51 protein-coding genes and 3 tRNA genes (1 of these 54 cut by a window edge) are annotated in these 55,483 nt (G+C 72.4%); 19 read left to right on the top strand and 35 right to left on the bottom strand.

Annotated elements, in window-relative coordinates; all coding sequences use genetic code 11:
- A protein-coding gene (locus tag ACFP2E_RS17065) for a PLP-dependent aminotransferase family protein (protein ID WP_378524458.1) crosses the window boundary here: on the top strand, positions 1-899 show its 3' portion. Its footprint begins 481 nt before the window's first position; only the last 899 of its 1,380 coding nucleotides appear in the window; its start codon lies off the left edge, out of view; its stop codon occupies positions 897-899.
- On the opposite strand, the gene ACFP2E_RS17060 is transcribed toward ACFP2E_RS17065, so the two are convergent.
- The 3 genes from ACFP2E_RS17060 to ACFP2E_RS17050 form a co-directional block, all read right to left on the bottom strand.
- Complete coding sequence (locus ACFP2E_RS17060) at positions 857-1,297, bottom strand: DUF4233 domain-containing protein (protein ID WP_378524459.1); 441 nt, start codon at positions 1,295-1,297, stop codon at positions 857-859. The two genes, ACFP2E_RS17065 and ACFP2E_RS17060, sit on opposite strands and share 43 nt — an antisense overlap.
- A complete protein-coding gene (locus ACFP2E_RS17055; RefSeq protein ID WP_378524460.1) occupies positions 1,294-2,652 on the bottom strand; it encodes a bifunctional folylpolyglutamate synthase/dihydrofolate synthase in 1,359 nt (452 codons plus the stop codon). Before ACFP2E_RS17055 ends, ACFP2E_RS17060 begins: the two co-directional genes overlap by 4 nt.
- Before the next feature lie 173 nt (positions 2,653-2,825).
- On the bottom strand, positions 2,826-3,740 hold the full coding sequence (locus ACFP2E_RS17050; protein ID WP_378524461.1) for a GNAT family N-acetyltransferase: 915 nt from the start codon (positions 3,738-3,740) through the stop codon (positions 2,826-2,828).
- Positions 3,741-3,820: 80 nt separating this feature from the next.
- Between ACFP2E_RS17050 and valS the strand changes: the two genes are divergently transcribed.
- A complete protein-coding gene (valS, locus tag ACFP2E_RS17045) occupies positions 3,821-6,451 on the top strand; it encodes a valine--tRNA ligase (protein WP_378524462.1) in 2,631 nt (876 codons plus the stop codon).
- Positions 6,452-6,545: 94 nt separating this feature from the next.
- On the opposite strand, the gene ACFP2E_RS17040 is transcribed toward valS, so the two are convergent.
- The 4 genes from ACFP2E_RS17040 to ACFP2E_RS17025 form a co-directional block, all read right to left on the bottom strand.
- Positions 6,546-7,418, bottom strand: coding sequence for a hypothetical protein (locus tag ACFP2E_RS17040; protein ID WP_378522938.1), 873 nt, complete (start codon positions 7,416-7,418; stop codon positions 6,546-6,548).
- A 137-nt stretch (positions 7,419-7,555) separates the two neighbouring features.
- Positions 7,556-8,839: an ATP-dependent Clp protease ATP-binding subunit ClpX gene (gene clpX / locus ACFP2E_RS17035; RefSeq protein WP_378522939.1), complete on the bottom strand. Its 1,284-nt coding sequence runs from the start codon at positions 8,837-8,839 to the stop codon at positions 7,556-7,558.
- Between the two features lie 144 nt (positions 8,840-8,983).
- Positions 8,984-9,595 carry an ATP-dependent Clp protease proteolytic subunit gene (locus ACFP2E_RS17030; RefSeq protein ID WP_378522940.1) on the bottom strand — a complete coding sequence of 204 codons (612 nt, stop codon included), beginning with the start codon at positions 9,593-9,595 and terminating at the stop codon, positions 8,984-8,986.
- Between the two features lie 14 nt (positions 9,596-9,609).
- A complete protein-coding gene (locus ACFP2E_RS17025; RefSeq protein ID WP_378522985.1) occupies positions 9,610-10,215 on the bottom strand; it encodes an ATP-dependent Clp protease proteolytic subunit in 606 nt (201 codons plus the stop codon).
- A 170-nt stretch (positions 10,216-10,385) separates the two neighbouring features.
- On the opposite strand from ACFP2E_RS17025, the gene ACFP2E_RS17020 reads away from it, so the two are divergent.
- Positions 10,386-11,510, top strand: a complete 1,125-nt coding sequence (locus ACFP2E_RS17020; protein WP_378522941.1) for a sulfite oxidase — start codon at positions 10,386-10,388, stop codon at positions 11,508-11,510.
- A 29-nt stretch (positions 11,511-11,539) separates the two neighbouring features.
- Here ACFP2E_RS17020 and ACFP2E_RS17015 read toward each other — a convergent pair whose 3' ends face one another.
- The gene (locus tag ACFP2E_RS17015; protein WP_378522942.1) at positions 11,540-12,043 is read right to left on the bottom strand and encodes a MarR family winged helix-turn-helix transcriptional regulator; all 504 of its coding nucleotides are present in this window, start codon (positions 12,041-12,043) and stop codon (positions 11,540-11,542) included.
- 77 nt (positions 12,044-12,120) lie between these two features.
- On the opposite strand from ACFP2E_RS17015, the gene ACFP2E_RS17010 reads away from it, so the two are divergent.
- Positions 12,121-12,435 (top strand): DUF1330 domain-containing protein, encoded by a 315-nt coding sequence (locus tag ACFP2E_RS17010; RefSeq protein WP_378522943.1) that lies wholly within the window; start codon positions 12,121-12,123, stop codon positions 12,433-12,435.
- Positions 12,436-12,447: 12 nt separating this feature from the next.
- Here the strand turns inward: ACFP2E_RS17010 and ACFP2E_RS17005 are convergent, their stop codons facing one another.
- The 9 genes from ACFP2E_RS17005 to ACFP2E_RS16965 form a co-directional block, all read right to left on the bottom strand.
- A complete protein-coding gene (locus ACFP2E_RS17005) occupies positions 12,448-13,641 on the bottom strand; it encodes a lipase family alpha/beta hydrolase (protein WP_378522944.1) in 1,194 nt (397 codons plus the stop codon).
- Between the two features lie 131 nt (positions 13,642-13,772).
- Positions 13,773-15,197: a trigger factor gene (tig, locus tag ACFP2E_RS17000; protein ID WP_378522945.1), complete on the bottom strand. Its 1,425-nt coding sequence runs from the start codon at positions 15,195-15,197 to the stop codon at positions 13,773-13,775.
- A gap of 37 nt (positions 15,198-15,234) precedes the next feature.
- Positions 15,235-15,307, bottom strand: a tRNA-Pro gene (locus ACFP2E_RS16995).
- A 36-nt stretch (positions 15,308-15,343) separates the two neighbouring features.
- Positions 15,344-15,417: transfer RNA gene (locus ACFP2E_RS16990), tRNA-Gly, on the bottom strand.
- A gap of 107 nt (positions 15,418-15,524) precedes the next feature.
- Positions 15,525-16,628, bottom strand: coding sequence for a PP2C family protein-serine/threonine phosphatase (locus ACFP2E_RS16985; protein WP_378522946.1), 1,104 nt, complete (start codon positions 16,626-16,628; stop codon positions 15,525-15,527).
- A 28-nt stretch (positions 16,629-16,656) separates the two neighbouring features.
- The gene (locus ACFP2E_RS16980) at positions 16,657-17,508 is read right to left on the bottom strand and encodes an Fpg/Nei family DNA glycosylase (RefSeq protein WP_378522947.1); all 852 of its coding nucleotides are present in this window, start codon (positions 17,506-17,508) and stop codon (positions 16,657-16,659) included.
- Positions 17,501-18,058, bottom strand: coding sequence for a ribose-5-phosphate isomerase (locus ACFP2E_RS16975; RefSeq protein WP_378522948.1), 558 nt, complete (start codon positions 18,056-18,058; stop codon positions 17,501-17,503). The genes ACFP2E_RS16980 and ACFP2E_RS16975 overlap by 8 nt, the downstream gene beginning before the upstream one ends.
- A 13-nt stretch (positions 18,059-18,071) precedes the next feature.
- Positions 18,072-18,965, bottom strand: a complete 894-nt coding sequence (locus ACFP2E_RS16970) for an alpha/beta hydrolase (protein WP_378522949.1) — start codon at positions 18,963-18,965, stop codon at positions 18,072-18,074.
- A 10-nt stretch (positions 18,966-18,975) separates the two neighbouring features.
- The gene (locus tag ACFP2E_RS16965; RefSeq protein WP_378522950.1) at positions 18,976-19,545 is read right to left on the bottom strand and encodes a hypothetical protein; all 570 of its coding nucleotides are present in this window, start codon (positions 19,543-19,545) and stop codon (positions 18,976-18,978) included.
- A 99-nt stretch (positions 19,546-19,644) separates the two neighbouring features.
- On the opposite strand from ACFP2E_RS16965, the gene ACFP2E_RS16960 reads away from it, so the two are divergent.
- Entirely contained in the window at positions 19,645-20,931 is a 1,287-nt protein-coding gene (locus ACFP2E_RS16960) for a GNAT family N-acetyltransferase (protein ID WP_378522951.1), read from the top strand.
- Between the two features lie 68 nt (positions 20,932-20,999).
- On the opposite strand, the gene metG is transcribed toward ACFP2E_RS16960, so the two are convergent.
- On the bottom strand, positions 21,000-22,808 hold the full coding sequence (metG, locus tag ACFP2E_RS16955) for a methionine--tRNA ligase (protein ID WP_378522952.1): 1,809 nt from the start codon (positions 22,806-22,808) through the stop codon (positions 21,000-21,002).
- Between the two features lie 68 nt (positions 22,809-22,876).
- Between metG and ACFP2E_RS16950 the strand changes: the two genes are divergently transcribed.
- Complete coding sequence (locus ACFP2E_RS16950) at positions 22,877-23,518, top strand: GPP34 family phosphoprotein (RefSeq protein ID WP_378522954.1); 642 nt, start codon at positions 22,877-22,879, stop codon at positions 23,516-23,518.
- A gap of 141 nt (positions 23,519-23,659) precedes the next feature.
- Here the strand turns inward: ACFP2E_RS16950 and ACFP2E_RS16945 are convergent, their stop codons facing one another.
- From ACFP2E_RS16945 to ACFP2E_RS16935, 3 genes are all read right to left on the bottom strand, one after another.
- Complete coding sequence (locus ACFP2E_RS16945) at positions 23,660-24,259, bottom strand: DsbA family protein (protein WP_378522955.1); 600 nt, start codon at positions 24,257-24,259, stop codon at positions 23,660-23,662.
- Positions 24,260-24,337: 78 nt separating this feature from the next.
- Positions 24,338-25,702, bottom strand: a complete 1,365-nt coding sequence (gene chrA, locus ACFP2E_RS16940) for a chromate efflux transporter (RefSeq protein WP_378522956.1) — start codon at positions 25,700-25,702, stop codon at positions 24,338-24,340.
- A gap of 76 nt (positions 25,703-25,778) precedes the next feature.
- Entirely contained in the window at positions 25,779-27,383 is a 1,605-nt protein-coding gene (locus tag ACFP2E_RS16935) for a CHAP domain-containing protein (protein WP_378522957.1), read from the bottom strand.
- Between the two features lie 181 nt (positions 27,384-27,564).
- Between ACFP2E_RS16935 and pepN the strand changes: the two genes are divergently transcribed.
- The gene (pepN, locus tag ACFP2E_RS16930) at positions 27,565-30,111 is read left to right on the top strand and encodes an aminopeptidase N (RefSeq protein ID WP_378522958.1); all 2,547 of its coding nucleotides are present in this window, start codon (positions 27,565-27,567) and stop codon (positions 30,109-30,111) included.
- A 70-nt stretch (positions 30,112-30,181) separates the two neighbouring features.
- On the opposite strand, the gene ACFP2E_RS16925 is transcribed toward pepN, so the two are convergent.
- Positions 30,182-30,574: a DUF5130 family protein gene (locus ACFP2E_RS16925; RefSeq protein ID WP_378522959.1), complete on the bottom strand. Its 393-nt coding sequence runs from the start codon at positions 30,572-30,574 to the stop codon at positions 30,182-30,184.
- Entirely contained in the window at positions 30,552-30,902 is a 351-nt protein-coding gene (locus ACFP2E_RS16920) for a hypothetical protein (protein ID WP_378522960.1), read from the bottom strand. Before ACFP2E_RS16920 ends, ACFP2E_RS16925 begins: the two co-directional genes overlap by 23 nt.
- 137 nt (positions 30,903-31,039) lie before the next feature.
- Here ACFP2E_RS16920 and ACFP2E_RS16915 point away from each other — a divergent pair, with 137 nt between their 5' ends.
- Entirely contained in the window at positions 31,040-32,074 is a 1,035-nt protein-coding gene (locus tag ACFP2E_RS16915; RefSeq protein WP_378522961.1) for a mechanosensitive ion channel family protein, read from the top strand.
- A gap of 67 nt (positions 32,075-32,141) precedes the next feature.
- On the opposite strand, the gene ACFP2E_RS16910 is transcribed toward ACFP2E_RS16915, so the two are convergent.
- Positions 32,142-32,567 (bottom strand): OsmC family protein, encoded by a 426-nt coding sequence (locus ACFP2E_RS16910; protein WP_378522962.1) that lies wholly within the window; start codon positions 32,565-32,567, stop codon positions 32,142-32,144.
- A 126-nt stretch (positions 32,568-32,693) separates the two neighbouring features.
- Here ACFP2E_RS16910 and ACFP2E_RS16905 point away from each other — a divergent pair, with 126 nt between their 5' ends.
- A complete protein-coding gene (locus ACFP2E_RS16905) occupies positions 32,694-33,077 on the top strand; it encodes a globin (protein WP_378522963.1) in 384 nt (127 codons plus the stop codon).
- A 22-nt stretch (positions 33,078-33,099) separates the two neighbouring features.
- On the opposite strand, the gene ACFP2E_RS16900 is transcribed toward ACFP2E_RS16905, so the two are convergent.
- Complete coding sequence (locus ACFP2E_RS16900; protein WP_378522964.1) at positions 33,100-33,963, bottom strand: acyl-CoA thioesterase; 864 nt, start codon at positions 33,961-33,963, stop codon at positions 33,100-33,102.
- A 155-nt stretch (positions 33,964-34,118) separates the two neighbouring features.
- Here ACFP2E_RS16900 and ACFP2E_RS16895 point away from each other — a divergent pair, with 155 nt between their 5' ends.
- Positions 34,119-35,333, top strand: coding sequence for an acetyl-CoA C-acetyltransferase (locus ACFP2E_RS16895; RefSeq protein ID WP_378522965.1), 1,215 nt, complete (start codon positions 34,119-34,121; stop codon positions 35,331-35,333).
- Positions 35,334-35,408: 75 nt separating this feature from the next.
- The gene (locus ACFP2E_RS16890; protein ID WP_378522966.1) at positions 35,409-35,897 is read left to right on the top strand and encodes a MarR family winged helix-turn-helix transcriptional regulator; all 489 of its coding nucleotides are present in this window, start codon (positions 35,409-35,411) and stop codon (positions 35,895-35,897) included.
- A gap of 430 nt (positions 35,898-36,327) precedes the next feature.
- Here ACFP2E_RS16890 and ettA read toward each other — a convergent pair whose 3' ends face one another.
- On the bottom strand, positions 36,328-38,010 hold the full coding sequence (gene ettA / locus ACFP2E_RS16885; protein ID WP_378522967.1) for an energy-dependent translational throttle protein EttA: 1,683 nt from the start codon (positions 38,008-38,010) through the stop codon (positions 36,328-36,330).
- A gap of 104 nt (positions 38,011-38,114) precedes the next feature.
- Here ettA and ACFP2E_RS16880 point away from each other — a divergent pair, with 104 nt between their 5' ends.
- Complete coding sequence (locus ACFP2E_RS16880; RefSeq protein ID WP_378522968.1) at positions 38,115-38,639, top strand: SigE family RNA polymerase sigma factor; 525 nt, start codon at positions 38,115-38,117, stop codon at positions 38,637-38,639.
- Positions 38,636-39,454: a hypothetical protein gene (locus ACFP2E_RS16875; RefSeq protein WP_378522969.1), complete on the top strand. Its 819-nt coding sequence runs from the start codon at positions 38,636-38,638 to the stop codon at positions 39,452-39,454. The genes ACFP2E_RS16880 and ACFP2E_RS16875 overlap by 4 nt, the downstream gene beginning before the upstream one ends.
- A 10-nt stretch (positions 39,455-39,464) precedes the next feature.
- Here ACFP2E_RS16875 and ssb read toward each other — a convergent pair whose 3' ends face one another.
- From ssb to ACFP2E_RS16855, 4 genes are all read right to left on the bottom strand, one after another.
- Positions 39,465-39,881 (bottom strand): single-stranded DNA-binding protein, encoded by a 417-nt coding sequence (gene ssb / locus ACFP2E_RS16870; protein ID WP_378522970.1) that lies wholly within the window; start codon positions 39,879-39,881, stop codon positions 39,465-39,467.
- A 136-nt stretch (positions 39,882-40,017) separates the two neighbouring features.
- Positions 40,018-41,673 carry a GTPase gene (locus ACFP2E_RS16865; RefSeq protein WP_378522971.1) on the bottom strand — a complete coding sequence of 552 codons (1,656 nt, stop codon included), beginning with the start codon at positions 41,671-41,673 and terminating at the stop codon, positions 40,018-40,020.
- Between the two features lie 60 nt (positions 41,674-41,733).
- Positions 41,734-43,452: a dynamin family protein gene (locus tag ACFP2E_RS16860; protein ID WP_378522972.1), complete on the bottom strand. Its 1,719-nt coding sequence runs from the start codon at positions 43,450-43,452 to the stop codon at positions 41,734-41,736.
- The gene (locus ACFP2E_RS16855) at positions 43,449-44,570 is read right to left on the bottom strand and encodes a PrsW family intramembrane metalloprotease (RefSeq protein WP_378522973.1); all 1,122 of its coding nucleotides are present in this window, start codon (positions 44,568-44,570) and stop codon (positions 43,449-43,451) included. The genes ACFP2E_RS16860 and ACFP2E_RS16855 overlap by 4 nt, the downstream gene beginning before the upstream one ends.
- Positions 44,571-44,676: 106 nt before the next feature.
- On the opposite strand from ACFP2E_RS16855, the gene ACFP2E_RS16850 reads away from it, so the two are divergent.
- Entirely contained in the window at positions 44,677-46,143 is a 1,467-nt protein-coding gene (locus tag ACFP2E_RS16850; RefSeq protein WP_378522974.1) for an aminopeptidase P family protein, read from the top strand.
- Positions 46,144-46,196: 53 nt separating this feature from the next.
- On the opposite strand, the gene ACFP2E_RS16845 is transcribed toward ACFP2E_RS16850, so the two are convergent.
- The gene (locus ACFP2E_RS16845; RefSeq protein ID WP_378522975.1) at positions 46,197-47,015 is read right to left on the bottom strand and encodes a class I SAM-dependent methyltransferase; all 819 of its coding nucleotides are present in this window, start codon (positions 47,013-47,015) and stop codon (positions 46,197-46,199) included.
- Positions 47,016-47,224: 209 nt separating this feature from the next.
- Here ACFP2E_RS16845 and ACFP2E_RS16840 point away from each other — a divergent pair, with 209 nt between their 5' ends.
- Positions 47,225-47,899 carry a winged helix-turn-helix transcriptional regulator gene (locus ACFP2E_RS16840; protein WP_378522976.1) on the top strand — a complete coding sequence of 225 codons (675 nt, stop codon included), beginning with the start codon at positions 47,225-47,227 and terminating at the stop codon, positions 47,897-47,899.
- 88 nt (positions 47,900-47,987) lie between these two features.
- Positions 47,988-48,854, top strand: a complete 867-nt coding sequence (locus tag ACFP2E_RS16835; RefSeq protein ID WP_378522977.1) for a hypothetical protein — start codon at positions 47,988-47,990, stop codon at positions 48,852-48,854.
- A gap of 42 nt (positions 48,855-48,896) precedes the next feature.
- Here the strand turns inward: ACFP2E_RS16835 and ctlX are convergent, their stop codons facing one another.
- Positions 48,897-49,946, bottom strand: a complete 1,050-nt coding sequence (ctlX, locus tag ACFP2E_RS16830) for a citrulline utilization hydrolase CtlX (protein ID WP_378522979.1) — start codon at positions 49,944-49,946, stop codon at positions 48,897-48,899.
- 223 nt (positions 49,947-50,169) lie between these two features.
- Between ctlX and ACFP2E_RS16825 the strand changes: the two genes are divergently transcribed.
- Positions 50,170-50,469: a hypothetical protein gene (locus tag ACFP2E_RS16825; RefSeq protein WP_378522980.1), complete on the top strand. Its 300-nt coding sequence runs from the start codon at positions 50,170-50,172 to the stop codon at positions 50,467-50,469.
- Positions 50,470-50,523: 54 nt separating this feature from the next.
- Here ACFP2E_RS16825 and ACFP2E_RS16820 read toward each other — a convergent pair whose 3' ends face one another.
- Positions 50,524-52,077 carry a zinc ribbon domain-containing protein gene (locus tag ACFP2E_RS16820; protein ID WP_378522981.1) on the bottom strand — a complete coding sequence of 518 codons (1,554 nt, stop codon included), beginning with the start codon at positions 52,075-52,077 and terminating at the stop codon, positions 50,524-50,526.
- Positions 52,078-53,144: 1,067 nt separating this feature from the next.
- Here ACFP2E_RS16820 and ACFP2E_RS16815 point away from each other — a divergent pair.
- Positions 53,145-53,477, top strand: coding sequence for a DUF6281 family protein (locus ACFP2E_RS16815; protein ID WP_378522982.1), 333 nt, complete (start codon positions 53,145-53,147; stop codon positions 53,475-53,477).
- A gap of 30 nt (positions 53,478-53,507) precedes the next feature.
- Here ACFP2E_RS16815 and ACFP2E_RS16810 read toward each other — a convergent pair whose 3' ends face one another.
- Together ACFP2E_RS16810 and ACFP2E_RS16805 are read right to left on the bottom strand one after the other, a co-directional pair.
- The gene (locus ACFP2E_RS16810) at positions 53,508-53,855 is read right to left on the bottom strand and encodes a hypothetical protein (protein WP_378522983.1); all 348 of its coding nucleotides are present in this window, start codon (positions 53,853-53,855) and stop codon (positions 53,508-53,510) included.
- Positions 53,856-54,073: 218 nt separating this feature from the next.
- A complete protein-coding gene (locus ACFP2E_RS16805) occupies positions 54,074-54,634 on the bottom strand; it encodes a hypothetical protein (protein WP_378522984.1) in 561 nt (186 codons plus the stop codon).
- A 661-nt stretch (positions 54,635-55,295) separates the two neighbouring features.
- Here ACFP2E_RS16805 and ACFP2E_RS16800 point away from each other — a divergent pair.
- Positions 55,296-55,369: transfer RNA gene (locus ACFP2E_RS16800), tRNA-Arg, on the top strand.
- Positions 55,370-55,483 lie beyond the last annotated feature (114 nt).

Below are 55,483 nucleotides of genomic sequence, written 5' to 3'. Positions count from 1 at the left end.
GCGACCCCGACGAGGTCGTCGTGGTCTCCGGCACCACCGACGGGCTGCGCCACCTGCTCGGTGCACTCCGCCCGGGTCCCGTGGCCGTCGAGGACCCCGGCTACCGGGCTGCGGTCGAGGCCGTGCGCGCGGCCGGGCGCGCGGTGGTCGACCTCCCGGCGACCGCCCCGGTGGCCGACCTGAGCGGGACGGTGGCGGCGTACGTGACACCCGCCCACCAGCACCCGCTGGGCCGGATGATGCCCGCCGCGGACCGGCTGGCGCTGCTGGCCGCCGCCGGCCGCGCCGGGGCGGTCGTCGTGGAGGACGACTACGACTCGGAGTTCCGCTACGACGTGGCGCCGGTGCCGGCGCTCGCCAGCCTGGACCGGGAGAGGGTCGCCTACCTCGGCACCGCCTCGAAGTCGGTCGCCCCCAGCCTGCGACTGGGCTGGCTGGTGCCGCCGCCGGACCTGCTCGAGGCGATCAACCGTCGCCGTTCGGTGACCCACGAGGCGGTGCCGTGGCCGGTGCAGCGTGCGTTCCTGTCGCTGCTCCGCGACGGTTACGTCGACCGGGTGGTGCGCTCCGCGCGCCGCGTGTACGCCGCCCGGATCGGCCGGGTCGTCGACGCGCTCGCGCCGCACGCCGAGCTGGCCGGCCCGCCCGCCGGCATGTACACGACCTGGCTCCTCCCCCACGACCGCGCCGTGGCGGCGCGGGAGGCGGCCCGCGGGGCCGGCTTCGAGGTCACCCTGCTCGACGAGTACACCAGGTCGTCGGCGCTGACCGGGCTCGTCCTCGGCGTCGGCGGCTGCACCGACGCACAGCTCGACCGCGCGCTGGCCGCCCTCGTGGCGGCGCTGGCCGGCGCGGCTCAGCCCTCGTCGCCGGTCGGGGGCTCCGCCCCGGGGTCCTGACGGTCGGGGGCCTGGGCCTCGTGGGCGGCGTACGCGGCGGCGCGCTCGCGCTCGATCTTGTTGCCGAGGAGCACGGCCGTGGCCCACAGCCCGGCGAAGACCGCTCCCAGGAAGAACATCAGCGGGATCACGAAGCCGAGGCCGACGGCCGCGGCCTGCACCAGCCAGCCGGCACGGTAGGCCCACTCGGAGCGCAGCATCCCCGCCAGCAGCAGGCACACGACGGTGAGGCCGAGCCCGACGACCAGCGCCGTGCGCAACGGAACGTCGGCGATGGTGACCATCACCGGCGTGGTCAGCCCGAGCGTCACCGCCTCGAGGCTGAGGATCGCCGCGCACATCCCCCGCTTCGGGGAGCGCTCCGCGGCGGGCGCCGGCGTCACGCCCTCGCTGCTCACTGGTTCCTCGCGATCATCCGGCGGGCCTCGCCGACCGTGACCACCGAGCCGGTCACGAGGACCGCCCCTGAGCCGAGCCCGTCGCCGAACACCTGACCGGCCTCGGCGAGGGTGGCGGCCTGGTCGATGGCGTCGGCCAGGCTGGGCGCGACGGAGACGCGGTGCTCGCCGTAGATCTCGCGCGCCGTCGCGGCGAGCTGCTCGGCGGGCAGGGTCCGGTCGGTGGAGTTCTGGGTGCAGACGAGGTGGGCCAGGTGTGGCTCGAACGCCGCCAGCAGGCCCTCGTGGTCCTTGTCGTTCATGACGCCGATGACGCCCACCAGCGGGTGGAAGGTGAAGGAGTCCTCCAGCGCCGCCGCGGTCGCCTCCGCGCCGGCCGGGTTGTGGGCGGCGTCGAGCACGATCGTGGGGCTGCGCCGCACGACCTCGAGCCGGCCCGGCGAGGTCACCTCGGCGAACGCCGCACGCACCAGCTCGGCGTCGAGCTCACGGTCGGGCGCGAACGCCTCGACCGCGGCGAGGGCGACGGCGGCGTTCTGCGCCTGGTGCGCGCCGTAGAGCGGCAGGAAGACCTCGTCGTACTGGGCGCGGAGGCCCTTGAGCGAGAGCATCTGGCCGCCGACGGCCGGCACCCGCGACAGCACGCCGAACTCGACGCCCTCGCGGGCGACGGTGGCGCCGACCTCGGCGGCGCGCTGCAGGATGACCTCGGCCGCCTCGGGCGGCTGGTGGGCGACGACGGCGACGGAGCCGGGCTTGATGATCCCGGCTTTCTCGACCGCAATGGCGGCGGGGCTGTCGCCGAGGTAGCGGGAGTGGTCGACCGCGACGGGCAGCAGCACGGCCACGTCGGCGTCGACGACGTTGGTCGCGTCCCACGAGCCGCCCATCCCGACCTCGACCACGGCGACGTCGACGGGCGCGTCGGCGAAGGCGGCGTAGGCCATTCCGACGACCGTCTCGAAGAAGGACAGCGGGTGGGGCTGGTCCTCGTCGACGAGGTGGGTGTAGGGCGCGACGTCGTTGAAGGCGCGCACGAACTCATCGTCGGTCAGCGGCTCGCCGTCGACGGAGATCCGCTCGGTCATCCGCTCCACGTGGGGCGAGGTGAAACGGCCCGTGCGCAGCTCCATCGCGCGCAGCAGGGCGTCGATCATCCGCGACGTCGACGTCTTGCCGTTGGTGCCGGTCAGGTGGATGGTGCGGAACGCGCGCTGCGGGTCGCCGAGCATCTCGGTGAAGGCGCGGATGCGGTCGAGGGAGGGCTCGAGACGGGTCTCGGGCCAGCGCGACAGCAGCGCGTCCTCGACCTCGTCGTAGGTCTCCGCGAGCCGGGGGGAGGGAGTCTCACTCATGACCCGTCGAGTCTAGAGACCGGCTGGGGGCGGGGCCGAAACCGCGCGGCCGGGGGGCAGGCCGCGGCTGCGGCTTCACCACGGCATGTGGGCGCGCCCGCACCCCCCGTGGCGTACAGCACCCGGGAAGTGCTGCTCCACCACGGGACCATGGTGAAGCCGTGACCCGCTGCTCACGGCACCAGCACCAGGTTGGCCATGTCGACCACGCGGCGGAAGCCGAGCGCCTCGTAGATCTTGTTGGAGGTCGGGTTGGCCTGGTCGGTGAAGAGGCACACCCTCGCCCCTTCCGCGCGCAGCTGCCGCGACACCGCCGCCACGCCCGCGCTGGCGTAGCCGCGGCCGCGGTGCCGGCTCGGGGTGTAGACGGGGCCGATGCGGGCCACGCCGTACGCCGGCAGTCCGTGCCCGGTCAGGTGGACGGTCTCCCCCGCCTCGTCCTGCCACAACCAGACGCGGCGCTGCCCGATCCGCTGGAGCATGTCCGCGAGGTCGTGGTGCTCGAACGACGTCGCCTCGCTCCGGCCCGCCTGCTCGGCGGCGTCGGCGGCGAAGGCGTTGAACCACTCCAGCGCCAGCCCGGCGTCGTCCGGCGTCGCCGCCCGCAGCCGCCCCGGCACGGGAGCCGGCTCGACCAGCTCGCCGAGCTCGAACAGCCGGGTGTGCTCGTGGACCTCGGCCCGGCGACCGGTCAGCCGGGCCGCCTCGTCGGCCACGACCTGCGCGGTGGGGAGGCTGCCGTTGACGCCGCCGAGGTCCTCGCCGCGGTCCAGCACGGCCCGGGCCAGGGCGCGCGCCGCGGCCTCGGGCATCGCCAGCACGAACGGTGGGTGCGGCGCGAACGGTGCCGTCCGCATCGCCAGCCCGACCACGGCGCCCGACTGGTCGTGCACCGACGCCCACCAGCGAGGGTGGTCGGGCGACGGGTCACCGGCCATGACGGCAACCAGCGCCCGCTGGGTGGCGGTCGAGACGACGGTGGTCAGCAGCGGCTCCGCGGCAAGCAGGTCGCCCGCCACCGCCAGGAACGCAGCGGGGTCCTCGGTGACCTCGACCGCGTAGGTCTCGGGTCTCCCGGCGCCACTCATGCGGCGCAGCGTAGGGGCGGGAGTGGTGCAAGGTGCAACCGGTTACCCGCGTTCGAGCAGGTCACCCTAGGATTTCCCGCATGACCGAGACCCCACAGGCCCAGGCCCCGCAGACGACGAGCACCGACCCGCGTGCCGTCGTCGTACCGGAGAAGCCGGCACTCGAGGGCCTCGAGGAGAAGTGGGGCGCCCGCTGGAAGGCGGACGACACCTACGCCTTCGACCGGACCCAGCCCCGCGAGAACGTCTACTCCATCGACACGCCGCCCCCGACGGTGAGCGGCAGCCTCCACGTCGGCCACGTCTTCTCCTACACCCACACCGACCTCGTCGCCCGCTTCCAGCGGATGCAGGGCAAGTCGGTCTTCTACCCCATGGGCTGGGACGACAACGGGCTGCCCACCGAGCGCCGGGTGCAGAACTACTACGGCGTGCGGTGCGACCCCTCGCTCCCCTACGACCCCGACTTCACCCCGCCGGAGAAGCCGGACCCGAAGAAGCAGGTGCCGATCTCGCGGCCCAACTTCATCGAGCTCTGCGAGGAGCTCGTCGAGCAGGACGAGCAGGTCTTCGAGCAGCTGTGGCGCACCCTCGGGCTCTCGGTCGACTGGAACCAGCACTACACGACCATCGGCCAGGCGGCCCAGACCGTCAGCCAGCGCGCCTTCCTGCGCAACTTCGCCCGCGGCGAGGCCTACCTCTCCGAGGCGCCGACGCTGTGGGACGTCACCTACCAGACCGCCGTGGCGCAGGCCGAGCTCGAGGCCCGCGATTACGCCGGCCACTACCACCGGGTCGCCTTCCATGCTCGACCTGGGCGGCCCGACGGCGCTGATCGGATCTACATCGAGACCACCCGTCCCGAGCTGATCCCGAGCGTCGTGGCGCTGATCGCCCACCCCGAGGACGAGCGGTACGCCGACCTGTTCGGCACCACCGTGACCTCGCCGGTGTTCGGGGTCGAGGTCCCGGTCCTGGCGCACGAGGCCGCCGAGCCCGACAAGGGCGCCGGCATCGCGATGTGCTGCACCTTCGGCGACCTCACCGACGTCATGTGGTGGCGCGAGCTGCAGCTGCCGGTGCGCACCCTCATCGGGCGCGACGGCCGGATGTCCCGCGAGACGCCCGAGTGGCTCTCCCACGAGCCGGCCGCGGCGGCGTACGAGGACCTCAAGGGCAAGACCGCGTTCTCCGCGCGGGAGGCCGTGGTCGCGAAGCTCCGCGAGTCCGGCGACCTCGACGGCGAGCCCACCCCGACCCAGCGGATGGCCAACTTCTACGAGCGGGGCGACAAGCCGCTCGAGATCGTCGCCACCCGCCAGTGGTACATCCGCAACGGCGGCCGCGACGCCGACCTGCGCCGCCAGCTCATCGAGGACGGCGGCCAGATCACCTGGATCCCGGCCCACATGCAGCACCGCTACGACAACTGGGTCGGCGGCCTCAACGGTGACTGGCTGATCTCGCGCCAGCGGTTCTTCGGCATCCCGTTCCCGGTCTGGTACCCGCTCGACGCGGACGGCGAGCCCGACTACGCCCACCCGCTCATGCCGTCCGAGGCCGAGCTGCCGGTGGACCCGTCGACCGACGCGCCGAACGGCTACGAGGAGTCCCAGCGCGGCAAGCCCGGCGGCTTCATCGGCGACCCGGACGTGATGGACACCTGGGCCACCTCGTCGCTGACCCCGCACATCGCGGGCGGCTGGGGCACCGACGACGACCTGTTCGGGCGGGTGTTCCCGATGGACCTGTGCACGCAGGGCCACGACATCATCCGCACCTGGCTCTTCGGCCGGGTGGTCCGGGCGCACTTCGAGCACGGCCGGGTGCCGTGGACCCACGCCATGCTCTCCGGCTGGATCCTCGACCCCGACCGCAAGAAGATGTCGAAGTCCAAGGGCAACGTCGTCGTGCCGACCGAGATCCTCGAGAAGTTCGGCGCGGACGCCGTCCGCTGGCGCGCCGCGATGGCGCGCCCCGGCCTCGACTCCCCCTTCGACGAGAGCCAGATGAAGGTCGGCCGCCGACTGGCCATGAAGGTCCTCAACGCCTCGAAGTTCGTGCTCGGCGGCGTCGGCGCGACCTCGCTCGACCACTACGCGGTCAGCGACCCGGTCGACTGCGCCCTGCTCGGCAGGCTCGAGGTCGTGGTCGGCCGCGCCACCGAGGCGTTCGAGGCCTACGACTACACCACCGCGCTCGAGGTGGCCGAGAAGTTCTTCTGGGAGTTCTGCGACGACTACCTCGAGCTGGTCAAGGAGCGGGCCTACGACGAGGACGGCGGCGAGGCGACGGCCTCGGCCCGCGCCACGCTGGCGATCGCGCTCCAGGTCCAGCTGCGGCTCCTGGCGCCGTTCCTGCCCTACGTGACCGAGGAGGTCTGGTCGTGGTGGCAGGAGGGCTCGATCCACCGGGCCCCCTGGCCGGTCGGCACCGACCTCGGCGCCGCCGCGGCCGCCGACCCGAGCATCATCGACGCCGTCGCGGCCGCCCTCGGCGGCATCCGGGGCGCCAAGTCGACCGCCAAGGTGTCGATGCGCGCCGAGCTGTCCCGGGTCACCATCACCGGCCCGGCCCAGCAGATCGACATGGTGCGCTCCGCCGAGCACGACCTGCGGCGCGCCGGCAAGGTCACCGGCGAGCTGACCCTCGTCGTCGACGAGAACGCCGAGGCGATCAGCGTGGACGCCGAGGTGGCCGCCACCGACTGACCGGTCGGCAGCCCCCAAGTCACGGGCCCGGCCGGCGACCACTGGTCGCCGGCCGGGCCGGTTGCTTTGTCGGGCCCCGCGGGGGCGTCAGCCGTCAGCGCGAGGCGCGAGCGGCCTGCCGCAGGCCGCGGGCGAGGCCCCGGACGACCTCGCCCCGACGGAGGCCGGGCCGGGCCTCGTCCTCGTGCTCGCCCACGTGCTGGTCGTCTACGTCCGCGTCGGCGCCCGCCCCGGTGTCGACAGCGGTGCCGCCCTCGTCACCGGTGGTGGTGGCGGCGCCCCCGGGCAGCTCGGCCCACGGCCCGTGGTCCTCGTGGCCCGCGCCGTGCCGGGCGGAGCGCAGCGCCCGGACGACCACGCCCCGCGTCACGGAGCCGGCCAGCGCGCTGACGACGTGCTCGAGCCGGGCCAGCGCGGTCGCCGGACCCTTGCCGTGGCCGTTGCCGTGGCCGTGGCCCGCCGTGTGGCCGTGACCGTGACCGTGACCGTGACCGGCACCCTGGCCCTGCCCGACCTCGTCGAGGTCGTCCTCGTCGGGGGCGACGTCGTCGTCGACATCCCCCGGGTCGAGGTCGTCGAGCTCGTCGAGGTCGTCGGCGCCCGGCTGGCCGCCGCGGCCCTCGCCCTGGTCCTTGCCCGCGTCCCCGCGACCCCCGCGACCCGGATGCGATTCGGTGTCGCCGGTCGTCTGCGCGGCCTGCTGGACCGCTGGGGCGGCCGCAACCGGGACGGGTGCCGCCACGGCGGACGCCACCGCCTCAGCCGGCTCCTCGGTGGGTCGGCCGGCGTGGTGTACGCCGGGCACCGGCGGGTCCGACAGTGGAACGAGCTCCGAGGACGCGACGACCGAGCTGGGCGCCTCGCGGCCCCACTGGGCGCCGGAGCGCACCTGGTCGGCGATCACGAGAGAGCACACCAGCGCCACCACGATGAACGCGTAGAGAGGTCGCTTGTGGTCGACGCTCACCGACTTGCCTTCCTGCCGAGATCAGGGATGCCCATTCTTCCGGTCGGAGACGCCGCACGACGAACCCGGGCACACAAATGGCACGGAGTGACTACCCGTCCGGGCCCAACGGCCCAGACGGTCCTGGCCCGCTCGGGTCAGGCGGACTTCTTCTTCTTGGCCTCGGCCTCGCGCGGCACCAGCGTCGGCGGCACCTCGTCGGCGACGACCTCGCGGGTCACGATCACCTTGCCGATGTCGCCACGGGAGGGCACGTCGTACATGACGTGCAGCAGGACCTCCTCGATGATGGCGCGCAGGCCGCGGGCGCCCGTGCCGCGCTCCATCGCCTTGTCGGCGATCGCCATCACGGCCCCGGGCTCGAACTCGAGCTCCACGCCGTCGAGCTCGAAGAGCTTCTGGTACTGCTTGATGAGCGCGTTGCGGGGCTCGGTGAGGATCTGGACCAGGGCCTCGTTGTCGAGCTTGCTCACGCTCGCGATGAGCGGGAGCCGGCCGATGAACTCAGGGATCAGGCCGAACTTGGTGAGGTCCTCGGGCCGCACCTGCGCCAGCAGGTCGTCGGCCTCGCGCTCGGCCTGGCCGCGGACCTCGGCGGTGAAGCCGAGGGTCTTCTTGCCGACCCGCTGCTCGACGATGTGCTCGAGCCCGGCGAACGCGCCGCCCACGATGAACAGGATGTTCGTCGTGTCGATCTGGATGAACTCCTGGTGGGGGTGCTTGCGCCCGCCCTGCGGCGGCACCGAGGCGGTGGTGCCCTCGATGATCTTGAGCAGCGCCTGCTGCACGCCCTCGCCGGAGACGTCGCGCGTGATCGACGGGTTCTCGGCCTTGCGGGCCACCTTGTCGATCTCGTCGATGTAGATGATGCCGGTCTCGGCCTTCTTGACGTCGTAGTCGGCGGCCTGGATCAGCTTGAGGAGGATGTTCTCGACGTCCTCACCGACGTAGCCGGCCTCCGTCAGCGCCGTGGCGTCCGCGATCGCGAACGGCACGTTGAGCATCCGGGCCAGGGTCTGGGCGAGGTAGGTCTTGCCGCAGCCGGTCGGGCCGATGACGAGGATGTTGGACTTGGCGACCTCGACGACCTCGTCCTTGGAGTGCTTGCCGCCCGCCGGCTGCAGCCCGGCCTGGACCCGCTTGTAGTGGTTGTAGACCGCGACCGCGAGCGACTTCTTCGCCTGCTCCTGGCCGATCACGTAGGAGTTGAGGAACTCGAAGATCTCCTTGGGCTTGGGCAGCTCGTCGAGGCTGACCTCGGTGCCCTCGCTGAGCTCCTCCTCGATGATCTCGTTGCACAGGTCGATGCACTCGTCGCAGATGTACACGCCCGGCCCGGCGATGAGCTTCTTGACCTGCTTCTGGCTCTTCCCGCAGAAGGAACACTTCAGCAGGTCACCACCGTCACCGATGCGCGCCACGGGTCATCCTCCGGTCTGGGTCCAACGAAAAGCCGAGCCGTACGACGGTACCTCGGCCCGCCCCCCGAAGGGTGGCGGACACGAGGATCCCGTCGTCGGTCGTCGGCCGGGGGTTCATCTCGAACGGGTGGTCGGTCGGCCTGCTCAGCGGGTGAGCGCGGGCGTGCCCTTGCGGGACTCGATCACCGAGTCGATGAGGCCGTAGTCGACGGCCTGCTCCGCGGTCAGGATCTTGTCGCGCTCGATGTCCTGGCTGACCTGGTCGCGGTCGCGGCCGCTGTGGTCGGCGATCATCTTCTCGAGCAGCTCGCGCATCCGCAGGATCTCGTTGGCCTGGATCTCGATGTCGGAGGTCTGGCCGAACGTGCCCTCGGTGTAGGGCTGGTGGATCAGGATGCGGCTGTTCGGCAGCGCCATCCGCTTGCCGGGCGTGCCGGCGGCGAGCAGGATCGCGGCGGCCGAGGCGGCCTGACCGATGCAGACGGTCTGCACGTCGGGCTTGATGAAGTTCATCGTGTCGTAGATCGCCGTCAGCGCCGTGAACGAGCCACCGGGGCTGTTGATGTAGATCTGGATGTCCTGGTCGGGATTCATCGACTCCAGGCACATCAGCTGCGCGATCACCGCGTTGGCGACGTCGTCCGAGATGGGCGTGCCGAGGTAGATGATGCGGTCCTCGAACAGCTTGGCGTAGGGGTCGATGCGGCGGAACCCGTAGGAGGTCCGCTCCTCCCACTGCGGGATGTAGTAGTTCATGTCGGGTCCTCCGGTCAGTCCTTGGTGCGGGCCGGGCGGCCCTCGTCGGCCGCCTCGCGGGCGCTGGTGATCACCTGGTCGATGAAGCCGTACTCCTTGGCCTGGTCGGCGGTGAACCACCGGTCACGGTCGGCGTCGGCGATGACCTGGTCGAGCTCCTGGCCGGTGTGGGTCGAGATGAGCTCGAGGAGGACCTTCTTGATGTGCAGTGACTGCTGCGCCTGGATCTTGATGTCCGAGGCCGAGCCGCCCATGCCGGACGACGGCTGGTGCATCATGATCCGCGCGTGGGGCAGGGCGTAGCGCTTGCCCTTGGTGCCGGCGCAGAGCAGGAACTGGCCCATCGAGGCGGCGAGGCCCATGCCGACCGTCGCCACGTCGTTGGGGATGTAGTTCATCGTGTCGTAGATCGCCATCCCGGCGTCGACGGAGCCACCGGGGCTGTTGATGTGCAGGAAGATGTCGGCCTCGGGGTCCTCAGCGGAGAGCAGGAGGAGCTGGGCGCAGATCGCGTTGGCGTTCTGGTCGCGCACCTCGGACCCGAGGAAGACGATCCGCTCTCGCAGCAGTCGCTGGTAGATGTGGTCGTCGAGTCCGTACATCGACGCAGCGCCGTTCATCTGGGGGCTGGAGTTCTGGGTCACGAGTGCGACCCTAGCCCCCGTCGCCCAGACATCCACGCGCAATCCCCCGCTGTTCGCCGACAGCAGATTTCGTCCCGGCCGGACCGGGCCCGGCGGCGACGCGGCGGCGTAGGCTCGGCCGCGAGGAGATGGCAGAGGAGGTGCCCATGCCACCCGACCGGTCGTCGGACCGCACCCTGGAGGACGTCAGCGCCCCGAGCCGGGTGGCCGGCGAGGGCGAGGGCATCGGGCGCGACGAGCTCCACCTCGCGTCGCGCAACCACGCCATGCCGCTGGAGGCACTGCGGGCCGACCTCACCCCGCCCGGGCTGCACTACGTGCTGACCCACTACGACATCCCCTTCGTGGACGCGCAGGCCTGGCGGCTGCGGCTCGCCGGCGGCGGGGGCGCCCCCGTCGAGCTCGGCCTCGACGACCTGCGGTCGCGGCCGCAGCACACCGTGCGGGTGACGATGGAGTGCGCCGGCAACGGCCGCGCGGTCCTCGAGCCCCGGCCGGTGAGCCAGCCGTGGCTCACCGGTGCCGTCGGCACCGCCGAGTGGACCGGCGTACCCCTGACCGACCTGCTGACCGAGCTCCACCCGCCCGGCGGCGCCACCCACGTCGTGTTCACCGGTCTCGACCACGGCGTGGAGCGGGGCGTCGAGCAGGACTACCAGCGCGGCCTGGCGCTCGACGACGAGGTCATCGGCCACGCGGTGGTGGCACTGGAGATGAACGGCGCCCCGTTGCCGGCGCAGCACGGCTTCCCGGCGCGGCTGGTGGTCCCTGGCTGGTACGGCATGGCCCATGTGAAGTGGCTGCGCGAGATCTCGCTCCAGGACTCGCCGTTCGAGGGCTTCCAGCACCACGCCTACCGGCTGCGGGCCGAGGCCGACGACCCCGGCACCCCGGTCACGCGGATCGAGCCGCGCGCGCTGCTGGCGCCGCCGGGCTTCCCGGACTTCATGAGCCGCACCCGCGTGCTGCGCCCCGGCCCCGTGGCGCTGGAGGGCCGCGCCTGGTCGGGCTGGGGACCGGTCGTCCGGGTCGAGGTCAGCACCGACGACGGTGCGACCTGGACGGACGCCGACCTCGGCGCGGAGGCCGGGCGGTGGGCGTGGCGGCGGTTCACCGCCGCCTGGGAGGCCACCCCGGGCACCCACGCGCTCCGGGTGCGCGCGCACGACGCCACCGGCCGGGTGCAGGGCACCGAGCCCGACTGGAACCGCGGCGGGTTCACCAACAACGCCGACCTGGCGCTCGAGGTCGTGGTGCTGCCCGCCCCCTAGTCCGGGAGACGGGTCGGGCACGGACCGGGTCAGGCCCGGTCGTGCGCGAGGAGCAGGCGCCGGAGCGCGTCGGCGACCGCCCGCCCGGCGGCCGGGTCCAGCGGCGCGAGGAACTCCCGGTCCACCGCGAGCACCGCCTCGAGCGCCCGCTCAGCCCGGCGCCGGCCCACCCGGGTGAGGCGTACCCGCACCGAGCGGCCGTCCTCGGCGTCCGGCACCCGCACGACCAGCCCGTTGCGCTCGAGGCGGTCGAGCCGGGTGGTCATGGCACCGGTGGTGATCAGCGCCTGGGCACTGAGGTCCTTCGGGTGGAGTCCGACCTGGCCGCCCTCGCGCCTGACGGTGTTGAGCACGTCGAAGTCACCGAAGCTGAGGTCGAGCAGTCGCAGTGCCGCCTCGATCCGCTGCTGCAGGAGTGCCGCGCAGCGGAGCAGCCGGCCGGCGACCGCGAGATCGGACACGTCCACCCCGGGGGACACCTCGCTCCAGGCCGCCAGCATCCGGTCGACGTGGTCCAGACGGTTCGCGGGCACAGGAAGAAGATACCTTGCTATCAAGTTATCTCGGTCGATGTCTTGGAACCAAGGCATCTCCCGAGAGGAGAGAGCGCATGACTGCGTACGCACTGTTCGACAACCTGAGCGTCGAGGACGAGGCCGGCCTCGACGAGTACCGCTCCCGGGTCAAGGCCGTCGTGGAGAGCTTCGGCGGCCGCTACCGGGTCGTGGGTGGCGACTGGGAGACGCTCGAGGGAGACAGGGCGCTGACCTTCCCCGTGCTCATCGAGTTCCCGGACGCCGGCGCAGCCCGGGCCTGGTACCACTCCGACGAGTACCGCCCGCTGCGGGAGCTGCGACAGCGCTCGGCGAGGGTCGACGCCGTGCTCATGTCGACGGACGACCCGACCGCGCTGCTCGACGGCTGACCGGGGCGACGGTCAGGCCAGCCACTCCCGCAGCGCCCGGTGCACCGCGGGGTGGTTGAGCAGGTCGAAGTGGCCCGCGCCGCCGACGTGCAGCACGTCCGCGCCCGGGAAGAGCTCGCCGCCGGCGCGGTCCCGGCCGTACGCCGAGTCCACTCGCACCAGCACGTCACCGAGCAGCTGCCCGAGCGGGTGGCGCGACGAGCGGCTGAGGGTGGCCGCGACGAGGTGGTAGCGGGCGTGCGGCAGGGGCGGCACGTCCTCGGCGAGCCCCGCCACCAGGTCGCGCACGCCGAGCGAGCGGTGGTCGAGGATCCGGCCGAACGCCGCGGTCTCGGGGAGCCGCCCCAGACCCCGGCTGCCGTGGCCGACCCCGGTCGCCAGCGGCGCCCCGAGGTGCGGCGTTCCCAGCGTCACGACGTCGGTCACCAGCCGGGTCCACGGCCGCTCCGACCACTCCGCACCCGTGGCGACGGCCGCCGCGACCCGCATGACCAGCCCGCCCATCGAATGGCCGACCAGCGCCACGCGCGTGACCTCGACCGGCCAGGCGTCGACGAGGTCCTGCAGCAGCGAGCAGAGCGCGACGCCGTTGGCCCGCAGGCCCAGGCCGGTGTTGGCGCGGAGCAGCACCGGGGTCCAGCCCACGGCGCGCAGCATCTCCGGGTAGGTCGTGCCGACCCGCTCGCGTCCCCGCTGCCAGTGGCCCTCGTGCTCGCACAGGCCGTGGAGCAGCACCACCACCCGGCCCGCGGCGTCCGGGAAGGCGTCGCGGAGGGCCTCGGCCTCGAGCGGCACGTCGCGCCCGTCGACGCGGACGGCCATCTGGATCGCGAGCCGCGGCCGCTCCTGCGCCAGCCGGTCGCCGATCAATCCGTTGACGGCCGACCCGAGGAACCGGCCCCGGGCGTCGTCGTCGAGCCGGGGCCCGACGCCGGTCGCGGCCACGCGGTCGAGACCGGCCGACGCCGCCCGCAGGCCGCCGCCGAGACCGGCGTACACCGCACCCGCGATGCCGCGGTGGAGCCGCTCGGCCGCCGAGCCACCGCCCCGCCGCGGCCCGCCGACCAGGCCGTGCACCCGGTCGACCCACGCCAGGTGGGTGTCGCGCACGGTGCGGACCACCAGCTCGTCGGCCACCGCCGCGACCAGCGCGAGCGCGTCGAGCACCCCCGGGCCGTCACTCCTCCGCCTGCGCGCCGCGTCCACGCACCCATCCTAGGCGGTTCAGTGAACAGTCGTACACCCAATTGTGGGGAGGTCGGCTCCGAGGGCGCAGCAAATGGGCGACGCCCCGGACAGTCGTGCTGTCCGGGGCGTCGTGCCGTGCGGGGCGGGACTCAGGCGTCCGCCTTCTCCTCGGCCTGCTCGTCGTCGGCGGGCGCCTCGTCGGCGGCCTCGGCGTCGGCCTCGGCGTCGGCCTCCGACTCGGGCTCACCGATGGTGCCGTCGGGGCGAAGGTTCTTCAGCTCGACCACGTTGCCGGAGGCGTCCTTGACGGTGGCGTTCTCGACCAGCGTCGCGAGCGCCTTGCCGCGCAGGATCTCCTGGACCAGGTCCGGGATGTGGTTGTGCTCGAACATGTGGTTCGCGAACTCCTGCGGGTCCTGGCCGGACTGCTGGGCGCGACGCACGAGGTGCTGGGAGAGCTCGTCCTGGTTGACGCCGTACTCCTCCTTCTTCGCGATCTCGTCGAGCACGAACTGTGCGGTGACGGCGTCGCGGACCCGGCGCTCGAGCTCGGCCTCGAACTCGTCCTGGGTCTGGCCCTCGTCCTCGAGGTACTTCTCGAAGGTGATGCCGGCGTAGGCGAGCTGCTGCTCGATGTTCTGGCGGCGGGCGTTGAGCTCGTCGGTCACGATCCCCTCGGGGAGCGGGATCTCGACCTTCTCGAGCAGCGCCTCGAGCACCGCGTCACGGGCGGCGGCGGCCTGCTCGAGGCGCTTGCCGCGGCCGAGCCGCTCGCGGACGTCGGCGGTGAGCTCCTCGACGGTGTCGAACTCGGAGGCCATCTGGGCGAACTCGTCGTCGGGCTCGGGCAGCTGCTGCTCCTGCACCGCGGTCACCTTGACGAGGACCTCGACGTCCTGGCCGACCAGGTCGCCACCGACGAGCTGCGAGGAGAAGGTCTTCTCCTCGTCGGCCGACATGCCGACGAGCGCCTCGTCGAGACCCTCGATCATGCCGCCGCGGCCGACCTTGTAGGACATCCCGGAGACCTCGCCGCCCTCGACGACCTCGCCGTCCTGGAGGGCCTTGAGGTCGAGGGTGACGAAGTCGCCCTCGGCAGCCGCGCGGTCGACGTCCACGAGGGTGCCGAACCGCTCGCGCAGCGCGCCGAGCTGCTCCTCGACGTCCTCGTCGGTGACCTCGATGTCCTCGACCTCGGCCTGGAGGCCGTCGTAGGCGGGGAGCTCGACCTCGGGCTTGATGTCGACCTCAGCGGTGAACTCGAGCGCGTCGTTGTCGTCGAGGCGGGTCACCTCGATCTCCGGCTGCGCCAGGGGCTCGAGGTCGTTGCTCTGCAGCGCCTCGATGTACTTCTTCGGGAGGACGTCGTTGACGGCCTCGCTCAGGACGGCCTCGCGGCCGACCTGGCGGTCGATCACGGCGGGCGGGACCTTGCCACGACGGAAGCCGGGGACGTTGATCTGCTGGGCAATCTTCTTGTACGCCGCGTCGAGGCTCGGCTTGAGCTCCTCGAAGGGCACCTCGACGGTCAGCTTGGCCCGGGTCGGGCTCAAGGTCTCGACGGCGCTCTTCACAGGTCGTCTCCTCATTCAATCTGGTTCCGGGTGGACGTCGGGGCGACAGGACTCGAACCTGCGATCTCCTGCTCCCAAAGCAGGCGCGCTAGCCACTACGCTACGCCCCGCCAAGGTGGGCCCCCAGAACTGTCTCGGGCCCCTCTTGGAGCGGATGACGGGAATCGAACCCGCGTAGCCAGTTTGGAAGACTGGGGCTCTACCATTGAGCTACATCCGCGCGCGAACGACCGGCCTGCAGGCAGGCCGGATCCGCGGAGGTCATCGTGCCACACCCGGGGTCACGCCCCGTAACCGAGGCGGCGTCCGCAGCGGCGTACCAGCCGCTCAGGAGCGGTACACGAGCAGCAGCGCGCGGTCGTCCTGGCGCGACCCGAGCGCCTCGATCATCCGGACCGCTCCGCCCTCGAAGTGGCCGCGCAGCAGCTGCTCGGCCTTGCCGAGCATCCGGTCGATGCCCAGCCCGATCTCGCGGCTCGGCGTCTCGACGAGGCCGTCGGTGTAGAGCAGCATCGCATCACCGCGCCGCATCTGGCCGTGCACCGACGGGAACTCCGCACCCGGGAGCAGCCCGAGCGCGGGACCCTCTGCCGGGTGGACGGCCCAGCGGCCCGAGCCCGCGGCCCGCTGCGCGGCCGGCGGGTGGCCGGCCGAGCGCAGCACGTAGTCGCCGGTGGCGAGGTCGAGGGAGAGGTGGACCGCCGTGGCGAAGCCCTCGTCCCAGTCCTGGCGCAGCAGGTAGTCGTTGGCGGCCGGCAGGAAGTCCTCCGGCCGCAACGAGCCGAGCAGGCCGCCGAACGCGCCCGACAGCAGCAGCGCCCGGGTGGCCGCCCCCTCCCCCTTGCCGGAGACGTCGACGACGGCGACGTCGAAGCGGTCCCCGTGCGGCGACATCGAGGTCACCACGAAGTCGCCGGCGAACGGGGTGCCGCCGGCCGAGCGCAGCGCCTGCTCGGCGTGCCACGGCCGCGGCAGCTCCGGGATCTGCCCCTGCCCCTGGATCCGGTCGCGCAGGTCGATCAGCATCAGCTCGCCCCGGGCACCCGCAACGCCGAGCCGGGAGCGGCGGAAGGAGGTGATGAGGATGATGAAGCCGGCAATGAAGAGAACGAGCACGCTCAGCACGATCCGCAGCTCGACCTCGTCCTGCGACGCGACGCCCAGCACCACCAGCACGAGCATGAAGACCACGAACCACGGCAGGTGCCGGGGGCCGAGCCGCAGACTGCCGATGAGCATGGGCAGCACCATGGAGCTGAGCGGGACGTGGTGCGGCTGCCAGTAGACGAGGCTCGCGAGGCCCAGCGCGAAGAGCACCAGCACCCGCACGTCGCGGCTCTCGCGGGGCAGGACCCGACGCTGCACGCCGTACCAGGTGCGCTGCACGGACCGGCGGTTGCCGGGCGCGGTCGCGACACGGGTTGCGCTCATCGTCCTCGGCTCTCGTCGGGGGTCGGGCTCACTGTACGGCTCGCGACCGGAATCGGGGCTGGCATCGCGGACACCAGAACAGGTTCCGGCCGAGCAGCACCTCCGTGCGGACCGTGGCCCCGCACACGTGGCAGGTCTGCCCCGCGCGACGGTAGACGTAGACCTCGCCCCCGTGGTCGTCGACACGCGGCGCCCGGCCCATCGCCTCGGGCAGGTGCTCGGGGCGCACGGTGTCGATCCGGCCCGTCCGCACGCCCTCGGTCATCAGGTCGACCAGGTCCTCCCACATCGCCCGGAACTGGCCGGAGCGCAGCGTGCTCCCCGGGCGCAGCGGGTCCATCCGGTGGCGGAACAGCAGCTCCGCCCGGTAGACGTTCCCGATTCCCGCGATGATGTCCTGCTGCATCAGGAGGCCGCCGATGGGGGCCCGGCTGCGGCGGATCCGCTCCCACGCCGGGGTCGGGTCGGTGCCCGGGCGCAGCGGGTCGGGTCCGGAGCGTGCGACCAGGGCGTCGCGCTGCTCGCCGGTCAGCAGCTCGCAGGCAGTGGCGCCGCGCAGGTCGGCGTACGACGTCCCGCCAGGGCCGTCAGCGGCCACCAGGCGCAGCCGCACCTCACCCACGGGCTGCGGCACCTCGGCCGCGCCGGTGACCACGTCGAGCTTTCCGTAGAGGCCGAGGTGCACGTGGACGAACCGCTCGGCCGGAAAGGCGATGAAGAGGTGCTTGCCCCACGCCTCGGCCGCCTCGAGCGCCTGTCCGTCCACCAGCGCCGCGCCGTCGGCGAACCGGCCCTGCGGGCTGCTCGCCCGCACCCGGCGGCCGCCGAAGACCCGGGTCAGCTCACCGGCCAGGCGGTGGAGGGTGTGCCCCTCAGGCATCGTCCCCGGAGACGTCGGCCTCCTCGGCGTCGCCGGAACCGTCAGTGCCCGCAGGACCCTGCAGCGCCGACTCCGGCAGCGGCGGCAGTTCGCCGCTCTCCTCGTACGTCGCGAGCTGGCCGATCCGGCGGACGTGCCGCGCGTCGCCCGGGAAGTCTGTGGCGAGGAAGGTCCCGACGAAGCTGGTCATGTCGTCGAGCGAGTGCATCCGGCCGCCCACGGCGACGACGTTGGCGTCGTTGTGCTCGCGGGCGAGGACCGCGGTCTCCTCCGACCAGACCAGGGCGGAGCGGATGCCGCGCACCTTGTTGGCGGCCATCTGCTCGCCGTTGCCCGAGCCGCCGATCACGACGCCGAGGCTGTCGAGGCCCTCGGCACGCTCCGCGGCGACCGCCTCCGCGGCGCGCAGGCAGAAGACGGGGTAGTCGTCGAGCGCGTCGTAGACGAACGGCCCGTGGTCGACCGGCTCGTAGCCGTGGTCGAGGAGCCACGCCATCAGGTGGTCCTTGAGGTCGAGGCCGGCATGGTCGGAACCGAGGTGCACGCGCATGCGGCGGATTCTGTCAGGACGCGTGCTGGCGGAGGTACGCGGCCACCTGGCCCATCAGCGACGCTGCGGCGGGGAACACACCGGGGTGCCGCCAGAAGCCGTGGACCTGTCCCTGGTAGCGGGTGGAGACGACCTCGACCCCCTCCTCCACGAGCCGGGCGGCGAGGTGCTCGCCCTCGTCGCGCAGCGGGTCGTGCTCGGCCGTGACGACCAGCGTCGGGGGCAGCGTGCCGAGCCGGTCGGACAGCAGCGGCGCGAGGTCCGGGTGGGGGTGGGACAGGTCGGCCGCCGAGGCGGCGTACTGCTGCCAGTACCAGGCGCCCTCACGCGGGTCGAAGCCGTCGGCGTGGGTCCGGTAGGAGTCGAAGCCGGCGGTGGGGTCGAGGAAGGGGTAGATGAGCACCACCGCCCGGAACGCGCCGGGGTGGCGCAGCGCCGCGACCAGGGCGAGGTTGCCGCCGGCGCTGTCGCCGTGCGCGAAGCGCGGCCCCGGGAGCCTGGCCCCGTCCGGCCCCTCGAGCCAGCCGACCACGGTGGAGACGTCGTCGGGCGCCGCGGGGAACCGGTGCTCGGGCGGGCGCCGGTAGTCGACACTCAGCACCCGCAGCCGGCTGCGGTTGGCCAACCGGCGCGCGGAGGCGTCGTGGACGTCGACGTCGTTGAAGACGAAGCCCCCGCCGTGCACGTGGACCACGACCCCGTCGGTGGCCTCCGCGGGCACGTAGAGCCGGCAGCGCACCCCGTAGGCGTCGACGTCGCGCACCTCGGCGACGTCCTCACGCGGCTCGGCCGCCGCCTCCGCGCGGTCCCGGACGCGGACCGCGTCGACGTCCAGCCCGGGCGTCCACACGGGCTCGACGGCAGCCATCGCCTCGAGCGCCCGGCGTGCCTCGGGGAACAGCGCCACGACGTCGGCCCTAGCGCTGCAGCAGGGCGTCGAGACCGACCGCGAGCGCCGCGGCGACCCGGAAGTCGACCCGCTGATCGGGCACGTGGACGGTGTAGCGGTCCCGCACCGAGGACTGCCGCTCGATGCTCAGCAGCGGGGCGCCGTCGGTGCCGGTGAAGTCGAAGTGGATCGGCAGGAACGGGATGTCGAGGAATCGGCGCACCAGCGCCACCGCCATGCTCCGCTCCTCCCCCGTGCCGTGGTAGCCCGGGCCCTCCACGTGGAACGTGGTCCGCAGCAGGCTGGAGGCGAAGTCCTTCTTGAAGTAGCCGATCTGCTGGCCGCCCTCGTCGGTCACGTCGTAGCCGGCGCCGAAGTCCAGGCGCTGCCGGGCCTTGAACGCGAAGACCGGGCGGGCCTTCGTCTCGTCGCTGTAGAAGGTGACCTGCTCCTTGAAGGCCATCCGCTTCTGCTCCGCGAGGCCCATGAGCTGCCCGACGCTGCCGTCAGGGTTGGCGGCATAGAGGGTGTAGCGGTTCGTCGTCATGGCGAACTTCTGCACGACGTAGAAGGTCGGCAGGTACATCGAGTGGCTCACGGCGGGCACCCTACTGTGCCGGGCCGGAGCGCCTCCCTCGAACATCCGGTTGGCCCATATCCGGTTGGCGTGGACCGTCGGGGACGGCAGGCTGGCCGCATGGCTGAGCACAACAGCGGGCACCCCGGCGCTGATCCCGCGATCACGGTCGAGCGCGCCGCCGACGAGGAGCGGTACCTCGCGACCGACAGGCTCGTGTGGTTCGACGGCGAGCCGGACCTCCCCGTGGCCGAGCAGCTGCTCGGGGTCCCGCCCCACCAGCGCTTCGCCGCCGACCGCGCGGGCGCGGCGGCGGGCACCTACCCCGGCATCTACGGCGTCCGGCCGCTGCAGCTGGCGCTGCCCGCGGAGGAGGGCACCCGGCCGATGCCGTGCGCCGGCCTGACCTGGGTCGGGGTGCACCCCGACCACCGCAGACAGGGCGTGCTGGGCGCGATGATGCGCCACCACCTGGAGCAGACCCACCGCGAGGGGGTGGCGCTCTCCGCGCTGCACGCCAGCGAACCCGCGATCTACGGCCGCTACGGCTACGGCCTGGCGAGCGTGGCGACGAGCATGTCGCTGGGCCGCGGCACAACCCTGACCGCGCCCGGGCTCGACGACGAGGCGGCCGCACTCCGCACCGAGCTGGCCACCGAGACCGGTGCCGACCTGGTCCGCCGGCTGCGCGAGTGCGACCTGCGCGTCGCGACCACCGCCCCCGGCATGGTGGTCGGCGAGGAGGACTACTACGCCGCCGTGGTGCGCGAGCAGCCCGAGCTGCTGCGCGAGAAGGAGCGTCACCGGTTCCTCTTCGCCGTGCGCGACGGCGTCGACGTCGGCCACGCAGCGTTCCGACGTACCCACAAGTGGGAGCGCAACCGGCCGTCGGGCACGGTCCACGTCCTGGCGCTCAACGCGACGCCGGCGGCCGAGCTGGCGCTGCTGCGGCGGCTGCTCGACCTCGACCTGGTGGGCACGGTCCGGCTCCCGGACATCGGCGTCGACGACCCGCTGCACCACTGGATCGGCCCGCGCGCCGACACCGAGTCCGTGCCCGTCGACAACCTGTGGATCCGGATCGTCGACCTCGAGGCGGCGCTGCCGCTGCGGTGGTACGCCGACGACTGCGAAGTGGTCGTCGAGGTCGCCGACGAGCAGCTCCCCCGGCAGGCGGGCCGGTGGCGGATCAAGGTGGCCGGCGGGGAGGGCCGCGCGGAGCGCACCGACGACTCCCCCGACCTCGCGCTGCCGGTGGCCGCGCTGGGGGCGATCTACCTCGGCGGCCCGTCGCTGGCGAGCCTGCAGCGGGCCGGGCTCGTCACCGAGCACCGACGGGGCGCGGTGCGCGAGCTCGGGCGTGCGTTCCGCACCGAGCTCGCCCCGGCAGCCTCGGTCGGCTTCTGAGGCACCCGGACGTCATACGTTCCGGTCGTCATAGCGACCGGAACGTATGACGTCCGCGACGCAGTGCGTCAGCCGCCGAGGCGGGCGAGCTCCTCGTCGACGACCGACGGGTCGAGCTTGGTGAAGACCGGCGTCGGCTTGTCGACCTTGGCGCCGACGACGACCTCGCGCGACTCCCAGGCGGGGGTGGCGGAGTACTCGCCGGTGATGACCGGGTAGCTCTCCAGCCCCGCACCGTCCTCGGGGTCGAGCTCCTGGACCTGCTCGATGTGCGGCATCGGCATGAACTCCCCCTCGCCACCGAACGTCGCCCACACCTTGTTGGAGGCGTGCGGCAGGAACGGCGCCAGCAGCGTGTTGCAGTCGAGGACGCACTGGGCCGCAACGTTGAGGACCGTGCCCAGCCGCTCGCGCTGGCTGTCGTCCTTCATCTTGTACGGCTCGGTGACGGTGAGGTACTTGTTCACCTCGCCGACCACCCGCATCGCCTCGGCGATGCCGGCGCGGAGCCGGTGTCGCTCGAGCAGGTCGCCGACGGTGTCGAAGCCGGCCCGGACGGCGGCCAGCACCGCCTCGTCGACCGGCTCGAGCTCGCCGCGGGGCGGGACCTCGCCGAAGTTCTTCGCGATCATCGCCGCGGTGCGGTTGACCAGGTTGCCCCAGCCGGCCACGAGCTCGGAGTTGTTGCGGGTCACGAAGTCGGCCCACGTGAACGCCGCGTCGGAGGTCTCCGGCCCGGCCGCGCAGATGAAGTAGCGCAGCGCGTCCGGCCCGTAGCGCGCGAGGAAGTCGCCGACGTAGATGACGTGGCCGCGGCTGGTGGAGAACTGCGCGTCGCCCATCGTGAGGTACTCCGAGGACACGACCTCGGTGGGCAGGTTGAGCACGCCGTACTCGCCCGGCTCGCCGCCGCGCTCGCCCTTCCCGGAGTAGGCCAGCAGCTCGGCCGGCCAGATCTGGGAGTGGAAGACGATGTTGTCCTTGCCCATGAAGTAGTAGGACAGCGCCTCGGGGTCGTTCCACCAGTCGCGCCAGCGGTCGGCGTCGCCGAGCCGGCGTGCCCACTCGATGGACGCCGACAGGTAGCCGATGACCGCGTCGAACCACACGTAGAGCCGCTTCGTCGGCTGCTCGCGCCAGCCGTCCAGCGGGATCGGGATGCCCCAGTCGATGTCCCGGCTCATCGCGCGGGGACGGATCTCCTTGAGGATGTTCTGGCTGAACTTGATGACGTTGGGGCGCCAGGTGCCGGAGGCCTCCCGCTCGTCGAGCCACTCCCCCAGTGCACCGGCCAGCGCCGGCAGGTCGAGGAAGAAGTGCTGGGTCTGCACGAACTCCGGCGTCTCGCCGTTGATCTTCGACCGCGGGTCCTTGAGGTCCGTCGGGTCGAGCTGGTTGCCGCAGTTGTCGCACTGGTCGCCGCGCGCCTCGGCGTACCCGCAGATCGGGCAGGTGCCCTCGATGTAACGGTCGGGCAGGGTGCGGCCGGTCGACGGACTGATCGCCGACTGGGTGGTCTGCTCGACCATGTAGCCGTTGCGGTGCACGGCGGTGAACATCTCCTGCACCACGCGGTAGTGGTTGCCGGTGGTGGTGCGGGTGAAGAGGTCGTAGGACAGGCCGAGGTCGACGAGGTCCTGGACGATGACCGCGTTGTTCTTGTCGGCGAGGTCCTTCGCCGAGACGCCCTCCTTGTCGGCAGCGACGAGGATCGGCGTGCCGTGCTCGTCGGTGCCCGACACCATCAGGACGTCGTGGCCCGCCATCCGCATGTACCGGCTGAAGACGTCGGAGGGCACACCGAAACCGGCGACGTGGCCGATGTGGCGCGGGCCGTTGGCGTACGGCCAGGCGACGGCGGACAGGACTCGACTCATGCGGATGATCCTAGGAGCGCCGCCGAGTCGGCCTCACACCGATTCCGTCTGGCGTACCGTCCGGTGACGTGCGCCTCATCGCCGAAGACCTGATGCTCCTGCTCCTGCGGGACGACAAGGGCACCCTCGACGCGTCGTACCCGCAGCCGACGCTGGGCGGCGCGCTCCTCGAGGAGCTGGCGGTGACGGGCGCCGTACGGCTGGAGAAGAAGAGCGTCTGGCGGTCCGGGAAGGTGCTCGGCGTGCCGGGCGCGTCGGTCGACGACCCGGTGCTGCGTGCCGCGCTGGCGACGGTCGCCGAGAAGGAGCGGACCGCGGAGGACCTGGTGAACCGGCTCGGTAAGGACCTGCGCGACGTGCTCGCCGAGCGGCTGGTGACCCGGGGCGACCTGCGGGAGGAGCGGACCCGGGTGCTCGGGCTGTTTCCCCGGAAGCGGTGGCCGGCGGCGGACACCACCCGTGAGACGGAGGTACGCCGCGACCTCACCGCGGCGCTCGTCCACGGCGTGACGCCGGCCCCGCGGACGGAGGCGCTGGCCGCGCTGCTGCACGCGCTCGACAAGCCCCACAAGGTGGTGGACCGGCAGGGCCTGCCGGCGCGCGAGGTGAGGCGGCGGGCGAAGGGGCTCGCCGAGGGTCACTGGGCCGCGAAGGCGGTGCGGGACGCGATCGCCTCGGCCAGCTCCTCGGCCGCCTCGGCGAGCAGCTGACCGGGGGCCGGTCCCGCCACGGGGCGTCCCGCTGGCCCCTCCCGTCACACCGCTCGGCCACTGCCGTCGCTTCTCGGGCACTCCAGTGGCCGAGAAGCGACGCGATCCCCGGATATCCGGGGATCGCGACGGCCCCCAGTTTCAGCTGAAGTCGAGCTGGCGGGTCCGGCTGCGCTTGATCTCGAAGAAGTCCGGGTGGGACGACAGGGTGACCGCGGCGTCCCAGATGGCGCCGGCGTCCTCGCCGCGCGGGGCCTTGGTGAGCACCGGGCCGAAGAAGCCGTGGCCGTCGACGCCGATGGTGGGGGTGCCGACGTCGTCGCCGACGAGGTCCATCGCGCCCCGGTGGGACTTGCGGACGGCCTCGTCGTACTCGTCGTCGTCCATGGCGTCGGCCAGCGAGGTGGGCAGCCCCGCGTCGGTGAGCGCCTCCTCGACGAGCGCCCGGTCGACCTCACGCTTCTCGACGTGGATGCGCGTCCCGAGGGCGGTGTAGAGGGGCAGCAGCACGTCGTTGCCGTGGGCCTGCTCGGCGGCAACGAGCACCCGCACCGGCGCCCACGCGGTGGACAGGAAGTCGCGGTAGGCCTGGTTGACGTCGCGATCCTCGTTGAGCACGGCCAGCGACATCACGTGCCAGGTGGTGCGGACGCCACGCACCTGCTCGACCTCGAGCATCCAGCGCGAGGTGATCCAGGCGAACGGGCACTTGGGGTCGAACCAGAAGTCGGCATGCGTCATGACAGGCACAACTCCCTGCCCCGACTGCGGCATTCCCAGATGACTAGTGCGTCCGGGCCATGGGGACTGGGGCCTGTGTCACACCAGCGCCAGGAGCACGCCCGCGAGCGCGCAGACCCCGAGCGTGCGCAGCACCGACCAGCCGCGCCGGAGCACCAGCCACGCCGCCAGCGCGGCGACCAGCCACGCCTCCCAGACGTACGCCGACCAGACGGGCGCGTCGAGCGCGAGCGGTCCCCAGCCCACGGCCCGGGTGTCGGAGAAAAGGGTGTGCACCGCGAAGTAGAGGGCGAGGCTGGCGATGACGCCGACCACGGCGGCGGTCACCCCGGCGAGCGCCGAGGAGAGCGCGTGGCTGCCGCGCAGCCGCTCGACGTACGGCGCCCCCAGGAAGATGAAGACGAAGCTCGGCACGAAGGTGACCCAGACCGTCAGCAGCGAGGCGAGCACCCCGGCCACCCACGGCTCGAGCGCGCCGGGGTCGCGGTAGGCGCCGAGGAACGCCACGAACTGCACCACCATGATCAGCGGCCCGGGGGTGGTCTCGGCCAGGGCCAGCCCGCGCACCATCTCGCCCGGCCCCAGCCAGCCGAAGGTCTCGACCGCCGCCTGCGCGACGTAGGCGAGCACGGCGTAGGCGCCGCCGAACGTCACCAGCGCCATGCCGCCGAAGAAGACGCCCTGGTCGACGAAGACCGAGTCGGAGTCCCGCGTCAGCAGGAGCGCCGCCAGCACCGGCGTCACCCAGAGCACGACTCCCCCCGCCAGCACGGCGAGCACGCGCCGCCCGGACGGGCGGGCGTCGTGGAGCGCGTCGTCGGGGACGAGCGGGTCAGCGTGCTGCTCCCCCGCTCCGGGCTTGCCCGGTGGCGGTACGGCGAGCCACGCCGGCTGCCGGCGCCCGGCCGCCCAGCCGAGGACGCCCGCGCCGAGCACGACGAGCGGGAACGGCAGGCCCAGCAGGGCCAGCGCGACGAACGCGGCCACCGCGAGGCCGACGAGGAAGCGGTTGCGGAGCGCCCGACGGCCGACCCGGACCACCGCCTGCAGCACGATCGCGAGCACCGCCGGCGCCAGGCCGAGGAAGAGCCCGGCCACGAGCGTGGTCTCGCCCTGGGCCACGTAGAGCCAGGACAACGCCAGCATCGCGACGAGACCGGGCAGCACGAACAGCACGCCGGCGACGAGCCCGCCGATCCAGCCGTTCAGCAGCCACCCGGAGTAGACGGCGAGCTGCTGCGCCTCCGGGCCGGGCAGCAGCATGCAGTAGTTGAGCGCGTGGAGGAACCGACGCTCGCCGATCCAGCGGCGCTCGTCGACGAGCGTTCGCTGCATGACGGCGATCTGCCCCGCGGGGCCGCCGAAGGTCTGCAGCGAAACGAGGAACCAGGCCCGCACCGCCTCGCGGAGGGGAACCACGTGGCGCACGGCGCGGTCGGTCACGGCGACAGTGTGGCAGCAGTGGCGCAGCCGGGCCGCCAAGGATCAGCCAGGGATCGGCCAAGGCATCAGCCAGGGATCAGCGAGGGACGTCGACGGTGGTGCGCGCCCGCGCCGGGAGCACCACCTCGGTGCCGGCGTACCGGACCCGGACGGTGCGCTCGCCGGGCCGCAGCCCGCGGACGACCACCCGCAGCACGCCGTCGCGCACCTGCCCGGTCTCCTCGGCGCCGCCGACCTTGATCGTGGCTCGGCCGGCCGGCGCGTCGACACCCGGCGCCGTCACCAGCAGCCGCACGACGGCGCGACCCGGGCGGGCATTGGTCCGGACGTCGAGCTCGGGCTTCACCGCGACCAGACCCTCGACGGGCACGACCACGGTTCGGTCGCGATAGCCGCTGCGGCGCAGGTCGACCTGCAGCGACATCCGGTGGCCGACGTCGTCGACGTCGAGGCCGTACGCCGCCCCCTCGCCGACCGCGACCCCGTCGCGCAGCCAGGTGTAGGTGACGGTCGCGTCGGCGGGCTCGACGACGCCCGGCACGGCCCAGAGGGTGCGCCCGGACTTGAGCCGGCCCCGGACCGCGAACGGCTCGGCGATCTCGAAACGGCCGGCCTGCACCCGCGCGGTGGGCTCGGAGGTGACGGGCGAGGCGAAGTAGGCCTCGCGGCGGGCCGTGGTCGTGACGGTGATCTGCTGGCCGATCAGCTGCTGGCCCACCCGGAGCCGGGTGCCGGTGGCGCCGGGGATCGGCTCGCCGTCGGCGAGCCACTGGACCGAGGTCGAGTCGGGCACGGGCGACCAGGCGCCGGGCACGAGCTCGAGCACCTCGTCGACCCGGGCGGTCCCGGCGATGGCCGGGGCGGCCGCGACGGCGAGCGTGCCGCGCGAGACCCTGCTGGTCGCGGAGGTGCGGGCCTCGCCGTCGACGTAGCCGCGCTGCGTCGCCGTCACCCGGAGCTTGATGCGCACGCCCCGGAGCTCCGGGGTCAGGGTGAGCGTGGTGCCGGTGGCGCCCGGGATCGGCTCACCCGCGGCCAGCCACTCCAGCTGCTGGGTCGCCGTCGGGGACCAGCTGCCGGTGTCGGCGCTCAGCGTCTTGCCGACGGCCGGGTCGCCCGTGATCTGCGGCGGGTCCACCACCGACACGGTCTCGTCCATGAAGTGGATGAAGCCGGTCGGCCAGCGGCCGCTGTCCTGCGTGATCACCCGCCAGTGGAAGTCGCCGCCCCAGCTGTCCTCGGACACCACGATCTTCGTGGCGGAGACCACCTGCTCCACGTAGGCGACGTGGCCGCTCGAGCCGACGCCCCCGGTGTTGCGGTTCCACCAGGCCACGGCCCCGACCATCGGGGTGTCGTCGAGCAGGTGGCGGTTGGCGGGCCCCCAGTTGTAGGCCATGCCGGTGCCGTCCCACGGCCGCTCGGCCGACATGCCGCGCTTCACGAAGCGGTAGGCGACGTAGTTGGTGCAGTTGTGTCCGGCGTACATCCGCCACCACATCTGGTCGCTCGCCTTCCTGTAGCCGTGGTGCGGGTAGCCGGCCTTCTGGCAGGCGGCATAGCCGGTGCACAGGTAGCGATTCGCGGCGTGCGCGGCAGGTGCGATCCCCGACAGCGCCGTCCCCGCGAGCAGCACGAGGGCTGCCACGAGGGCGCTGCAAAGTCGTCGGGTCCGCTGCACGGTCGAACAGTCAACCCCATGTCAAGCACCCTCGCGGCGTTTCTTGACAAAAATCTCACCCGTCACACGCTTCCCACGGGTCGCAGCCGTGGCCGCACCGCGAACGGTGGCCCGGTGACGATTCGGGAACGACGGGAATCCCGGTTGGGAGGCGGGTCGGCCCGGTGCCATGATGCTCCGCATGCCTGGAACCAACCTCACCCGGGACGAGGCCGCCACGCGCGCAGCCCTCCTGGACGTCACCTCGTACGCCATCGACCTGGATCTCACGACGGGTGACAAGACCTTCGCCTCGACGACGACGATCCGGTTCACCTGCCGCGAGCCCGGCGCGGACACCTTCGCCGACCTGGTCGACGCCACGGTCCACGAGATCACCCTCAACGGCCGGTCCCTCGACCCCGCAGCGGCGTACGCCGACAGCCGGATCGCGCTGACCGACCTCGCCGCCGACAACGAGCTCGTGGTCCGCGCGGACTGTACCTACTCCCGCACCGGCGAGGGCCTGCACCGCTTCGTCGACCCGGCCGACGACCGGGTCTACCTGTACTCCCAGTTCGAGGTCCCGGACGCCCGCCGGGTGTTCACGACGTTCGAGCAGCCCGACCTCAAGGCGCCGTTCACGTTCCGGGTCACCGCGCCGAGCCACTGGAAGGTGGTCTCCAACGCGCCGACGCCCACCCCCGAGGACCTGGGCGACGGAAAGGGCCTCTGGTCCTTCCCCGAGACCAAGCCGATGTCGACCTACATCACCGCGCTGGTCGCCGGCGAGTACCACGAGGTGCTCGACACCTACGAGGGCAAGCACGGCGACATCCCCCTGGGTCACTACTGCCGCCAGTCGCTGGTCGAGCACATGGACACCGACGAGCTGGTCAAGCTCACCCGCCAGGGCTTCGAGTTCTTCGAGGAGCTCTTCGACTACCCCTACCCGTTCGTGAAGTACGACCAGCTCTACGTGCCGGAGTACAACATGGGCGCGATGGAGAACGCCGGCTGCGTCACGCTGCGCGACGAGTACCTCCCCCGGTCGCGCCAGGACCGCTCGTTCTACGAGTTCCGCGCCGAGGTGATCCTCCACGAGATGGCGCACATGTGGTTCGGCGACCTGGTGACCATGAAGTGGTGGGACGACCTCTGGCTCAACGAGTCGTTCGCCGAGTGGGCGTGCTACCACGCCGCGGTCGAGGCCACCGAGTTCGACGAGTCCTGGACCGGCTTCACCAACGCCCGCAAGAACTGGGCCTACCGCCAGGACCAGCTGCCCAGCACCCACCCGATCGCGGCCGACAACGTCGACCTGCGCGCGGTCGAGGTCAACTTCGACGGCATCACCTACGCCAAGGGCGCCTCGGTGCTCAAGCAGCTGGTCGCCTGGGTGGGCCTCGACAACTTCGTGGCCGGGCTGCGGCAGTACTTCAAGGACTTCGAGTACTCCAACTCCGAGTTCAAGGACCTGCTCGCCGCGCTCGAGAAGGCGTCCGGCCGCGAGCTCGGGTCGTGGGCCCAGGAGTGGCTGCAGACCTCCGGCGTCAACACCCTCGCGCCGCAGTTCGAGCTCGACGCGGACGGCGGCTACACCTCGTTCGCGGTGCGGCAGACCGCCCACCCCGACTACCCGACGCTGCGCCGCCACCGCCTCGGCATCGGCCTGTACGACGAGAAGGACGGCCGGCTGGTGCGCCGTACCTCGCTGGAGATCGACGTCGTCGGCGAGCTGACCGAGGTGCCCGAGCTGGTCGGCGTGAAGCAGCCCGACCTGCTGCTGCTCAACGAGGGTGACCTCGCCTACGCCAAGATCCGCCTCGACGAGCGCTCCCTCGCGACGGTCGTGGGCGGCCTCGGCACGCTCGACGACACCCTCGCCCGCGCCCTGTGCTGGGGTGCCGCGTGGGACATGACCCGCGACGCGGAGATGAGCGCCACGGACTTCGTGTCGCTGGTGCTCAGCGCGGTCGGCGAGGAGACCGACGCGTTCGGCGTCGCCCGGATCCCGAGCTACGCGGCCCAGGCGGTCAACACGTTCTCGGCGCCCGCCACCCGGGCCTCGCTCAGGGCGACCTGGGAGCAGGGGCTGCGCAAGCTGCTCGACAACGCCGAGCCGGGCAGCGACCAGCAGCTCAGCTTCGCTCGCGCGTACGCCGCGGCGGCGCACAGCGACGAGGCACTGGAGGCGCTCGAGCGCCTCCTCGACGGCACCCTCTCCCTCGACGGGCTGGTCATCGACACCGACATGCGGTGGACGCTGGTGACCTCGCTCGCGCGTGCCGGTCGCGCCGACGCCGCCCGGATCGACGAGGAGCTGGCGCGCGACAACACCATCTCCGGCCAGGAGCACGCCGCCGCGGCGAAGGCGGCCCGACCGTCGGCCGAGGCCAAGGCCGAGGCCTGGGAGGCCGCGATCCTCCGCGACGACGTGCCCAACGAGACCCAGCGCAGCATCGTCCTCGCCTTCCAGCAGCACGGCCAGGACGACGTGCTGGCGCCGTACGTCGAGCAGTACCTCGAGACGGCCCACACCCTGTGGGAGGACAAGGGCACCCAGCGCGCCTCGACCGCGCTCGAGTGGATGTTCCCCCGTCCCCTGGCCAGCCAGCAGCTGCTCGACCGGGTCGACGCGTGGCTGGAGTCCTCGCCGGCCAACGACGCCGCGAAGCGCTACGTGCGCGAGGGTCGCGCCGACGTGGCCCGCGCCCTGGCCGCCCAGGAGCGCGACGCCCGGCAGTGACGTGAAATGACGCCGACCCGCCCGAAGCTCTCGGGCGGGTCGGCGTCATTTCGGGGGCAGGCCCCGGAGGTCAGACCTCCGCGTGGAGGGTGCGTGGCGTGCGGGCGTGCTCGGCGAGCATCGAGACACCGCGCTTGAGGCCGCCGACGAGGTCGCCCTGGGCGAAGGCGCTCTGCATCTCGAGCACGGCCAGCTCGACCTCGCGGTCGGTCAGCTGGCGACGCACCACGGCACCGGTCACGACCTCGAGCGCGCGGGCGTCGGGGTCGACCAGGACGAGGACGCTGCGGCTCGGCGCCACCAGGGCGGCGTGGAGCCGCGCGGCGAAGTCGCGCGGGTCGCCGTCGGCGGACCCGACGTACACCGAGAACTCGCAGCGCGAGGACTGCTCGGCAGCACGGATGACCCGGTCGAGCTCGTGCTGCTCGGCCGAGCTGAAGTCACCAGCGGCCACTCGCGCCACCCGTCTCCTCGGAGCGCTCACCGGACTCGAGCTCGGGGGCGCCGCCGCGCGGGCCGCCGAACCACTGGCCGGCCGCCGGGGTGCCACCCGGGGCAAGGCGCTCGCCGCGGACCATCGCCGGCAGGTAGACCGCCAGCGCGATGAGGACGAACAACGCCAGCGGGAGCACGCCGAGCCACAGGATCGCCGACAGCGGCGAGACGGGGTCGGGGTCGCTCCAGCCCTCGGGAACGTCGGCGACGGCAGGCGTGGCCGCGAGCACCGGCACCGCGACCGACCCGAGGAGCAGGGCGGCGCGACGGACGTGGGTACGGGAGTTCGGGGTCACGGGCAGCAGGATATCGGCTCCGCCGGTGCGGTCCGTCACGGGCGGGTGGCCGCCGGAACGTCGACTCCGTCACACCCGGCCCGAAGCGGGCGCGCGGGTTTCCGGTCCCCCCGGGGGTGCTGTACATACTGGGGCGCATGCCCTTCTCCCTGTCGAGCAAGCCCTGCGCCCCCGACGAGTTCCTCTGCGAGCGCGCGCTGGAGTGGACCGGCAACGAGGACGTCGCGGCGTTCGCCGACCTGCTGATCGGCAAGCCGCTCAAGATCATCACCATCCTGGTGATCGGCCTCGTGGCCAGGTGGGTCCTCCACCGCCTCGTGAACCGGCTGATCAAGAAGGCCGAGAACGGCGTCCTCCCCGACCGGGTCAGTCGTGTCGCGCTCGGCGGCTCCCGCAGCCGCAACCACGGCAGCGCCCCACGGGACGTCGCGGGCGCCACCCGCCGCGTGCAACGGGCCCAGACCATGGGGTCGCTGCTGAAGAGCATCATCACCGGCATCATCGTGGCCGTCATCGTCACGATGGTGCTGGCCGAGGTGAACGTCAACGTCGCCCCGATCATCGCCAGCGCCGGCATCCTCGGTCTGGCGCTGGGCTTCGGCGCCCAGAGCCTCGTCAGCGACTTCCTGTCCGGAGTCTTCATGATCTTCGAGGACCAGTACGGCGTCGGTGACGTCGTGGACCTCGGTGAGGCGATCGGCACCGTCGAGGCGGTGAGCCTGCGGGTCACCCGCCTGCGCGACGTCAACGGCACCGTCTGGTACGTCCGCAACGGCGAGATCATGCGCGTGGGCAACATGAGCCAGAACTGGTCGCGCACCGTCCTCGACATCTCGGTCGGCTACGGCGAGGACCTCGCCCGGGTCAAGCGCGTGCTCCAGGACGTTGCCCACGACCTGTGGGAGGACGAGGACTACAAGGGCATCGTCATCGAGGAGCCCGAGGTCTGGGGCGTGGAGCAGCTCGCCGCCGACGGCGTCACCGTGCGGGTCACCCTCAAGACCGCCCCGCTCGAGCAGTGGGCGGTCGCCCGCGAGATGCGGCAGCGGATCAAGGACCGCTTCGACTTCGAGGGCATCGAGATCCCCTTCCCGCAGCGGGTCGTCTGGCACCGCGACCAGCCCACCGACGCGGCCGGGGCCAGGGACGCCCAGGTGGCCGACCAGGCCTGAGCACACCGGCACCCTCCGGACACGGAACGGCCGGCCCCGGGAGCCCCGGGGCCGGCCGTTTGCGCGCTCAGCCCAGCTTCGCGTCGAGCGTGATCGTGGTGCCGGTCAGCGCCTGGCTGACGGGGCAGTTCTGCTTGGCGCCCTCGGCGGCCTCCTGGAACGCCGCCTCGTCGATGCCCTCGACGACGCCGACGACGGAGAGGTGGATGCCGGTGATGCCCTTGCCCGGCGTGAAGTCGACGTCCGCCTTCGTCTCCAGCGACGTGGGCGGGGTCCCGGCCCTGCCGAGGGCCCCCGAGAGCGCCATCGAGAAGCAGGAGGAGTGAGCGGCCGCGATGAGCTCCTCGGGGCTGGTCTTCCCGTTCGGCTCCTCGGCGCGAGCGGGCCAGGAGACGTCGAAGGTGCCGATCCCGGAGGATTCAAGGGTCACCCGGCCGGCGCCCTCGGTGAGGTTGCCCTCCCACCGGGTCTGGGCGGTGCGCGTCGTGCTCATGCGGTCATCACTCCTCAGGTGTGGGGTACCGGGCCGCGTGGCCTGAGGCGGCCGCGGCCCACGGTCGGGCCGAGTCTTCCACGCACCACAAGGCCCGATGTGACCCGTCTCGGCCCCGTCGGCAGAATGGGGCGGGTGACCACGTTCTACGAGGAAGTCGGCGGCTTCGAGACCTTCCGCACGATCGTGGCGCGCTTCTACGAGGGCGTCGCGACCGACGAGGTGCTGCGGCCGCTCTACCCCGAGGAGGACCTCGGCCCGGCCGAGGAGCGCTTCCTGCTGTTCCTGGTGCAGTACTGGGGCGGCCCGACCACCTACTCCGACACCCGCGGCCACCCGCGGCTGCGGATGCGCCACGCGCCGTTCAAGGTCGACCCGGTGGCGAAGGACCGGTGGCTGCACCACTTCCGCGCCGGCATGGACGCCGCCGACCTCACGCCGGAGCAGGACGCCCAGCTGTGGGACTACGTCACCCACGCCGCCCAGTTCATGGTCAACACGTTCGAGTAGCCGGCCCGGGCCACGGCCCGGCTCAGGCCCCTGCGGCCGCCAGCAGCTGCTCCCGATAAGCCTCCGGCGGCGCCGTGGGCCGCTCGGTCGCCTGGTCCCAGAACACCACGGCGACCCGCGCCCGCGACAGCACGGTGTCGCCGTCGCAGATCTCGGTCTCCACGATCATCGACCGGTCGCCGACGTGGGTGATCGCCGACCACGCGTCGTACGGCTCGGGACGGAAGAGGATCGGCACCCGGTAGTCGACGTCGACCTGGGCCACCACCATCGCCGGCTCGGGGGTGCCGGGCGGGACGTCGCGCCACAGCCGCGCGAACAGCACGATGCGCGCCTCCTGGATGTACTCGAAGTACTTCACGTTGTTGACGTGGCCGTAGACGTCGACGTCGGAGAACCGGACGTGCACGGGGTAGTGCGCCAGCCCGGTGCGGGCGATCGTCGGCGGCGCGCTGCGAGGTGCGGCGGGGACGGGCTCGAGGAAGCCCTCGAGCGCCGCCCGCTCCTCCGGTCGCAGCCGGCGCGGCCTCTCGGTCGCGAAGACGTACGGCGTCAGCACGGTCGACGCCTGCAGGAAGACGGTGCGCTCGCCGTCGTCCTCCTGGAACACCTCGTAGGCGAGGGTGAAGGAGGCGGCGCGGATCTCGGTGACCCAGCACTCGATGAGCACCGGCCGGAAGCGGAACGCCAGCGGCGCCCGGTAGTGCACCTCGTGCCGCACCACGACGACGCCCTCGGCCAGCTCGCCGGTCTGCGCCGCAGGCCCGTGGGTCCGCAGCATGTCGACCCGGGCCTCCTGGAGGTAGTCGACGTAGACGACGTTGTTGACGTGACCCAGCAGGTCGAGGTCGGCCCACCGCATGGGGCACTCGTAGACGTGACGCACGCGCCAAGGCTGCCAGAGGCGTGACCTATCCCTCGTCCTCGGGCCCCCACCGGCTCGCCCCGCGGACTAGGGTGGCGACAAGGCCGCTGCGCCTGATCCGCACGCCCACAGGCGCGTGCGACGAACCCGTACGCCGTACCCAGATCGGAGTCTCCATGCCCGAGGCCGTCATCGTCTCCGCCGCCCGCACCCCCATCGGGCGGGCCCACAAGGGATCGCTGAAGGACATGCGCCCCGACGACCTCGCCGCGTTCGCCATCCGGACCGCCGTCGAGAAGGTCGAGGGCCTCGACCCGTCCGCCATCGACGACGTGTACCTCGGCTGCGGCCTGCCCGGCGGCGAGAGCGGCTACAACATGGCTCGCGTCGTCAACGTGCTCAACGGCTGGGACGACGTCCCGGGCGCGACGCTGACCCGCTACTGCGCCTCGTCGGTGCAGACCTCGCGGATGGCCTTCCACGCGATCAAGGCGGGCGAGGGCGACATCTTCGTCTCCGCCGGCGTGGAGACCGTCTCCCGCTACGCCAAGGGCACCTCCGACAGCTGGCCGGACACGATGAACCCCGTCTTCGACGAGGCCGTCGCCCGCACCGAGCAGACCGCCCAGGGTGGTGTCGACTGGAGCGACCCGCGCCAGGACGGCAAGGTCCCCGACATCTACATCGCGATGGGGCAGACCGCCGAGAACGTCGCCCGGATGCGCGGCCTCTCCCGCGAGGAGCTCGACGAGTTCGGCGTCCGTTCGCAGAACCTCGCCGAGAAGGCGACGGCCAACGGCTTCTGGGCCCGCGAGATCACCCCGGTCACCACCCCCGACGGCACCGTCGTCTCCACCGACGACGGCCCGCGTGCGGGCGTCACCTACGACGCGGTCTCCCAGCTGAAGCCGGTCTTCCGCCCCGACGGCGTCGTGACCGCCGGCAACTGCTGCCCGCTCAACGACGGCGCCGCCGCCGTCGTGATCATGTCCGACACCAAGGCCGCCGAGCTCGGCGTCACCCCGCTGGCGCGGATCGTCGCCACCGGCGTCAGCGCCCTCTCCCCCGAGATCATGGGCCTCGGCCCGGTCGAGGCGACCCAGCGCGCGCTGGCGAACGCCGGCATGAGCATCGGCGACATCGACCTCGTCGAGATCAACGAGGCGTTCGCCGCGCAGGTCGTGCCGTCGTACCAGGAGCTCGGCATCGACCTCGACCGGCTCAACGTGAACGGCGGCGCGATCGCGGTCGGCCACCCCTTCGGCATGACCGGCGCCCGTCTCCAGAACACGATGCTCAACAGCCTGGAGTTCCACGACAAGTCCACCGGCCTCATCACGATGTGCGTGGGCGGCGGGCAGGGCATGGCGCTCATCATCGAGCGGATCTGATCCCGACCTCGACCGTACGACGAGCGCCCGGCCGCGGAAAGCGCGGCCGGGCGTTCGTGTGCCTAGACTCGCTCCGTGACCGACGCGAAGCAGGTGCGGTGGCTTGATCAGGACCAGCAGCGTTCCTGGCGGGCGCTGGTACTCGGGATGACGCTGCTGACCGACCGGCTCGACGACGACCTGCGCAGGGTCTTCGACGTGTCGCTGACCGACTACGAGATCCTCGTGCGGCTCTCCGAGCGCGAGGGCCGGCGGATGCGGATGGCGCAGCTCGCCGACGCGCTGGCGCACTCCCGCAGCCGGGTGACACACACGGTCAAGCGCCTCGAGCGCGACGGCCTCGTCGAGCGGCTCGAGTCCCCCGAGGACGGCCGCGGCGTCATCTGCGCGATGACCGACAAGGGCTGGAAGCTGCTGGTCGAGATGGCCCCGCTCCACGTCCAGAGCGTTCGCGACAACCTCGTCGACCTCGCCTCCCCCGAGGACTTCGCCGCCGTCGGCCGGGTCTTCGACGCCGTCGCCGACCACCTCGTCGCCGCCCACCCCGAGATGGAGATGCGGTAGGCCGCGTCTGCGGACTACACCGCATCTCGGTCGAGCGAGCGCGCGGCCGAGCCCGCGAGGCCGCGACCGCGGGTCGAGACCCGGTGAGGGACGCAGGGCGGTGACCCACGCCGGTCGAGCCCGTCGAGACCCCGCGAGGTTCGTAGCGCCTCGAGGTACGCCGGTCGAGCTCGTCGAGACCTGGTGACGCGAGCACCGGTGGTTGAGGTGCGAGGTGCCCCGGCGCCGAGCCTCGAAACCCCAGAAGGGACGCAGGGCCTCGACACAGTGCGGTGCCACCGGGTCTCGACGAGCTCGACCTCCGTTCGGTCACCGCCCTGCGCAGGCTGCGGGGGCTTCGAGGCTCGCTCCGCTCGCACCTCACCCACCGGCTGGTGGAACGACAGCGGGGCCCTGCCGGATCGGCAGGGCCCCGTCGTGTCGTGGTGGGTCAGTCGCGGGTGAGGCGCCGGTGCGTGACGCGGTGCGGGCGGGCCGCCTCCACGCCGAGCCGCTCGATCTTGTTCTCCTCGTAGGCGGCGAAGTTGCCCTCGAACCAGAACCACTTCGAGGGGTCCTCCTCGTCGCCCTCCCACGCGAGGATGTGGGTGGCGATCCGGTCGAGGAACCATCGGTCGTGGGAGGTGACCACGGCGCAGCCCGGGAAGTCGAGGAGCGCGTCCTCGAGCGAGGACAGGGTCTCGACGTCGAGGTCGTTGGTAGGCTCGTCGAGGAGCAGCAGGTTGCCGCCCATCTTCAGGGTGAGCGCGAGGTTGAGGCGGTTGCGCTCACCACCGGAGAGCACGCCGGCCTTCTTCTGCTGGTCGGGGCCCTTGAAGCCGAACGACGCGACGTAGGCGCGCGAGTTCATCTCGAAGTTGGCGACCTTGATGAAGTCGAGGCCGTCGGAGACGACCTCCCAGACGTTCTTGTTGGGGTCGATGCCGCCGCGGCTCTGGTCGACGTAGGAGATCTTGACCGTCTGGCCGACGTTCAGCTCGCCCTCGTCGGGCTCCTCGCTGCCGGTGATCATCCGGAACAGCGTGGTCTTGCCGACGCCGTTGGGACCGATGACGCCGACGATGCCGGCGCGCGGCAGCGAGAACGACAGGTCGTGCATGAGGTTGCGGCCCTCGAAGCCCTTGCTGAGCTTCTTGGCCTCGAGCACCACGTCACCGAGGCGCGGACCCGCCGGGATGTTGATCTCGGAGGTGTCGATCTTCCGCATCCGGTCGGCCTCGGCCGCCATCTCCTCGTAGCGGGCCAGACGCGACTTGCTCTTGGCCTGGCGCGCCTTCGGGTTGGAGCGGACCCACTCCAGCTCCTTCTCGAGCATCTTGGCGCGCTTGGCGTCCTTCTGCCCCTCGATCTTGAGGCGCTCCTTCTTGGTCTCCAGGTAGGTGGAGTAGTTGCCCTCGTAGGGGTGGGTCTTGCCCCGGTCGAGCTCGAGGATCCACTGCGCGACGTTGTCGAGGAAGTACCGGTCGTGGGTCACGGCCAGGACCGCGCCGGGGTACGACGCGAGGTGGCCCTCGAGCCACTGCACCGACTCGGCGTCGAGGTGGTTGGTGGGCTCGTCGAGAAGCAGCAGGTCGGGCTGCTGCAGCAGCAGCTTGCACAGCGCGACCCGGCGGCGCTCACCACCGGAGAGGTTGTCGACGATCGCCTCCGGCGGCGGGCAGCGCAGCGCGTCCATGGCCTGGTCGAGCCGGCTGTCGAGGTCCCACGCGTTGGCGTGGTCGAGGTCGGTCTGCAGGTCGCCCATCTCGGCGAGGAGCTTGTCGTAGTCGGCGTCGGGGTCGCCGAGCTCCTCGGAGATCTGGTTGAACCGGTCGAGCTTGGCCTTCGTCTCGCCGACGGCCTCCTCGACGTTCTCCAGGACGGTCTTGCCCTCGGTGAGCGGCGGCTCCTGCTGCAGCATGCCGACGGTGGCCTCGGGGTCGAGGATCGCGTCGCCGTTGTTGGGCTGGTCGAGCTGCGCCATGATCTTCAGCAGCGACGACTTGCCGGTGCCGTTGGGGCCGACCACACCGATCTTCGCCCCGTGCAGGAACGAGAGGGTGACGTTGTCGAGGACGACCTTGTCGCCGTGGGCCTTGCGCACGTTGCGCAGCGTGAACACATACTCCGCCATGTCGCCCGAGCCTACGCGGCGAAAGAGGGTGAGACCTCCTCGGGGGTCGTCGCGTCTATCACGATGAAGGCCGCGACAGGGCGGCCCAACGGGAAGGGGGGAACGTGCGCCGACCATCGGGGGACCACGAAGCCTTCACGGAGTTCGTCGGGGCACGCGCCCACCAGCTCTACCGCACCGCATACCTGCTGACCGGGGCACCGGAGTCCGCCGAGGACCTGGTGCAGACCGCGCTGACGAAGGCGTACGCCGCCTGGTGGCGGGTCTCGCGGGCTGACGACCCCGTGGCCTATGTGCACGGAGTGCTGATCAAGTCCTTCGTGTCCGAACGTCGGCGGCGCAGCAGCACCGAGCTCCCCGTGGACGTGGTGGCCGACGGACCGGGCCGCGTGCAGGACCCGACCGACCGGCTGGCCGTGGTGGCCGCCCTGGCCCAGCTGGGCGACCTCGACCGAGCCGTCGTGGTGCTCCGCTACTGGGAGGACCTCAGCGTCGCCCAGACCGCGGCCGCGCTGCGGCTGAGCGAGGCCGCCGTGAAGAACCGCAGCCTGCGCGCGCTGCGCCTGCTGCGCAGCCACCTGTCCGAGACCGACGAGACGGCCACTCCGGCGACGAGGGGATCGCGATGACCGACCAGACCCACGACCAGACGCCTCCGGGCGACACCGGAGCCGACGGCCCCCGGGACCTCGTCGCCCTGCTCGAGCGCTCGATGGCCGGGGTGCACGCGCCGGTCGACCGGCTCGAGGCCGCAGCCCGCGCGCGGGGCACGACGATGCGGCGCCGGCGTCGGGCCGGCGCCGCGCTCGTCTCGGTGGCCGCCGTGACGACGCTGGGGCTGGGACTCCCCCACGTGCTGGGCCCGGAGTCGAGGACTGCCCAGCCGCCAGCGGCGGGGCAGCCGACGACCGAGGCCGAGCCCTCCCACCCCTGGTGGGAGATGCCCGAGCAGCAGATGCGCCGGCAGCTGTCGCGGCTGCTGCCCGATCACGTCAGGGTGGACAGCACGAAGCAGGCCGAGCCAGGGTCCCGCGGCGGTGCCCTGGTGGCCACGGTGACCAACACCGCTGCCGGGACCGGGATGGTCGACGTCCTGCTGTCGCCTCCCGCGCCGCCGTCGGCCGGGATCTCCGCGGACGGCGAGCCCACGGTCGCCGACCGGCTCTCCTGCCCCGGGAACCTCGGCGCCACCGACGAGTGCAGTGTCCTGCTCGACGACGAGGGCGCACCGTACGCCCGGCTGGCGAGCCAGACGGTTGGGGAGATCACGATCCTCAGCGCCGAGGTCCTCGCTCCCGACGGCGGCATGGTCTACGTCGCGACCGCCAACACCCTCGACGACAAGTGGGGCGAGGCCTCCACCCCGTGGGGACCGGAGCCTCCCGTGGGCATGGACGACCTGCTCGTCGTCGCGGAGTCGGCGAGCTGGCGGCAGGGCCGCTGAGCAGGCCCCCTCAGGCGGCGGCCTGGTCGCCCTGCGCCTCGACCAGGTCGCCCGACGGCTCCGCCTGGCGCGGCACCTTCGTGAAGACCGCGGCCCCGCGGGAGAGGTCGTGGCCGACCGTTGCCGCGTCGATCTCGAAGGTGGTGACCGTGATCCCGGCGGAGTTGGTCCAGGTCTGGGCGTTCAGCCGGCCGTGCACCAGGACGGGGTCGCCCCGACGGACCGAGGCCTCGACGTGGTCGGCGAGGTGGCGCCAGGCGTTGACGGTGTACCACTGGGTGTCGCCGTCGGCCCACTCCTGCGTCTTGCGGTTGAAGCGGCGCGGCGTGCAGGCCACCCGGAAGGTGGCGACGCGGGCCTCGCCCGCCTGGCGGACGGTCACGTCGTTGCCGACGTTGCCCTGCACGGTGATCACGGTCTCGTTCACGGGTCCTCCAAGGTGCCTGTCAGTGCTTGGGCACCACTGTGGTCCCGCGGGCCGACCCGGCAGGACGCGCGGGGAAGGGGGGCTGTGGACCGGGCGGGCCGGACCAGTGGTTGTGGACGCCGACGGGCCCGGCGCGTCAGCGCAGCGCGTCGGCGAGGCCGGTGCGGGTGCGGCCGTAGGCGTCCAGCTCGGCCTCGACCGGGGCGACCACCAGCTCGTGGCAGACCTCGGAGACCGCCTTGCGGAGGCGACGGTCCGCGTTGCGGGCGCGGCGGCGCGCGGTCACCCCCACCAGCACGCGGCTCGCCAGCGCCAGCAGGATCCCCAGCCCGACGCCGCCGAGCAGCAGCAGCGTCGGCAGCGGCACCCCGGACACGTCCGGCAGCGGCGGCTGCGGCAGCTGGAGGTACGCCGCCACGGCGAGGAAGCCCAGCCAGGCGGCGCCGGTCAGCGCCGACACGATGAGCAGCCACTGCAGCACCCGGACGAGTCCGGCCCACACGGGGAGCTTCGCCACGCCCAGGTCGGTGTCGGTGAGCGCACCGTCGAGCCGGTCGGTCAGGTCGGAGAGGCGGGAGAGCGAGGCCGCGCGGATCGCGTCGGCCCACGGCCGGGCCAGCCCGGTGGAGACGTCGTCGGCGAGCGTCCGGACCTCGCTGTCGACCCGAGCCCGCTGGACCTGCGTCGGCGCCGGCACCGACGAGCGGGACCGGCCGGTGAGCTGCTTGCCCTCCTCGCCGAGGTCGAGGTGGAGCCGGCGCAGCGGGTCGGGCCGGAGCTTCGTGAACCACGAGGTGACGGGCCAGCCGGTGGCCCGCCCGGCGCGCATCCGGGTCGACTTCTCGACCGCGGCCACGACGGTCGGCACGCCGGCGACGTCGGCGAGGGCCTCCTCGAGCGACTGGACCCGGTCCTTGCCGAGGGTGCGCGCCTTCGCGGTGCCGGACGCCTCCTCGAGCCGGGCGGCGGCGGCCTTCACGTCGGCCTCGAGGCGCGCCTTCGTCGCCTTCTTGGCCGACACCCGCCGCGCGATCTCGGCGCGCAGCTCGGCGATGCCGTGGCCCTGCTTGGCGCTGATGGTCATGACCGGCACGTCCGTGAGCCCCTCGCGGTCGAGGACGGCCCGGACGTCGGCCACCATCGGCTCGCGGCCGGCCTCGGGCACGGCGTCGATCTGGTTGAGCACCACCATCATCACGTCCTGGTGGGTCGCCAGCGGGACGAGGTAGCGGTCGTGGAGCGCCGCGTCGGCGTACTTCTGCGGGTCGAGCACCCACACCAGCAGGTCGGCCAGCTCGACGAGCCGGTCGACCTCGAGGTGGTGGGAGACCTCGGTGGAGTCGTGGTCGGGGAGGTCGAGCAGGACCACGCCGTCGAGGGCGTCGTCCTCGCGGGCGGTGTCGAGCAGCGAGTCGCGGGTGACCTGGTGGCGGGCCGGGATGCCGAGCCACTCCAGCAGCTCGTCGGCCCCCTCCCTCCCCCACACGCAGGCGGTCGCCCACGACGTCGTCGGCCGGCGCACGCCGACCGCCGAGAGCTCGAGGCCGGTGAGCTGGTTGAACGTCGAGGACTTGCCCGAGCCGGTCGCCCCGGCGAGCGCCACGACGGTGTGCTCGGCGGAGAGCCGGAGCCGGCCGGCGGCACGCTCGGCGACGGCGGCGACGTCCTCCACGAGGGTCTCGTCGAGCCGGCCCCGCGCAGCCTCGACCGCGGTCTCGAGTCCGGCGATGCGGGTTCCGAGGTCGGACCCCCGGGTGACCAGGCGCTTGGCCCCCTCGACCAAGGACGTCATGTTCTCCCTCGACTCACGTGCAGTGCTGGGCTCAGCCTAGGGGGACGACGCCAACCCACCTCAGGCAGGTGACTGCCGCGCGCTGCGGAGCCGTACGTCGTCCACGCGGCGGGCCGCGGCACGCACCCGCTCGGAGCCGTCCTCGGGGATCCCGAGCGAGTCGAGCAGGTCGGTGTAGCGGGCCCGCTCGGTCGCCAGCAGCTCGGTGACGCGACGGTCGAGGTCGGCCCGGGCGCGGGACGTGAGCCGGCGCACCGCCTCGTCCCCGAAGACCGCCTCGAGCAGCCGCTGGCCCAGGACGGCGGTGCCACCGGCGATGCCGGCCTCGGTCCCGGTGATCCCGGCGGTGTGGGCGAACACGACGATCATCAGCGCGACGCCGAGGCCGTTGACGCCGTAGGCGAGGAACCGGGCGGTCCCCCGCTTGTCGGCGCCCTCGGTGCGGACCATGTCGAGCACGCCCTGCTGCCAGTCGCGGACGGCCCGCTCGGCGCGGCGCCGGAAGTCACGGGAGGCGCGGCCGAGGTCCTCCCCGGCGTCGTCGAGCAGCGCCCGGCCGGCGGCCACCGACTGCCACGACGCCTGGGCCCGCTCGGCGGCGGCCTCGGCGTGCTCGCTGATCAGCGACTCGAGCCCTGACTCCACGGCGACCCGCACCTGCTGGGCCTGCTGCGGCCGGCCCTTGATCGCGTTGGTGATCCGGTCCCGCAGCCAGCCGACGCGCTGCTCGAGGGTGCGCAGCAGCTCACCGGTGCCGACGAACTCCTGCCACCGGGCCAGCACCTCTCCGCGCAGCAGGGTGCCGTCGGCGCACGACTCGGAGACCTTCTCCACGGCCTCCGCGTACGCCGTCTCGGCGTCCTCGCGCAGCCGGCGGGCGACCATCGCCTGCTCCGCCGCCGCGTCGGCGACGTCGTGGGCGCGGCGGCCGAGGGTGCGGATCGCGCCCTCCAGGGTCTGCCGGACCACCATCGTCCGGGCCTCGGTGTCGTCGGCCAGCGAGCCGAGCCAGCCGCGGATGTCGGAGACCGACTCGGCGGGCAGCAGCCCGGCCTCGTCGACGGTGCCCTCGTGGACGACGAACAGCGGCGAGTCCTTGAGGCCGCGGCTGGCGAGCATCCGGGCGAGGTGGGTGGAGACGGTGCCGACGGTGTCCGGGGCGGTTCGGTCGAGCACGATCGCGACGGCGGCACTGCGCTCGGCGGCCTGCCGCAGGTAGTCCCACGGCACCTGGTCGGCGTACCGCGCCGCCGAGGTGACGAAGAGCCACAGGTCGGCCGCGGCCAGCAGCTGCGCGGCCAGGGTCCGGTTGTGCTCCTCGACCGAGTCGATGTCGGGGGCGTCGAGGATCGCCAGCCCCTGCGGCACGGTCTCGGCGGCGACGAGCTGCAGCGCGCCGGGGTCGTTGGTGGGCCGGTCGACCCGCTCCAGGTCGGGCAGCAGCCGGTCCTGCCCGAACCAGTGGCCGTCGTCGGGGTGGTGCACCAGGACGGGCGAACGGGTGGTGGGTCGCAGCACGCCGGGCTGGGTGACGCGGTGGCCGACCAGGGAGTTGACCAGCGTGGACTTGCCGGCGCCCGTGGAGCCGCCGACCACGGCGAGCATCGGGGCGTCGATCGTCATCAGCCGCGGGATCACGTAGTCCTCGAGCTGGTCGACCATCTCGTGCTGCGTCATCCGCTGCCGCGCCGCGAGCGGCATGTCGAGCGGGATCCGCACCGACTGCAGCGCTCCGCGCAGCTGCACGAGGGCGGTCAGCATCTGGGTGCTGTCGATCATCGGGGAGGAACCACCTGTCCGGGGAAGGCGACGAAGGGACGCACGGCGTTGATGCGTGCGACGTACTGCTGGCCGCGAGCGGCGAAGTCGCGCGGTGCGGTGCCGCGCAGGAAGCGATGGTGCAGGAAGCCGAGCTCCACGGCCGCCTGCTGGTACTCGAGCATCGCCGCCTCGCCGTGGCTGCCGCCGTGGCGACGGGCGAAGGCGCGTCCGGCGCGGCGGCCGCGCAGGTCGACCAGCCACGGGATGTCGACGGCCGGCAGCAGGCCGCGCTGCGAGGCGTCGACCAGGGCGGCGGCGAGCATCCGGCGCTCGGAGCGACGCAGCCACACGGCGAGCGCCACCAGGCCGACGAAGACCGGCACCATGAGCACGAGGTAGACGCCGACGAAGCCGGTGAACCCGAGGAGCGTGGAGCCGTTCCAGAGGCCGTGGGCGACGACGGCGAGCAGGTAGCCGCCGAGCGGGGCGACCACCCGCACCACCCGGCTGCGGGTGGTGACCGCGAGGCCGACGCCGATGCCGATGAACGTCGTGAAGAGCGGGTGCGCGAACGGGCTGACCAGGCAGCGCACGACGAAGACGCCGGTCACCGCCCCGACGCCGCCGGGGCCCAGCCCGTCGGTGCCGTCGTACGCCGCGGCGAGGTAGAGGATGTTCTCCACGAACGCGAAGCCGATGCCGACCATGCCGGCGTAGACGACGCCGTCGAGGAGCCCGTCGAGCTCCGCGCGGCGCCACCACAGCAGCAGCACGAGGAAGAGGCCCTTCGCGGCCTCCTCGGTGACGGGCGCGACGACGGCGAGGCTGGCCTCCTCCGTGAATCCGACGAAGAAGCCGCCCAGCCCCTGCACCAGCAGCGCCGCCGCGGTGGCGACGAAGCCGCCCCACAGCAGGCCCAGCATCAGCAGGCGCTTGGGCTCGGGCTCGTAGCGGTCCAGCCACAGGTAGCAGGCGACCAGCGGGCCCACCGGGAGCGCCGCCAGCACCGTCGCGAGCAGGGTCGTGGAGGGGGCTCCGGACAGCGCCAGGAGCAGCAGGATGGGCACCGCGCCGAGGCACACCAGAACCGTCACCACGACGGTGAAGGCGACGCTGTCGCGGCGGGCCATCGGCATGGCGCGAAGCCTATCCGCCGGTCAGCGGCGCCCTTTCCCCGCCGAGGGGCCGCGGGGCCCGGCCACCGGGACCGGCCCCGGGACCCGCCCGACGTACAGTGGCGCTGTGACCGAGCAGAGCACCTCCGAGACCACCGAGCACGCCCCCCAGCCCGGCCAGCCGGGCGCCGTGCCCACCTCCGAGCAGGGCACCGAGTCGCACGACCCGAAGGTGCCCGAGGCCTGGAGCGCCTTCATGCGTCAGGGCTGGGGCGACCGCGAGCTCGACCTCCCGGCACACCCGATCACGGCGTACGCCGCGCAGCGCCGCGCGCGGCTGGCGGAGGCGTTCCCCGGAGAGCGGCTGGTGCTGCCGGCCGGGACCTACAAGGTGCGGTCCAACGACACCGACTACCGGTTCCGCCCGGACACCGCGCACACCTACTACTCCGGCAACCAGACCAGCGACGCGGTGCTGGTGATCGAGGACGGCGAGTCGGTGCTCTACGCCCGGCCGCGCTCCTCCCGCGAGACCGACGAGTTCTTCCGCGACCGGCAGTACGGCGAGCTGTGGGCCGGTCGCCGCCCCTCCCTCAACGAGATCTCCGACTCGCTGGGCCTGCCGGTCCGCCACATCGACGACCTGCCTTCAGCGCTCGCCGGGACCGGCAAGACCCGCGTGCACCGCGGCATCTCCTCGCTCGTCGACGGCCTGGTCGCCTCCGACGAGACCCGCGACGAGGACTTCGCGCGGGTGGTCTCCGAGATGCGGCTCATCAAGGACGAGTGGGAGGTCGCCGAGCTGCAGGAGGCCTGCGACATCACGGCCCTGGGCTTCGAGGACTGCGTCCGCGAGTGGGACGACGTCCTGAAGTACGGCGAGCGCTGGATCGAGGGCACCTTCTTCCGCCGGGCGCGGGCGATGGGCAACGACCTGGGCTACGACTCCATCGTGGCCGGCGGCAGCCACGCCACGACGCTGCACTGGATCGAGAACTCCGGCCCGATCCGGCCGGGCGAGCTGGTGCTGCTCGACATGGGCGTCGAGGGCAACAACCTCTACACCGCCGACGTCACGCGCACCCTGCCGGTCAGCGGCACCTTCTCCCCGCTGCAGCGCGAGCTCTACGACCTCGTCCTCGAGGCGCAGCAGGTCGCCATCGACGCGGTCCGGCCGGGCATCGAGTTCACCGGCCCCCACATGGCCGCGATGGAGGTGCTGGCCCGCGGCCTCGACGGCATGGGGCTGCTGCCGGTCTCCGTCGACGAGGCGCTCTCGCCGGAGAGCAAGGTCTACTCGCGGTGGACCCTGCACGGCGTCTCGCACATGCTCGGCATGGACGTCCACGACTGCGGCCGCGCCTCGCAGGAGGCCTACACCAGGGGCACCCTCGCCGAGGGCATGGTGCTGACGGTGGAGCCGGGCCTGTACTTCCAGGAGGACGACCTGCTCGTCCCCGAGGAGCTGCGCGGCATCGGCATCCGCATCGAGGACGACATCCTCGTCACCGCCGACGGCCACCGGAACCTCTCCGACTCGCTGCCCCGCAAGGCCGCCGACGTCGAGGAGTGGATGGCGCGCCACCGGCGCTGAGTCAGCGCTGGGCCGGCGACGCGCCACCCCTCGTTCCCTCTCGCGGGTCCGGCTCAGCTCCGCCGGGCCGTGAGCAGCAGGTACTCCCAGCCCATCGACCCGTCGCCCCAGTCGTGGCGTCGGGCGAGGTCGACGAGCACCTGGTCGAGCTCGGCTGCCCGCTCGGGCTGGTCGGCCAGCGACCGGTACACCGCGATGGTCGGCCCGTAGTAGCTCTTGAAGAAGTCGCGGAACTCCTCGGGCCTGCGGAACCGGTCGACGACGACGTGCTCGCGGACCGTGGTGACGTCGCGCACCCGGTCGCCGAGCAGGCCACGGACGTGGTCCTCGCTCCCCCACAGCGGGGCCGGCTGCGTGCCCGGGGCGGGCGTCGGCGCGAACGGCTTCATGGCCGCGAACATCTGGCCGATGAAGCCCTCCGGCGTCCAGCTGAGCAGGCCGATCCGGCCGCCGGGCCGGACCACGCGGACCAGCTCGTCGGCCGCCCGCTGGTGGTGCGGCGCGAACATGATCCCGACGCAGGACACGGCCACGTCGAACGCGCCGTCGTCGAACGGCAGGTCCTCGGCGTCCGCGGTCTGCCACTCGAGGTCGAGGTCCTCGCTGCGGTTCTGCCGGCGCCCGACCTCGAGCAGCTCGGGGGTCAGGTCGGTGGCGACGACGCGCGCGCCGGCGAGGGCCGCCGGGACGGCCGCGTTGCCGGAGCCGGCAGCGACGTCGAGGACGCGCTCGCCCGGCTTCACCTCCACGGCGTCGACGACGCGCTGGCCGGCGTCGGGGATGACCTGGTTCGCGACGGTGGTGTAGTCGCCGAGCGCCCACATGGCGCGGTGCCGGGCCTTGAGCTCCGGGTTCAGGGTCTGCTGTGTCATGGGTTCTCCTGTGCTGGGTGCTTGAACGGCGTTCCGAGCCGTGTCCCCCGCGTGTCCCCCGCGTGCTCCCAGCGTCCGGGCGGCGACTCCCGGCGACCAGTGACGGCTCTGTAGCGGCGCCGGTTCACGATCTGTACTGGTCCGCGGGCACCTCCGGGGCGTCTACTACGAGAGGGGGCTGACGAGGGAGCAGAGGAGGGAGGGCGGCGATGTCGGCGTACGGCCAGTTCTGCCCGGTCGCGAAGGCCATGGAGGTGCTCGACGAGCGCTGGACGCTGCTCGTCGTGCGCGAGCTGCTCTACGGCAGCACCCGGTTCAACGAGCTGCGGCGCGGGGTGCCGAAGATGTCGCCGGCGCTGCTGTCCAAGCGGCTGCGCAGCCTGGAGCGGGCGGGCGTCGTACGACGCACGCTCGACGGAGGCCGCGCGGCGTACCACCTGACGGAGAGCGGCCGCGAGCTGTCGGGCGTCGTCGACGCGCTCGGGGCGTGGGGCATCCGGTGGATCGGCGTGATCGGCGACGAGGACCTCGACCCGCACCTGCTGATGTGGGACATGCGGCGCAAGGTGCCGGTGGCCGAGTGGCCGCGCCGGCGGACGGTGCTGGCGTTCACCTTCGACGACGTGCCCGCCGGGGCCTCCCGCTGGTGGCTGGTGGTCAGCGGGGACGACGTCGACGTGTGCGACTACGACCCCGGGTTCGACGTGGCCGCAACCGTGCGGACCCCGCTGCGGGCGCTCACCGAGGTCTGGCGGGGCGACCGCTCGTGGGCCCAGCTGCTGCAGAGCGGCCAGCTCGCCGTCGACGGCCCATCCCACGTCCGGCGGTCGCTGCCGACGTGGCTCGGCCAGTCCGAGTCGGCGCTGATCCCCCGCCCGGCCTGAATCGCGAGCCGGCCAACTGCTGGGCGTCGCGGGGCATTTACGCAGAAAGGTGCATGCGGCGCGGACACGAGCGGCGCAGGCTCGAAGCATGGCTCGGACCCCGCACGCACCGGCATCCCCTCGCAGACCCGGGCGGCTGGCCTGGGTCCTCGCGTCGCTCACGGCGCTCCTCGCCGCCGGGCTGACGGCGCCGCCGGCGCACGCCATGGCGCCGGCCAACGACGACATCCGTGACGCCCAGCGGATCCGGTCGGTGCCGGCGAAGCTGGTCGTCGACACCAGCGCCGCCACCGTCGAGAACACCGACGGGCCCTGCGTCGAGGGACGCAGTGTCTGGTTCAAGTACCGGCCGGCGCGGACGCAGCGGCTGCGCGTGGTCACCGTCGGCAGCGACTACGACACCGTCCTCGCCGTCCACAAGGGCCGGCGGAGCTCACGCAGGCTCGTCGCGTGCAACGACGACGCGGCCAACCTCACCTCGGCGGTCAGCGTGCGGTTCCGGGCCGGCAAGCGCTACTGGATCGCCATCAGCTCCTGCTGCGACCCGGAGTCGACCGACGGCGGCCGCGCCGTGCTCCGGCTCTACCGGGGCGGCTCCCCCGGCGTCTCGCTGACCGTCGACTCCGTGGAGTCCGGGGCGATCTCCGGCCGGCTCCTCATCGAGGGACACGTGCAGTGCGGCACCCCGTCGTTCGTCGCGTTCGAGGTGCTGGCCAGCCAGCGGAACGGCGACACGGTGGCCCGCGGCTTCGGCTTCCCGACGATCGACGAGTGCACCGACGTGCCGACGCCGTTCCTGGCGCGGGTCGACAGCGACACCGGCTGGGCCTTCCAGCCCGGCAAGGTCGTGATCGACGTCGTCGCCTTCGCCTTCGACGGGTTCAGCGTCACCGTCGACGAGTCCTCGGTCATCGAGGACGTCGTCGACAACCCGAACGCGCGACCCGCCCGCTGACCTCCGGCCGCGCGGGCCGGAGGGGTCGGCACGTCGGGAGGATCAGGCGGGCGCGGAGACCGTCGGACCGTCGCCGGCCACGTCGCGGCCGTCGGCGGTGTGCGGGTCCTCGTCGATCGCCTCCACGGCCGGGGTCGGCTCGGGCTCGACGCCCGGGGGCCGCCGGTCGAGGTGGACGCCGGCGATCATGCAGCGCACCGAGCCGCCCGCGAGCTCGATCGTCGGGATGTCGACGGCGACGATCTCGCACGACTCCTCGATCGCCGCGACCTGGTCGGGACGCAGGCTGCGGCGGGCGCGTGCCGACATCGCCATGATGTAGCGGCGCTTGCCGTCCGGCGTACGCCCGCAGAGCTCGACGGCGTTGCCGGCGAACTCGCGCACCTGCTCCTCGGTGATCTCGACGACCTTGCGGCCGTTGACCGAAAGCCGCTCGCGGACCTGCTCGCGGCGCGCCTTGTCGGGGATCATCTCGAGCGCGAACAGCGCCACGTCGGTGCCGATGCAGCCGATGACGTTGGTGTGGTAGACCGGCACGCCGTCGGAGTCGACGGCGTCGAAGGCCATCGGCTCGTAGTTGAAGTCGGTGCAGAACCGCTCCAGCACGTGGGTGTCGGCGCGGTGGCTGACGGCGGTGTAGGCGACCCGGGAGACGTGGTCGAGGACCATCGCGCCGGTGCCCTCGAGGAAGATGCCGTCGGGCTCGAGGCCGGAGTAGTCGACGATCGTCTGCACCCGGTAGGCCGACTTCAGCATCTCCAGGACGTCGCCGCGACGCTCGTGGCGGCGGTTGGAGGCGTACATCGGGTAGACCGCGACCATGCCGCCCGCGTGGGTGGACAGCCAGTTGTTCGGGAAGACGCTGTCGGGGCGGGTGTGGTCCTCGTCGGGGAAGACGTGGACCCGCACGCCGGCCGCGCGGAGGGCGTCGGCGACGGCGTCCATCTCGGCCAGCGCCTGCGCGGAGGTCTGCTGCTCGGACTGTCCGGCCGGGACGTCGGTCTGGAACGCGTTGTCCGCGGCCGTGGCCGGGTTGGGCACGAACTTCTCGGCGCGGATCAGGATCACTGCAGAGGGGGCCTGGGCACTCACAAACGGAATGTAGACGACACCCGGCCGCTCCCGGAAAACGGCCCTCGGCGACCGCGACCAGCGGTGTTCGAGATAACACGTAGATCGGGTGTGACCGGCGACGACCGCGGCAACACTCCCGGACGCCGACCCCCGTCCGAGAGGCAGCACGACCGTGTCCCAGGCAGGCCCCGCCCCCACCCGGACCGGCACTGCCCGGCTGTGGGCGAAAAGGGTCCTCGCCGTGCTGGTCACCGCAGTGGCCGTGGTGGTGGCCTCGGGCGGCTACACGCTCAGCAAGGCCCAGTACCTCGACAGCTACTGCGAGACCCGGGCCCCGGCCCCGGCCGCCACGCCCGACGACTCGGTCGAGGCACCGACGGCGCACCTCGACGGGCCCGTCACGGTCGTCTGCGAGTACGACGCGGCCGAGCCGGTGGCCGTCACCGACCCGGTGCCGCTCGTCGTGAGGCTGGTGGCGGCGGCCATCGTCGTCGGCGTCGCGTTCTCCCTCGCCCGGTGGACGCGGCGGCACGCCGGCTGAGACCGGCGCGCCGCGCGCGTCGTTCACCCGGTCCGGTGAACGGCTCGCGGCGCCCTACTGCGGGCGCGGCGAGTCGTCGACCGGCTCGGCGGCGGGATCCGCGGGACGGCCCGGGGCGCTGGGCGCGCTCTGGAGGCTGCCGAGGGTGCGGGACAGCCCGGCCTTGACGGTGGCCGGGTCGAGCAGCCCGCGCGCGAACGCCAGGCCGAGGGAGACCAGGGCGGCGACGAGCACGACCAGCACCGTGGTCTGGAAGCCGTCGAGCCCGACGTAGGCCGTGCTGTCGAAGTCCTCGCCGTCGAAGGTCGCGTTGACCGACACGTGCACCGAGGAGAGCCGGCTGAGCAGCGGGACCGCGACGACGAGGGCCGCGAGCCATGCCCCCAGGACGGGAACGGCACGACCGCGGGCGGTGAGCCGCAGCACCACGAGGGTCGCGACGAGCAGCACGGCGAGCAGCAGCACCGGGGTGATCCACAGTCCGGGCTCGTCCTCGGTGACCTGACCCCACAGCCGCTCCCAGTCGGAGGTCGAGCCCTCGCCGGTCGTCGCGCCGGTGACCCCCAGCCGGGAACCGGCGCCGAGGCCGAGGAAGACGAAGCCGGCGTTGCCGACGTACGCGACCAGCAGGGCGACGAAGGCGCCGAGGTCGTCGGAGGTGACCTCGGTGTCGGTGCTCTCACCGAACAGCGCCATCGAGACGAAGCCGACGAAGCCGGCCAGCGGCAGCAGCGCCACGAGGGTCGCGACACCGGCGAGGGGCGCGGCGACCCAAGCCTGGACCTGGCTCATCCGCCCGTGCCACCAGTCACGCCGCAGCAGCGTGCTCGCCGCGAGAACCGTTAACAGGAGCAGCAGGCCGACGAAGAAGGCCCCGGCCGCGTCGGCACCGACGGCCGCCTCGATCCCGGTGGCGTCCTCGTCGAGCTGGCGGGCCCAGCCACGGCCGAGCTCGTCGTTCTCGGTGCGGAAGACGAGGGCGGGGACGAGCAGCGCGAAGCCGAAGACCAGCGCGGTGCGGGCGGCGTCGCCGACGGCCGCGAGCCCCGACGTGTGGTGGCGGGTGATCCGGCGGAAGAGGACGAGCGCCACGGCGAGGGCGACGAGCGTGACGGTCAGCGGCACGGCGCCCATGGTGGCGGCGCCCTCGATCTCGAAGAAGTCGTCCGAGGAGCCCTCGGCCCGCAGGTCGGCACCGAACGCGCCGGTGGCGATGATCGTGGCGAGGGTCAGGGTGTTGGAGAGCCCGAAGTCCTCCGGCTTGGCGAGCAGGGCGAGCAGCAGGCCCAGCAGGCCGGTGGTGAAGGCGGTCGCCAGCGCGACCATGCCGGCGCCCACCCAGTTGCCCACCAGCAGCCGGCGCCAGTCGAAGGTCAGCGAGGGGACCGCGGTGGCGGTCGTCGCGCCCGCGGCGGCCGGCGGGATGACCCGGTCCGGCTGCTCCTGCGGCGGCGCGACCGCGGTGGCGGTGTGCCCAGCCGCAGGAGTGGCCGAGGTCGTGGGCTGGGGCGCGGGCGTGGCGTCGCCGGCCGGGGCAGCGGCCCCGCAGTCGGCGCAGAAGCGCGCCGTGCCGGGCAGGGTCGCCCCGCAGTTCGTGCAGTCGGTCATCGGATCCTTCTCTCCCCGTGCAGGGAGAGCAGGCGGGCTCGCGGACGACGTCCGCAGCCCCGGGTCCCCCGTGCCAGTGCTGGTCGGGGAAACCCTAGGTGCAGTCATGGCCCACAGCCGCTTCCGGGGTGCCGGCCGCGGCTCGAGGACCCGGCCGACGCCGACCGGCCCCTCGTCGGAGCACTCACTCCGGCATACTGGCCGCGGGCCGGAAGCAGCGGCGAGCGATCACACCGGGTTCGTCCACCGGGTGGCTACGGCGCTGACTCAGGCCCTCCGCCTCCGTGGTGGGTCGGAAGTGTAGTTCTGACCAGCATCAACGCCTGTCGAGGAACCTCGGCACTACGGCCTCTGAGAACGACGGCCACCAGGCTCTGGAACGCGGCCGAACACCGGCAGCCAAACGGGCTCGGCATCCCGCGAACGAGGGGTGCGTCCCTTCAAGCGCCGAAGCTCGGGCAAGCACACTGATGTCTAGGCGAGTCGCGGCGTTGGTGCCCATTGGCACCGGCCAACAAGTGCGTAGGGGCTGGTCGCTCGGGTCACTAGATCTGCCACTCGCACAAGGGCGAGACATGCCTGCACCTGGGCGTCGTCGGGGTTGAGCGCGTCGGAGATGACGTGCGGGACGGCACGCCTGTAGTAGTCGGTGACCAGGCCGTCGGACTCGCGGACGATCACGCCCTTGCCGACCCTGTGCTTACCGGCATTCGTCGGCCCCCGTCCCCCCGTGCCCCCCGACAGACGTTGCGGCGTGATGCTTCCGAGCGCGCCGGCCTCTGGCCGAGGAAGCGCCCCGGCAGACGCTCTTTCCCCAGTGCTGCGCGGATTGAGGTCGTGTCAGCCGTAGCCGGGCATCACAGGGCTACGCTTTGAGGGTCCGGCGGAATGCGCACCGAGCCGCTACCGCCACGCCCCGACGGCCGGCCCGTGAAGCGCGATTTCGCCGACCTCCACATCGAGTGATCGAGGAGAGCTCCATGGCACCACGCTCTGCCGGACGCGGACGACCCGCCACCGTGCGCCGAAGGGGGCGACTTCACGCCGGGGCCAGCCTCGCGGCCGTCGTGCTCGCAGGCACCGGCTGCGCCGATGACATCGCCGACACCGAGAGCTGCGCGCTAGGGTTCGAACGAGAAGGCGACAGCTACTACCCCCACGAGGCGGCCGAGCCGCTCCAGGAGGGCCGCGACCTCGGCACGGTGCGGACCCTCGTCTGCGACGACGGCGCCGGACCTTCCGAGCAGGAGGTTCGCGAGGCCGTCGCGATCCGCGGCGTGGACCCCGCGATCGCTTTCATCGTCCCGTCCGAGGGGGCGTCCACGATCTTCGCCGTCGGGCCGCCGGACGGGTCGGCCATCCCCGACGAGATCCGGAACCTCCTGGCCGAGGGGCCCTGACCCGCCCCACGAGACGGATCCGTTCGGTGGTCAGTTGTTGTCGTTGACCGCCGAGATGTCATGGGCGTCGAAGTCCGGACGCAACGACGAGATCACCGACCGCATGCACGAGTTGTTGTCGGTGTCATTGCCCGAGGTGCGGTGCCCCAGGGTGACTGTATGCCCGAACTCGTGGCAGCCGAGGCTGTGCCTCTTCGAGGTCGAGTAGTTGGCCGTGTACGACAGGTTGAACCGCACCAGGTACAGGGTGCACGTCTGGTAGAAGTTCGTGTACCCCATGCACGTCGCCCTTCCCGCGACGTCCTCCCACTCTCCCGTCGTGCCGTAGTAGGCGTCGTAGACCTCGACGTCGCCCGACCCTGTCAGGGTCGCGTCCATGACTGTCCGATCCAGCTCGTGGATTCCCCAGTCGACTGCGGTCTTGGACCCGCTGGTCAGGTCGACCCGGTCGATGCGGTGGATGCGGTCATTGGGTGGCGTCAGCTGGCCTCCGTGACCGGCAGTCGCGGGCGACACGACGGCGAGCGTCGCACCGACAAGGGAGACGACTACGGCTGACGTGCTGGCCAGGGTGCGTCGTCCTCGTGTCATCGCGGCTACTCCATCTCGCAGATCGGCTCCGACGACTCGTCGTCGGGGTCGGAGGGGCGACACACTTCGACCAGGACCGGCTTGGCGTCGCCGCTACGTGCCCGGTCCACAGCACGGTCGACGGTCTGCCGCACTGTCGCGGCCGTCGCGCTCGAACCGAGGGCCGTGCTCCATACGCTGGTGTCCGAAGCGTCGTAGACGGTGGTTCGCAGGCCAAGCAGGACCCGACCTTCGCTGCCCAGCGGCGTGTACGTGTCCAGTGGGGTCCCGTCGGGGGCCTCATCGCGGGACAGGAAGAAGTACCCCTCGTCGCCAGGTCGGGCCCAATCGTAGGCGTCGAGCCTGTAGCCGACGCCGTCGGACCAGAAGCCGTCGTAGACCCGCAGTGACGTCGCTGGCTCGGCGACGGTGCCCCGAACCAGCAGCTTGTCGGCCACTTCGACGACGAGCCACCTGGGGGTATGCGTCTCTGCCGACCCGTCGGAAAGCAGCTGCGGCTCGCCCGCCTCCACGGACGTGACGCGGCCGTGGACGACAAGGTCTGCGGTCGCGGCGAGCGCCGCCACATCGCTGAACTCGCGGGCTTTGCTGCCATCGGGGATGAACGCATCCGCGGTCTCCGGCAGCCGCGACCATGACGATGCTGGCCGCCAGGATTCCCCGTAGGTTCATCGCGATCCCCGCTCCCCAGTGAAGGTGAATCAGGCATACCACCGGCAGTTTCACGCTGACAATGGCGCGGCCGGCCGCAGCGTCCGGTTGTCTGGTCCTGCACCCCCGGGGCAGTGCACGTCCGGGTGTGGCACGCGCCAGAAGGGTGCCGGAACGTCCGTTCGGGGGTGTTCAGTCCCGGCGGCAGCTCGGGAACGTGGACGGCTCCCTCACCCATCTCGGGTATGGCGCCGGCCGAACGTCAGGCCATGCCCGGGAGATCGTTGCCGGCGACCCGAGCAGCTGGCCACGAGTCGCGGCGTAGGCGTGGCGACTGGTCTGGCTTTGCCGGCCCCGGTCGAGCGAGGCGTCATAGCCCGGACTTAGCAGGCGGAGGAGGTTGGCCGTAGCCCACGACCGTGCCGCCTTCGCCCCGGCTATCGGAACCGCAGGTGGAGGACCGTCGGCAGGAAGGCCGCGCAGCCACTGCGGCATACTGGCCGCGGGCCGGAATACCAGCCGAGAACGACATTGGTGTCATCCCGATGTTCATCCCGACGGTACTTCCGACCCTCCGCCTCCGTAGCTCAGCTGGATAGAGCAGCGGCCTTCTAATCCGCCGGTCGCAGGTTCGAATCCTGCCGGGGGCGCCGTGTGATGTCGCAAGACATCAGCGACAACGGACCTACGGAAACGTAGGTCCGTTGGTCATTTGCGGGTGGGGCCCTTGGGGGCTCCGGTGGGCTGGTAGTCGCGGCTGGGGT

The sequence above is a fragment of the Nocardioides sp. GCM10027114 genome, assembly GCF_042659625.1.
Classification (GTDB): Bacteria; Actinomycetota; Actinomycetes; order Propionibacteriales; family Nocardioidaceae; genus Nocardioides.
This window is presented reverse-complemented; position numbering and strand designations above follow the sequence as displayed.

Bases quoted from the DNA above. Each gene is read 5' to 3' on its own strand.
- ACFP2E_RS17020 (WP_378522941.1), top strand. From the start codon at position 10,386: ATGCCACCCGACCGGTCGTCGGACCGCACCCTGGAGGACGTCAGCGCC.
- ACFP2E_RS16875 (WP_378522969.1), top strand. From the start codon at position 38,636: ATGACCGACCAGACCCACGACCAGACGCCTCCGGGCGACACCGGAGCC.
- ACFP2E_RS17025 (WP_378522985.1), bottom strand. From the start codon at position 10,215: ATGAACGGCGCTGCGTCGATGTACGGACTCGACGACCACATCTACCAG.
- ACFP2E_RS16820 (WP_378522981.1), bottom strand. From the start codon at position 52,077: ATGACCGACTGCACGAACTGCGGGGCGACCCTGCCCGGCACGGCGCGC.
- ACFP2E_RS16915 (WP_378522961.1), top strand. From the start codon at position 31,040: ATGCCCTTCTCCCTGTCGAGCAAGCCCTGCGCCCCCGACGAGTTCCTC.
- ACFP2E_RS16980 (WP_378522947.1), bottom strand. From the start codon at position 17,508: ATGCCTGAGGGGCACACCCTCCACCGCCTGGCCGGTGAGCTGACCCGG.
- ACFP2E_RS16975 (WP_378522948.1), bottom strand. From the start codon at position 18,058: ATGCGCGTGCACCTCGGTTCCGACCATGCCGGCCTCGACCTCAAGGAC.
- pepN (WP_378522958.1), top strand. From the start codon at position 27,565: ATGCCTGGAACCAACCTCACCCGGGACGAGGCCGCCACGCGCGCAGCC.
- ACFP2E_RS16810 (WP_378522983.1), bottom strand. From the start codon at position 53,855: ATGGACGCGACCCTGACAGGGTCGGGCGACGTCGAGGTCTACGACGCC.
- ACFP2E_RS16860 (WP_378522972.1), bottom strand. From the start codon at position 43,452: ATGATCGACAGCACCCAGATGCTGACCGCCCTCGTGCAGCTGCGCGGA.
- ACFP2E_RS16865 (WP_378522971.1), bottom strand. From the start codon at position 41,673: ATGACGTCCTTGGTCGAGGGGGCCAAGCGCCTGGTCACCCGGGGGTCC.
- ACFP2E_RS17010 (WP_378522943.1), top strand. From the start codon at position 12,121: ATGACTGCGTACGCACTGTTCGACAACCTGAGCGTCGAGGACGAGGCC.
- ACFP2E_RS16855 (WP_378522973.1), bottom strand. From the start codon at position 44,570: ATGCCGATGGCCCGCCGCGACAGCGTCGCCTTCACCGTCGTGGTGACG.
- ACFP2E_RS16910 (WP_378522962.1), bottom strand. From the start codon at position 32,567: ATGAGCACGACGCGCACCGCCCAGACCCGGTGGGAGGGCAACCTCACC.
- ACFP2E_RS16835 (WP_378522977.1), top strand. From the start codon at position 47,988: ATGGCTCGGACCCCGCACGCACCGGCATCCCCTCGCAGACCCGGGCGG.
- ACFP2E_RS16960 (WP_378522951.1), top strand. From the start codon at position 19,645: ATGGCTGAGCACAACAGCGGGCACCCCGGCGCTGATCCCGCGATCACG.
- valS (WP_378524462.1), top strand. From the start codon at position 3,821: ATGACCGAGACCCCACAGGCCCAGGCCCCGCAGACGACGAGCACCGAC.
- metG (WP_378522952.1), bottom strand. From the start codon at position 22,808: ATGAGTCGAGTCCTGTCCGCCGTCGCCTGGCCGTACGCCAACGGCCCG.
- ACFP2E_RS16945 (WP_378522955.1), bottom strand. From the start codon at position 24,259: ATGACGCATGCCGACTTCTGGTTCGACCCCAAGTGCCCGTTCGCCTGG.
- ACFP2E_RS16985 (WP_378522946.1), bottom strand. From the start codon at position 16,628: ATGAGCGCAACCCGTGTCGCGACCGCGCCCGGCAACCGCCGGTCCGTG.
- ACFP2E_RS17030 (WP_378522940.1), bottom strand. From the start codon at position 9,595: ATGAACTACTACATCCCGCAGTGGGAGGAGCGGACCTCCTACGGGTTC.
- ACFP2E_RS17055 (WP_378524460.1), bottom strand. From the start codon at position 2,652: ATGAGTGAGACTCCCTCCCCCCGGCTCGCGGAGACCTACGACGAGGTC.
- ettA (WP_378522967.1), bottom strand. From the start codon at position 38,010: ATGGCGGAGTATGTGTTCACGCTGCGCAACGTGCGCAAGGCCCACGGC.
- ACFP2E_RS16895 (WP_378522965.1), top strand. From the start codon at position 34,119: ATGCCCGAGGCCGTCATCGTCTCCGCCGCCCGCACCCCCATCGGGCGG.
- ACFP2E_RS17050 (WP_378524461.1), bottom strand. From the start codon at position 3,740: ATGAGTGGCGCCGGGAGACCCGAGACCTACGCGGTCGAGGTCACCGAG.
- ACFP2E_RS16905 (WP_378522963.1), top strand. From the start codon at position 32,694: ATGGGGCGGGTGACCACGTTCTACGAGGAAGTCGGCGGCTTCGAGACC.
- ACFP2E_RS16845 (WP_378522975.1), bottom strand. From the start codon at position 47,015: ATGACACAGCAGACCCTGAACCCGGAGCTCAAGGCCCGGCACCGCGCC.
- ACFP2E_RS16840 (WP_378522976.1), top strand. From the start codon at position 47,225: ATGTCGGCGTACGGCCAGTTCTGCCCGGTCGCGAAGGCCATGGAGGTG.